Origin of the sequence: Enterococcus camelliae (assembly GCF_042685105.1) — a bacterium.
GTDB classification, from domain to species: Bacteria; Bacillota; Bacilli; order Lactobacillales; family Enterococcaceae; genus Enterococcus_G; species Enterococcus_G camelliae.
This window is the reverse complement of the sequence record NZ_JBHUMO010000023.1, coordinates 1-48,351: the sequence shown is the minus strand read 5'-3', so window position 1 is coordinate 48,351 and position 48,351 is coordinate 1. Positions and strand designations below refer to the sequence as shown.

Sequence of the window (48,351 nt, the reverse complement as noted above, 5' to 3'; positions counted from 1 at the left end):
AAATCTCCTTATTGATTGTGTTGGAACTTCAATAATACACGATTTTTCGCTATGACGTTTTTTTATTGCTTGAAAGTGGCTAAGTTCATCTTACAATGAACCAAAAAATAATCAACAAAATTTGTGCGTTCAATTGGAAATTCTGTTAATAAGTCAATCAAAAGTTCTAATGAATGGTAGTTATGTTTATTTCTTAAAGAATAGGTAAGAGACTGACCATAGGAAAAATGGGGATTTTCCAGTAAAGTTTTAATTGCTAGTTTAAAGTGAATTGGAAAGGAAAGTGGCAAAGATACCGATAGTTTGTTTCTATAAACTTCAATCAGCGTTCTTTCCAACGAAATCACAAAGTAAAAATACAGCCAGTTTGATTCACATTTCTCTTTTGTTGGTTTTGTCAATCTATTTTGATTTGTCAAGAAATCAAGAATATTGTGTCTCGCTTTTGATAAACTTGAAACGGCAAATGGATAATCAAGAGCGATAGCTACTAATTTTTCATTTTTTTGAAAAACGACTTGTTCGAGCATGATTAACTCAGGAACTTCTTCTAATACATGTTGATATAGTTGAAAAACAGGCTCGAGACTTGTGGTGTCAATTGAAATAATTCCTTCTGAAATAGTAAAGAGTGGCGTCGCAATCAATTGATTCATCATCCCGATTCTTTTTTTTAAAACGTCATAACTTAGTCCCAGGTATGTCGCAAGATGGGTTCCTTTGCAACTAGTTGGGCCAAATCGAAAGTAGTTTAGAATGGATAAGTAGTCACAAGTAGCGTTTGTGAAGATGGAAGCCAAATTCTTCATAAAAGATCTCCTATGGTTGTTATATAATAGATTATCATCTGTATTAAATACAGTTTTATAATAACTAATGTTATCATAAAAGAACAAAAATAGTAATATCTTTTTGTATTTTCTAGGTTAGAAAAAAAGAAATAAATTGATTTTTGTTCAGAAATAAGAAAGTAAAAAAAAGAAATTACTCACATAAAAATTAAAAAAACTGTTACTTATTACAAAAATCGTTGTCTTATTAAGATTTTATCAAATGTGAAAATTATCACTATTTTTACAATGGTTTAAGGAAAAAGAATTATTCTAGAATAATGAATGCGAAAACATTTTGCTTGTTTTTCTCTGCTAAAAATGATAGGTTATACCTGTGAGTCAGAAATATAGTAATACAGGATATGATTCTGTTATACACGCTGACAAAGAATCGCAAAAAAGATTTCAGAGAGGAAAGTGTGACAAGATGGCAAAGAAAAAAACAATTGACTTTGAAGCTTTGTTAAAAGATATCAATGCTGATTTTCCAACTTATCAAGCTTTGGATAAAGATGGAAATGTTGTAAATGAAGCTTTAGTACCAGATTTAAGTGATGAGGAACTCGTTGAGTTGATGACTCAAATGGTTTGGTCACGGGTACTTAATGAACGTTCAACTGCATTGAATCGTCAAGGACGTCTTGGTTTCTTCGCTCCAACTGCAGGACAAGAAGCAAGCCAATTAGCTAGTCATTTTGCGTTTGAAAAAGAAGATGTACTTTTACCAGGATATCGTGATGTACCACAATTAGTCCGTCATGGATTACCTTTAAAAGAAGCATTTTTATGGTCAAGAGGACATGTTGCAGGAAATCTTTATCCTGAAGAATTGAAAGCTCTACCACCGCAAATCATTATTGGTGCGCAATACGTTCAAGCAGCTGGTGTTGCTTTGGGCTTAAAGAAACGCAACAAGAAAAATGTTGTCTTTACTTATACAGGTGATGGTGGTTCTTCACAAGGTGATTTTTATGAAGCAATTAACTTTGCAGGTGCTTACAAAGCCAATGGCGTGTTTTATATCCAAAATAATGGTTTTGCTATTTCAACACCACGGGAAAAACAATCAGCTGCGACTACACTAGCTCAAAAAGCTGTTGCTGCCGGTATTCCAGGAATTCAAGTTGATGGGATGGATGCACTTGCGGTTTATACAGTATCAAAATTAGCACGTGATTGGTCAGTAGCTGGTAATGGACCGGTCTTAATTGAAACATTAACGTATCGTTATGGTCCACATACATTGTCTGGGGATGATCCTACTCGTTACCGTTCAAAAGAATTGGATGACGAATGGTTGCAAAAAGATCCATTAATTCGCTTCCGTAAATATTTAGAAGCAAAAGGATTATGGTCTCAAGAAAAAGAAGAACAAGTGATTGAACAAACAAAAGAAGAAATCAAAGCAGCTATTGCGGAAGCGGATAAAGTTCCAAAACAAAAAGTTTCAACTTTCTTGAAAAATATGTTTGAAGTTCAACCACAATCAATCAAAGAACAAATTGCGTTCTATGAAGCGAAGGAGTCGAAATAAAGATGGCACAAAAAACAATGATTCAAGCAATCACAGATGCCCTAGCTCTTGAGTTAGCTAACGATGAAAACGTCCTAGTTTTTGGTGAAGATGTTGGTAAAAATGGTGGGGTATTCCGTGCAACTGAAGGACTACAAGAAAAATTTGGTGAAGATCGAGTTTTTGATACACCTTTGGCAGAATCTGGTATTGCTGGTTTAGCGTTTGGTTTAGCTTTAGAAGGCTTCCGACCAGTTCCCGAACTACAATTTTTCGGATTTGTTTTTGAAGCAATGGATGAAGTTGTTGCTCAAATGGCTCGTACTCGTTACCGGATGGGTGGCACTCGTAACTTGCCAATCGTTGTTCGTTCACCATTTGGTGGTGGCGTTCATACACCGGAACTACACTCAGATAACTTAGAAGGATTAATCGCACAATCCCCTGGTATTCGGGTTGTCATCCCTTCAAATCCTTATGATGCAAAAGGGTTATTGATTTCATCTATTCGAAGCAACGATCCCGTTGTCTTCTTAGAACATATGAAATTGTATCGCTCATTCCGTGAAGAAGTTCCTGAAGAATCCTACGAAGTTCCATTGGACAAAGCAGCTGTAACACGCGAAGGAAAAGACGTGTCTATTATTACGTATGGTGCAATGGTACGTGAAGCAGTCAAAGCTGCGGATAATTTAGCAAAAGAAAATATTCAAGTGGAAATTATTGACTTGCGTACGGTAGCTCCTTTAGACATTGCAACGATTATCGCTTCTGTTGAAAAAACAGGTCGAGTTGTTGTAGTCCAAGAAGCCCAAAAACAAGCAGGTGTTAGTGCTCAAGTAGCGGCAGAAATTGCTGAACGAGCAATTCTTTCTTTAGAAGCCCCAATTGGTCGCGTAGCTGCTCCTGATACAGTCTTTCCATTTGGCCAAGCTGAAAATGTTTGGTTACCAAATGCAGCTGATATTGAAGCAAAAGTGAAAGAAATCGTAAACTTCTAACGTAGTCAGAAAGGACGAAAAAAAATGGCATTTCAATTCAAATTACCAGATATCGGAGAAGGTATCGCAGAAGGTGAAATCGTTAAGTGGTTTGTAAAACCAGGCGATACAATCAATGAAGATGATACTTTATTAGAAGTACAAAATGATAAATCAGTTGAAGAAATCCCTTCACCAGTTACTGGTACGGTAAAAAATATTATCGTACCAGAAGGAACGGTAGCCAATGTTGGCGATGTCCTAGTAGAAATCGATGCACCTGGACATGAAAATGATGCTCCGGCAAGCGCAGCTCCTGCTCAAGAACAAACACCAGCAGCACCAGCAGCGTTACCAGAAGCAGGTGCAAGCGAAGGTGTCTTCCAATTTAAATTACCAGATATCGGAGAAGGTATCGCAGAAGGTGAAATTGTGAAATGGTTTGTAAAACCAGGTGACACAATTAATGAAGATGATACTTTATTAGAAGTACAAAATGATAAATCAGTCGAAGAAATCCCTTCACCAGTTACTGGTACAGTAAAAAATATTATCGTACCAGAAGGAACGGTAGCTAACGTAGGTGATGTTTTGGTAGAAATTGATGCGCCTGGTCATAACTCAGCACCAACAACTGCTGCAACACCAGCTGCTACAACAGCATCTGCTGTAGCAACTCCTTCAGGTAGTGCGACAGTAGTTGAAGCATCAGATCTAAACAAACGTGTTTTGGCTATGCCTTCAGTACGCCAATTCGCACGTGAAAAAGATGTAGATATCACGTTAGTTCCTGCTACTGGAAAAGGTGGCCGTACAACACAAGCTGATATCGAAGCTTATCTTGCAGGTGGCACAACTGCAACTGCGTCTGTAACGAAGGCAGCTGAGGAAAAACCAGCAGCAACTACAGCAGCACCAGCCGCTGAAAAAGTAGCTCCTGCAAAACCATTCTCTTCAAATCTAGGCGAATTGGAAACACGTGAAAAAATGACGCCAACTCGTCGAGCAATTGCAAAAGCAATGGTTAATAGCAAACATACAGCTCCACATGTTACATTACATGATGAAGTTGAAGTTTCAAATCTTTGGGATCAACGTAAGAAATTTAAAGAAGTTGCTGCAGCAAATGGCACGAAATTAACATTCTTACCATATGTCGTTAAAGCATTGACTGCAACTGTGAAGAAATATCCAGTTCTGAATGCATCAATTGATGATGCAGCTCAAGAAATAGTTTACAAACATTACTATAATATTGGGATTGCAACAGATACTGATCACGGTCTATATGTGCCGAATGTAAAAGATGCTGACCGCAAAGGCTTATTCGCCATTGCTGATGAAATCAATAGCAAAGCTGCATTGGCTCATGAAGGAAAACTATCAGCTGAAGATATGAGAAATGGATCAATTACAATTAGTAATATTGGTTCAGTCGGTGGTATGTGGTTTACGCCAGTTATTAACTACCCTGAAGTGGCTATTTTAGGTGTCGGAACAATTGTGCAACAACCAATTGTGAATGCTGAAGGAGAAATTGTCGTTGGTCGCATGATGAAATTATCATTAAGCTTTGATCACCGTATTGTTGATGGAGCTACAGCGCAAAAAGCAATGAATAACATCAAGCGTCTGTTGGCGGATCCAGAATTGTTATTAATGGAAGGATGATAAACAAATGGTAGTTGGAGATTTTGCAATTGAATTAGACACAGTTGTGATTGGTGCTGGACCTGGTGGCTATGTAGCTGCCATCCGTGCCGCTCAATTAGGGCAAAAAGTAGCAATTGTTGAACGAGAATATATTGGAGGCGTTTGTTTAAACGTTGGTTGTATCCCATCGAAAGCGTTAATCTCTGCTGGACACCACTTTCAAGAATCATTGGATTCTACATTATTCGGCGTTACCGCTGAAAATGTTTCTTTGGATTTCACGAAAACCCAAGAATGGAAAGACAATGGAGTTGTTCACAAATTAACTTCAGGGATTGCTATGCTTTTGAAAAAGAATAAAGTGGAAGTACTTGATGGTGAAGCATTCTTTGTGGATGATCATACCTTAAGAGTTATGCATCCAGATTCTGCTCAAACGTATTCTTTCAATAATGCGATTATTGCCACTGGTTCTCGTCCAATCGAAATCAAAGGCTTCAAATTTGGTGGCCGTGTACTCGATTCTACTGGCGGATTGAACTTAAAAGAAGTGCCTAAGAAATTTGTCATTATTGGTGGCGGAGTAATCGGTGCTGAATTAGGTGGCGCATATGCGAACTTAGGATCAGAAGTAACTATTTTAGAAGGTTCACCACAAATTTTACCTACTTATGAAAAAGATATGGTTAAACTTGTTGAAGCTGAGTTTAAAAATAAAGGAATTACTGTCGTAACTAAAGCAATGGCGAAAGAAGCAATTGATAATGGAGACAGTGTTACTGTGAAATATGAAGTTGATGGCAAAGAACAATCTGTTACGGCTGATTATGTAATGGTAACCGTGGGTCGTCGTCCGAATACAAATGACATGGGCTTAGAGCAAGCAGGAGTTGAAATAGGTGAACGCGGCTTAATTACCGTTGATAAACAAGGTCGCACAAATGTTAAAAATATTTATGCGATTGGCGATATCGTACCTGGGGCTGCATTGGCGCATAAAGCTAGTTACGAAGCAAAAATTGCTGCTGAAGCAATTTCAGGCAAAAAAGTTGCTGTTGATTACAAAGCGATGCCTGCCGTTGCCTTTACGGATCCAGAATTAGCATCTGTTGGAATGACAATTAACGAAGCAAAAGAAGCTGGACTTGAAGCAAAAGCATTCAAATTCCCATTTGCTGGAAATGGTCGTGCTCTTTCGTTAGGAAAAACAGAAGGCTTTATTCGTTTGGTTACTACCATTGAAGATAATGTTATCATTGGGGCACAAATTGCTGGTATCGGCGCATCTGATATCGTGTCTGAATTGGCTTTAGCAATTGAATCAGGCATGAACGCTGAAGATATTGCATTGACAATTCATCCACATCCATCTTTAGGTGAAATTGTTATGGATGCATCTGAATTGGCATTAGGTTTACCAATACACGCATAATCTACTACTAAAAACACTAGTCAACTGAAAAGTTGATTAGTGTTTTTTTGCTTTTTTTTCAAAAAAAAATTATAGTTAGAGAAAAAGAAAGTCATGAGGTTAAAAATGAAACAGAATTATGAGTATCCTTTAAATTTTGAGTGGAGTAAGGAAGAAATGGTGCAAGTCATTTCCATGTGGAATGAAGTAGAAAAAGCATACGAAACTGGGGTGCAAGTATCCTCTCTCTTGGAAACGTACGATGCTTTTAAGAAAGTCGTGCCATCGATTGGGGAAGAAAAAAAATTAGGTAGACAGTTCGAAGAATGTAGCAACTACTCTTTATACAAAACAATCAAAGTAGCAAAAGAAAAACAAAAAGGATTGCTAAAAATGGGGAGTGATAACAAGTGCAAATTTTAATTGCTGAAGTGAAGTCGTGGATGTACGAGGCTGCAAAATACATCAAGGTTGCATTGGCTGATAATAATTTAGTGGTATGCACGAAGTCAGATCGTACCGATTTGGTGACAAATATTGATAAAGAGACACAGAATTTGCTCATTGAAAAAATAAAAAATTTTGATCCGACCGCCAAAGTTTTAGGGGAAGAAAATGATCAAAATCATTTAACTGATTTGACGGGAAGAGTATTTATTATTGATCCAATTGATGGCACAATGAATTTTGTTTTGGAACAGGAAAATTTTTGTATTATGATAGCGGTCTACGAAAATGGGCAACCATCATTAGGGTTTGTTTACGATGTGATGCGAGATATGTTTTTATGGGGAGGTCCTTCAGTTGGGGTATACAACAATGATTGTCGAGTGAATCCCCCTTTGAATAAGGCGGTAGAAGAAGGATTGTTAGGAGTCAATGCAGGAATGTATGGTACAAATTATGTTCATGCTAGAGAAATTGGCAATCTCGCAATGGGCGTACGGATGACTGGGTGCGCTGGCGTGGAATTAATTGCCCTAATTCTCGGTAAACGTATTGGCTATCTTTCTCATTTAGCACCTTGGGATTATGCAGCGGGTGGCGTGTTATTAGAGACACTTGGCTTAAAGATGAGCAATGTTCGAGGGGAGAAGCTTAACCTCCGTGATCGTGAATTTTTTGTTGCAGGAACACCGAAAGCCTATGATGAAATATTGGAAATGCTTCGAAAAGATTAAAAAGTAAGACAATTGAAAACTTTCTACTATGTTTCAAGTTCTTTTTCTGGTATAATAACTCGTTGAGTCAAAGCCAAAATTAAAGGAGCAATTACATTGAAGTATAGAAATGATATTCGAAATGTTGCGATTATTGCCCATGTCGACCATGGAAAAACAACTTTAGTTGATGAATTATTAAAGCAATCGCACACATTAAACGCAAGAACCCAATTACAAGAACGTGCGATGGATTCTAATGCCATTGAAAAAGAACGTGGGATTACTATTCTGGCAAAAAATACAGCTGTTGAATATAACGGAACCAAAATAAACATCTTGGATACACCTGGACACGCGGATTTTGGTGGCGAAGTTGAACGGATTATGAAAATGGTTGATGGGGTTGTCTTAGTAGTAGATGCTTACGAAGGAACAATGCCTCAAACGCGTTTTGTTTTGAAAAAAGCATTGGAACAAAACGTGACACCAATTGTTGTTGTAAATAAAATTGACAAACCATCAGCAAGACCAGAACATGTAGTTGATGAAGTTCTTGAGTTGTTCATCGAGTTAGGTGCGGATGACGATCAATTAGATTTTCCAGTTATTTATGCATCTGCTCTAAATGGAACATCTAGTCTGTCTGATAACCCAGCTGACCAAGAAAAAACAATGGCTCCAATTTTTGATACGATTATTGAGCATATACCTGCACCTGTTGATAACAGCGATGAACCTTTACAGTTTCAAGTTTCTTTACTAGATTATAATGACTATGTTGGTCGTATTGGAATTGGTCGTGTCTTTCGTGGAACCATTCGTGTTGGGGACCAAGTAGCATTAATGAAACTTGATGGTGAAGTAAAACGATTCCGCGTAACCAAGATTTTTGGTTTCTTTGGACTACAAAGAGAAGAAATTCAAGAAGCTAAAGCAGGTGATTTGATCGCTGTATCTGGGATGGAAGATATTTTTGTCGGGGAAACAGTGACACCATTTGATCACCAAGATGCTTTGCCAATCCTTCATATTGATGAACCAACCTTGCAAATGACCTTTTTAGTAAACAATTCACCATTTGCTGGTCGCGAAGGGAAATGGGTAACCGCTCGTAAAATTGAAGAACGTTTGATGGCGGAATTGCAAACAGATGTTTCGTTACGTGTAGATCCAATTGGACCAGACTCATGGATTGTTTCTGGACGTGGAGAATTGCATTTGTCCATTTTGATTGAAAATATGCGTCGTGAAGGATTCGAATTGCAAGTTTCTCGTCCTGAAGTCATTGAACGTGAAGTTGATGGTGTAAAATGTGAACCATTTGAACGCGTTCAAATTGATACTCCTGAAGAATATATGGGTTCCATTATTGAATCTTTGGGAACACGTAAAGCAGAAATGCAAGACATGATTCATACAGGCAATGGCCAAATTAGAATTATTTTCTTGGCGCCTGCAAGAGGATTAATTGGCTATACAACAGAATTCTTATCAATGACACGTGGTTATGGAATTATGCACCACACCTTTGATCAATACTTACCAATGATTGATGGCCAAATTGGTGGACGCCACCATGGTGCATTGGTTTCAATTGATACGGGGAAAGCTACAACGTATTCAATCATGAATATTGAAGAACGGGGAACAGTTTTTGTTGAACCGACAACGGAAGTTTACGAAGGCATGATTGTCGGTGAAAATTCACGTGATAATGACTTAACTGTCAATATTACGAAGGCAAAACAAATGACCAATGTACGTTCAGCAACCAAAGATCAAACAGCAGTAATCAAAAAGCCAAGAATTTTGACTCTGGAAGAATCATTAGAATTTTTAAATGATGATGAATACTGTGAGGTAACTCCAGAAAGTATTCGTTTGAGAAAACAAATTCTTAATAAAAATGAACGTGAAAAATCACAAAAGAAGAAAAAACAAGCCTAAGCCATTTGCTTGTTTTACTTAAACCTTATTTCATTGAAATAGGGTTTTTTTGCGTAAAAAAACAATGAAACATACTGGAAAGTGAAAAGACAAGTCTTTCTTTTCTAAAAAATATGCTATAATATTGAAATTAGATAGGAGGAGATTGCATGGAAACCGTAACTCCAGAAATGGCCAATTCATTATTGATGAAAGAGGCAAATCGTATTCGCTTATTGATAAAAAATCAAAAAAATAGCCAGTGTATTTCGCAGTGTAAGGCCTTTGAAGAGGTCGTAGATACACAAATGTATGGTCTGTCACGGCAAGTTGCTTTTGCGATTCAACTTGGTATTATTAGTGCTGAGATTGGGCATCAAATTTTAACTGGTTTGGAACGTGATCTGAATTATTTATATACGGAAGTTTACGAAGATCAAAAGATAAATGAGGGCAAGGAGGTTTAGGGCTTGCCGAAAAAAATTAAAAAAAGGCATTTGTTAGATTTACATATTTTTCTACCCTATGTTGCCTTGTGTATCATCGGTTTAATGATGGTTTATAGTACGACGTCATATAATTTACTGGAAGAAAATAAAAATCCCGCCAAGCAGGCAATTTTGCAATTAATTTTCTGGTTTATCAGTTTGATTTTAATGATGGTTATTTATCGAATCAAAACCAAGGTTCTAAGTAAAAAAATTTTTGGAGATATAGCTTTGGCTGTTATCACGCCGTTAGTATTGGTTGTCGTTTTTTTCTTTAAACCAGTCAATGGCTCTTATGGCTGGATTCAATTGCCCGGGATTGGTACTTTGCAACCGGCGGAATTTTTGAAGTTTATTGTAATCTGGTTCCTAGCTATTCGAATTACCAAGCGGAAAGATGCTATTTTACATTTTGAAGAGAATCCTATTCGGACCTTATTTACTATCGTAGCACCTGTTCTTGTGCAGATTTTAATTTTGGTTTTTTATCCTGACTGGGGGAATATGATTGTTTTAGGAATGGTGGTTGTCATTTTGCTGCTTTCTAGTGGAATAAACTATCTCTATTCTGTTTTTACGGGCACAGGACTTTTTATATTAGCTTGGCTTGCAATCAAACTTGTTCCAACGCTGGGGGGGACTATATTACCAGCTCACGTAGTTTCACGTTTTAAAATTTTTCAAAATCCTTTTTTGGATGAATACGGAGCTGGTCATCAGGCTATTCACGGCTACTATGCTATGTTTAATGGTGGATTATTTGGCAGAGGATTAGGCAATAGTATTCAAAAGAAAGGGTTTCTAAGTGAAGCTCAAACCGACTATGCTTTTGCCATTGTTGTTGAGGAATTAGGAATGATCATGGCTCTTGTCATTTTGGGTTTATTATTATATATGGTAGCGAGGATTATTTTAATCGGAATACGATCAACAGATACGTTTAATTCATTGATGTGCATTGGAATTGGGGCTCTTTTTCTCATTTCAATTTTTGTCAATTTAGGAGGTATTACCGGAATTATTCCTTTGACTGGGATTACCTTTCCATTTATCAGTCAAGGTGGTTCAAGTTTGTTAATGTTTTCTATAGCGGTCGCATTTGCATTAAATATCAGTGCAGATGAAAAAAAGAAAAAGCTTCAACTATAAAAAGTGAATTGGTTATTCAAAAAGGAGAGGTTTTCATGAAAAAGGTTCTTGTGGCAAATCGGGGAGAAATTGCTGTACGTGTATTTCGAGCGTGCTCAGAATTAGGAATTAAAACGGTGGGTATTTATGCTACTGAAGATGAATTTTCAATGCACCGTTTTAAAGCGGATGAAGCATATGTTGTCGGTGTGGGCAAAAAACCAATCGATGCTTATTTAGATATCGAAGGGATTATTCAAATCGCAAAAAATTCTGGCGCAGAGGCAATTCATCCTGGCTATGGTTTTCTATCAGAAAATCTAACTTTTGCCAAACGGTGTGAAGAAGAAGGGATTATTTTCATTGGGCCCTCTGTCCACCATTTAGATATTTTCGGAGATAAAATCAAAGCCAAAGAAGCAGCGATTGACGCAGGCATCCAATCTATTCCAGGTACGGACGGTCCAGTCGAAACGGTTGAAGAAGTACAGGCTTTTGGCGCACAGTATGGCTATCCAATTATGATCAAGGCTGCGTTAGGTGGTGGTGGTCGAGGTATGCGCGTTGCCCACAATGATAAGGAAGCAGCAGAAGGCTACCAACGAGCAAAGAGTGAAGCAAAAGCCGCTTTTGGAAATGATGAAATCTATGTTGAAAAATATATCCAGGATCCTAAACACATTGAGGTTCAAATTTTAGGGGATGTAAATGGAAATGTGATTCATTTATTTGAGCGTGATTGCTCTGTTCAACGACGTCATCAAAAGGTTGTAGAGGTTGCACCATGTGTTTCAATGAGTCCACAACAAAGAGAAAAAATCTGTGCTGCCGCTGTCCAACTAATGAAACATATTGGCTACATCAATGCAGGCACAGTCGAATTTTTAGTCGAGGGGGACGACTTTTACTTTATTGAAGTGAACCCACGTGTTCAAGTAGAACATACAATTACGGAATTAATTACCGATGTTGATATTGTTGCAACTCAGATTCTAATTGCTCAGGGAAAAGATTTACATAAAGAAATTGGTATCCCTCATCAAGCAGGCATTACTTATCGAGGAGCAGCTATTCAATGCCGTATCACAACGGAAGACCCATTGCATGACTTTTTACCTGATACAGGCAAAATTGATACGTATCGCTCACCAGGTGGTTCAGGCGTTCGTTTAGATACAGGAAATGCATATGCTGGAGCAATAGTGACACCCTATTTTGACTCGTTATTGGTTAAAGTATGTACCCATGCACTTACCTTTGATGCTGCTATTCAAAAAATGGAACGTTGCTTACGTGAATTTCGAATTCGTGGTGTGAAAACCAACATTCCATTTATGATAAATGTTGTTAAGCATCCTGCATTTCGATCAGGAGAACTAAAAACAACGTTTATTGATACAACACCTGAGCTATTTTTGTTTTCTCGAGTACGTGACCGTGGCAATAAAACTATGAAGTATATTGGTGAAATTACCATTAATGGGTATCCGGGGATTGAAAGACAAGAAAAACGGTATTATCCAAATCCAAGACAACCTCAGAAAATTTTGACTACGTTGCCGGGTATTTCGCCAAAACATCTGCTGGATCAAGAAGGTGCAGACGCAGTTAGTCGATGGGTAACAGAACAAAAGTCTGTTTTGTTGACAGATACTACATTCCGAGATGCTCACCAAAGTCTTCTTGCAACAAGAGTACGAACAAGAGATATTGTGAGCATAGCAAAACAAACAGAAGAGGCAATTCCTCAATTGTTTTCTAGTGAAATGTGGGGCGGAGCAACCTTTGATGTTGCGTATCGCTTCTTAAATGAAGATCCTTGGGAAAGACTTCGTTTGATACGAAAAGCGATGCCTAATACACTATTACAAATGCTATTCCGAGGCTCAAATGCGGTGGGTTATAGTAATTATCCTGATAATGTGATTCGTGAATTTATTAAAGAATCTGCCAATCAGGGGATTGATATTTTTAGAATTTTTGACAGTCTAAATTGGGTACCACAAATGGAGCAAAGTATTTTAGCCGTCAGAGATGCTGGTAAAATTGCTGAAGCTACTATTTGTTATACGGGTGATATTAATGATCCTAAGCGGGCGAAATATAGTGTGGCTTATTATAAAGAGTTGGCGAAAGAGCTTGAAAAATTGGGCGCTCATATCATTGCAATTAAAGATATGGCTGGCTTATTAAAACCAAAAGCAGCATACCGTCTGATAAGTGAATTAAAAGAAGCTGTGTCTATTCCAATTCATTTACACACGCATGATACAAGCGGAAATGGCATTATGACCTATTCAGAAGCAGTGAATGCAGGTGTCGACATTGTTGATGTTGCAATGAGTGCGATGAGCAGCAGCACCAGTCAGCCAAGTATGAGTAGTCTTTATTATGCGTTGGTGGATGATCAACGGGTTCCTGAATTGACCATTGAAAATGTTCAGCAAGTGAATCATTATTGGGAAGATGTTCGTACCTATTACCATGCGTTTGAAAATGGGGTTAGTGCACCACAAACTGAAGTTTATATGCACGAAATGCCAGGAGGACAATATTCAAACCTACAGCAACAAGCAAAAGCTGTTGGACTAGGCGATAAATGGGATGAAATCAAAGAAGTTTATCACCATGTAAACCTCATGTTTGGTGATATTGTAAAAGTTACGCCTTCTTCAAAAGTTGTCGGGGATATGGCCCTTTTCATGGTTCAAAATAATTTAACAGAAGAAGATATTTATGAAAAAGGCGAAGAGTTGAGCTTCCCTGAATCAGTCATTCAATTTTTCCAAGGTGAATTGGGTCAACCAGTTGGTGGATTCCCAAGAAGATTGCAAAAAATTATTTTAAAAAATCGTCAACCGCTAACAGAACGTCCAGGTTTAATAGCGAAATCGGTTGATTTTGAAGAAATTAAAGCTGATTTAGCTGAAAAAATTGGCTATGAACCAGCAAATGAGGAAGTCCTAAGTTACATTATGTATCCGCAGGTATTTTTAGATTACCGTAAAGCATATGAACAATTTGCGGATATCAAAGTGTTGGATACCCCAACTTTCTTTGAAGGCATGCGACTAGGCGAGCGCATAAATGTTCAAATTGAAAAAGGAAAAGTTCTTATTATTCGGTTGGATGAGATAGGCGAACCTGATATTGAAGGCAATCGAACGCTCTTCTTTAATCTAAATGGTCAGCGTCGAGAAGTTGAAGTGCACGATGCATCAATTTTAAGTACTGCGAAGAAACGTCGAAAAGTCGAGCCAACAAATAAAGAGCAAATTGGAGCAACTATGTCCGGATCAGTTTTACAAGTTCTTGTAAAAAAAGGTGATCGAGTGAAAAAAGGTGACAGTTTAATTGTGACTGAAGCCATGAAGATGGAAACTTCGATTGAGGCTCGTTTTGATGGAACGGTGGAACATATTTACGTTGATGCAGGTGATGCCATTACTTCTGGTGACTTATTGATTGAAGTCTCAGAAAAATAACATTGGAGGAGAAGGGATGAAATATCGTAAACTAGTATTTATCGGGATGCTAATCTTGGCCTTTGTCTTTGTATATGGTCAACCAATTGTATACCCATTGTATTCATCCCAGTTCGTCTCTCCTGCTATACAGCCACAAACCAATACACAACAACATCTCAAGTCAACAAACCTTACCTATGAGACCATCCCATCCTCAGGGTTTGCGAATTATATTGGGAAAAATTTTGACACATTGCAGGCAAATTATGGTGAGCCAGTAGAGACAATTTCTACTGGCTACTCGTATGATATTCATCTATACAATGTGACAAAAGAAAGTGGCTATATGGAAGTTAGTACAATTGATCAAAAAATTGTGGGAATCAAATTAATTGAGCCCAAGGAAAAAGAGATTGAACCTTTCAAAAATGGCATGACCATGAATCAATTGACAAAAGTAACAATGATTTATCCCAATTTTACAATGAAATATGAAAATCAATTGGTGAATATTGAACTTTCTGAAGAAGACATGAATTATCGCCCATTAATTGGTTTTGATAATGGTTCATTCGTTATCTTATTTTTTGATCAAAATACGAGCAAATTATACAGTATGATGTATTTATCAGAGGAGTTACTTTTAAGGTTACTTCCATATGCAACCTCTGGGGAAGTTCTCCCTAATTTTGTGGAAGAAAAAGAAGCAGACTGGCAAGATTTGAACACAAAAAAAGCCCAATTTGCACGTAACTCACTGACGATACTTAGAAAACGGGAACAACTGCATTCGTATATGGCTAATTCAGAATTGCAAGCAACTACAAATAACATGTTAGCAGATTTTTTGGCACATCCAGAAGATAGCTTAACTACTCAGCGTGTCCAATTGTTGCAACGTATTCGGACGGGACAGACGAAAGATCACTTTATTCTGAATGATGAAGAGATGGGGGCGCTGATGCAAAAGTATTCCTTATCACAAACCCAAGGATATTTGGAATTACCTGTTTACGATCCGACATTTACCCTTCTTTCATGGTATAGTAACTCGTTTTTACATCAAAAATACATGCAAGAAAAAGATGAATCGTTGGGCATTGCATTTTCAAAAGAAAATATGTTAGTCTTATTGAAAGAAAAACAAAATACAAGTAAGGAAAGTAATGAGCCATGATTTATAACCAACAGTTTTATCAAATTGAAACCCAAATGGAGCAGCTAACCACTACTCTCATAAACAGTTCGTTCTTTCAAGAGTATCTTTCTTCAAAAAGAAAGCTAACGCAATCAGATGAGGTACGCCAGTTACAAGCATCCTTTTTAGAGTCGAAGCGCTCTTTTGAAGAAATTGAGCAATATGGTAATTATGCGCCTGATTTTAAACAAAAAAGAAGAGAACTTCGACAAGCAAAGAGGGCACTCGATTTACACGATGAGGTGAGTGAGTTTCGTTTTCAAGAAACACAGCTTCAAACCATTTTGGATGAAATCTGTGTATCATTAGCTGAAACGATATCAAGTGATATTAAGGTTGATGCTGGTAGTCCATTTTTTACTGGCCATTCTGGATGTGGAGGTAGTTGTCATGCAAGTTAATAACAATCAAGATTTGTTGTCAGTCGTACCAAGAAGAGGATTAGTTGTTTGGATGTATTCTTTGCGCCAAGTGCGTAATTTACGTAGATATGGAACAGTCTTATACATTTCAAAACGAATGAAGTATGCACTTGTTTATCTTAATGAGGCCGACTTTGACCAAAATAGTGAAAAAATTGAACGGCTACACTTTGTTCGTAAAATCGAAAAGTCGTATCGCCCGGATATTGAAATGAATTTTGCTGAAAAGATTGGTACAAAGCGAGCATTTCAGCCAAATGATGATGGATTTGAAGTAGAAGAAAAGAATACTCGGATTCGCTTAGCTGAAAATGTTTAAAAAAGCGCGGATGTTCATAGGTTATCAGTTTAAACTAGCAGACAAATTTTTGGAAGGATGCGTTCTTGCTGAAAACACTGCTTTTTTTAGCTGATAGCTTTTTTTGTAAAAAAATAAAGGGGGATTTCGGAGTGCGCGTTATCTCAGGAACATATGGTGGAAGAAAATTAAAGAGTCTTCCAGGAACAAATACAAGACCGACAACGGATAAAGTGAAGGGAGCCATCTATAATATGATTGGACCCTATTTTGATGGTGGGAATGTTCTTGACTTATTCGCTGGAAGTGGTGGTCTGGCCATAGAGGCTGTTTCACGAGGCATGAATCGAGCAGTTTGTGTGGATAGAAACTATCAAGCAATGACTGTAATTAAACAAAATATAGAAATGACAAAAGAACCAGAAAAATTTGTTTTATTAAAAATGGACGCCAACGCGGCGCTAAAAAAACTGGCTACAGAAGAGGAAGTCTTTGATTTAATTTTGCTTGATCCACCCTATGCCAAGCAAGCCATTGTTGAAGAAATTGAACGAATGGACCAATTAGGATTGGCTAATTCAGCAGCAACCATTGTCTGTGAAACAGATAAATCAATTGAGTTACCTCAAAGAATTGCCCAATTTGAAATGAAAAAGCAACAAGTTTATGGTACAAGTAAGATAACCATTTATCGAAGGGGAGAATAAAGACAATGTCTGAAAAAATCGCACTTTTTCCTGGAAGTTTTGATCCAATTACACTTGGCCATGTTGATTTAATCGAACGAGCTGCCCACTTGTTTGACAAAGTTTACGTTGGCGTTTTCCCGAATACATCAAAGCAGTCCTTTTTCTCTATGGAGGAAAAAATGACGCTTGTTCAACAGACCCTACAAGCCTACCAAAATGTGATTGTGGTCTCTCAAGAAAAAGACCTAACAGTAACGTATGCAAAAAAAATTGGAGCGAATTATCTTATTCGGGGAATTCGCAATAGCAAAGATTTTGAATATGAAAAAGACATTTATGTGTTGAATCAACATTTAGATCGTTCAATTGAGACAGTATACTTTCTGGCTAATCCCAAATATGAACACATTAGTTCAAGTATGTTAAAAGAGATTTTGACATTTGGTGGAGATATCTCAAGTTTTTTACCAACTGTTGTGAATCAATATATTGAAAAGAAGTGAATCAATTTGAAAAAGAAAACTTGGTTAAAATTTAGTCTGTTCTTTGTGACTCTTTTGGTTGTATTAGGAATTGTTGTTGTACCAATCCCTTATTATATTGAACAGCCAGGTGCAACGATTAATTTAAAGGATTTAATCACTGTGAATCAAAAAAAAGATGAGCAACCCGGCTCTTTCTCTTTGACATCTGTGGGCATTCGGCAAGCAACAGTTGCTTCGGCACTAGCATCAAAATTTTCTGACTTTGATGAATTGGTTTCAGAGAAGGATTTAATGGGCTCAGCATCTAGTGAAGAATACAATCAAATTCAACAGTATTATATGCAATCTGCCCAAAATAATGCTGCGGAGCAAGCCCTAAAATTGGCAGGTATGGACTATTCGATGAAGTACAAAGGTGTCTATGTTATGTCGGTTGAAAAAAATTCGAGTTTCTACGGAGTCATTCAAATCGGCGACACCGTTACAGGAGTTGACGGCAAGACTTTTGAGAATAGTCAAGCATTCATGAAGTATGTTCAATCACAGAAGGTTGGTCAGACAATGGTCGTTACCTATACGCATGAAAATGAATCGAAGACGGCTTCTGGCAAATTGATTCAGTTGCCGACAACCAAAAAAGCAGGCATAGGCATCTCTTTAGTTGACCACACGGAAATCGAAACGAGTCAAGCAATTGAATTTCATGTAGAAAATATTGGGGGCCCATCGGCTGGATTAATGTTTACCTTAGAGATTTATCAACAATTAACTGGCAAAGATTTACGTCATGGCAAAATAATTGCTGGTACGGGTACAATTGACGAGACTGGAACAATTGGCAGAATCGGTGGAATAGATAAAAAAGTTGCCAGTGCAAGTAATGAAGGTGTCGAAATTTTCTTTGCTCCAGATGATGACATTACAGCAGCTGAAAAAAAAGTGGATCCAACGATTCAATCAAACTATCAGGAAGACAAAGCAGCAGCTAAGAAATTAGATACAAAAATGAAAATTGTACCTGTAAAAACACTAAAAGATGCCGTTGATTATCTAAATGACTTGCAAGATTGACAAATTTTGCATTTTTTTTACAATTCATATGCTAAAATATAGAGACAGAGGAGCTGAAAAATTTGGATATACGTAGACAAAAACCAATAGTTGAAAGTTATCATTATGATATGAAAAAACCTGAAGAAGAAGTTGAAACCAAGCTAAATGTGGGGTTTATGCCACTCACCCCTCCAGATGCTGAGTATCCAAAAGAAAATAGTATTATTGGTGCACGTTTGGAATTTACTATCGCTTTTCCTGAGTTCGTTTTAACTGGAGCGGTTGGTCAAATCAACCACATTGTGAATCAAACCATTTTAAAGGCTGAAGATATTTCAAGAGAAGAAGCGGATTTACTTGTAGCACCGTTATTCGATATTGTAAAACGACTCACTTATGAAGTAACCGAAATTATTACGGATGAACCAGGGATAGACTTGAATTTCAATTCGCAAGATACAGAGTAAGGAGTAAAAAAATGATTTCAAATGATATGGAAATTATGTTGTATGTCGATAATGTCACCACGTCAAAAATGTTTTGGGAAGCATTGGGTTTTGTGACGATTGACGTTCAGGAGTTAGACGGAACAATGGTGGTTGAAATTGCACCTAGTCAAGATGCCGAAGTTCATTTTGTTTTATATGAACGTTCTTTTATTGAAACGTATTCTCCCGAAGTTGCGACAAATTCACCATCAGTCATGTTTCAAACGAAAAATATTGAAGCATTTTATCGAAAACTTTTGACATTGGATGTTGAAGTGGGGGAATTGATTCAATTAGATGATAGCAAATTACTTAATTTTGCTGATCCCGATGGCAACTATTATGCAATAAAAAGTCACAACTAGAAGAGGTGAGCGATGAATCAGCTTTGATTTATGGCTCACTTTCTTTTGAAAATGAAATGAATTAGTTTTTAAAAAAACTAATTAAACAAACGTTACTCCCAACACAATAGCAAGTATGTAGGGGAACTTAATGAATCACTTGTTGAAAATAGGATGAGTTATACACCGAAAACGACTTTTCGCAGTTTTCGTTTTTTAAAAAACCTTTAGTTGTTTTTTTAAAAAACGAGAACTTGTGTGTTACCGATATATCTTGTTTAAGAAAGGAAATGAATACAGTCAATGACCATAGCCCATGAAGAAGCAATTATAAAAAATTTAAGTCAGTTTCAGCCTAAACAGGTGCGGACTGTTTTAAATCTTTTGGCAGAAGGCAATACGGTTCCTTTTATTGCCCGGTATCGAAAAGAAATGACAGGTTCCTTGGATGAAATTCAGATTAAAGAAATCGAGGACCGCGCGCGAGCCATTGAGAATTTAGAGAAAAGAAGACAGGAAGTTCTCCTAAAAATTGAAACCTTAAATCAACTGACACCTGAATTACAAAAAGCCATTGAACAAGCGGAAACCTTGCAATTACTGGAAGATTATTATCGTCCTTTTAAACAAAAAAGAAGGACAAAAGCGACCATCGCAAAAGAAAATGGATTAGAACCTCTTGCTAACTGGGTAAAGACCTTTCCGTTAAATCAGTCACTTGAGGAGAAAGCAGCAGAATTTTTGAATGAAAAGGTACCAACCGTTGAAGAAGCCATAAATGGTGTTCATGAACTATTGGCGGAGGAAATAGGGGACCATGCGGAATTTCGAAAATGGATTCGTTCTTATACTATGAAGAATGGTCTTTTTGTTAGTCGGGTAAAAGATGAATCTGCTGATGAGAAAAAAACCTATGAGATGTATTATGATTTTTCTGAACCCTTTCGCAAAATGGTCTCACATCGAGTGTTGGCAACAAACCGCGGTGAAAAAGAAGGAATTTTACGAATCACTATTGCCGTAGATGAAAACTCAATTTTCTCATACTTAGAAAAGCAAGTAGTAGTAAATAGTCGCTCTTCAGTCGGAAAGTATGTTCAAGAGGCCTATCGAGACGCATACAAACGTTTTATTCAACCTGCGATTGAACGAGATTTACGTAATGAACTGACGATGAAAGCGGATGAACAAGCCATTCATGTCTTTGGTGAGAACCTAAGAAATCTATTGCTTCAGGCTCCATTAAAAGGAAAAGTTGTAATGGGATTTGATCCAGCTTATCGCACGGGGTGTAAATTAGCGATTATAGATCCAACGGGAGCAGTATTGGCAATTGATGTCATCTATCCCCATGCTCCAGCCTCTCTAACGAAAAGAAAAGAAAGTGAGCATCAATTTCGGGATTTAATTCAGCAATATGGTGTTGAAATGGTTGCAATCGGGAATGGGACTGCAAGTAGGGAATCGGAGCAATTTGTTTCAGATCAATTAAAACTTTTGGATAGAGAAGTCTATTATGTCATTGTGAGTGAGGCTGGTGCATCCGTTTATTCTGCAAGTCCCGTTGCCCGAGCGGAATTTCCAGATTTGCAAGTGGAACAAAGAAGTGCAGTTAGTATCGGACGCAGATTGCAAGATCCATTAGCAGAGCTTGTTAAAATTGAGCCAAAAGCAGTTGGTGTAGGTCAATATCAACATGATGTTTCACAAAAAAAGTTGGCTGATGAGCTGTCTTTCGTGGTTGAAACTGCAGTCAATCAAGTGGGCGTTGACTTGAATACCGCAAGCGTAGAACTTCTAGGCTATGTAGCTGGCTTAAATAAAACCACCGCGCAAAATATTGTTATCCTTCGGCAACAAACGGGTGAATTTACGGAACGGAAAGAATTAAAACAGGTCCCACGCTTGGGCCCAAAAGCCTATGAACAAGCTGTTGGTTTTTTGCGTATTCCCCAAGGAAAAAATATTTTGGATTCGACAGGGATTCACCCAGAAAGTTACGATTTAGCAAAGAAGATTCTAGCTACTGTTCATCTGACTGAAGCTTCAGTTGGGACAAAAGAAGCGGCCAATCTTTTGAAGCAAATCGATCAAAAAGCATTGGCGAATGAATGGGAAATTGCACTTGTGACCATTCAAGATATCATTCATGGTTTGTTGCAACCTGGCAGAGATATGCGTGATGAAATGCCAGCGCCGCTCTTGCGTAAAGACGTGTTGACAATTAACGATTTAACTGAGGGAATGGAATTGAAAGGAACCGTTAGAAATGTTGTCGATTTTGGTGCTTTTGTTGATATTGGCGTCAAACATGATGGACTGGTTCATCTATCAAAACTTAGTCAAAAATTTGTTAAAAAAGCCAGCGAAATCGTTGCAGTTGGGGATATTGTGACAGTTTGGATAGAGCAAGTGGATGTTTCGCGTGAAAGAGTTAGCCTTACAATGATTCAACCAGTAAAGGGTGAAGCAAGTCGGCATGACTAATGAAGAGTTGCAAGTTTTGGTTGAAAAGCTATCAATTGATTGGTTTCATAGAGAATTCCAGCACCTTGCCATATTTAATGCTCGATTACAGACGACAGGCGGGCGCTACCATCTAAATGATCATCACATTGACATTAACCCAAAATTGCTTGACTTTGATGATCAGCTGAACCTGATTGGTGTGATTAAACACGAATTGTGTCATTATCATTTGCATTTAGCAAACGAAGGTTATCGGCATCGTGATGCAGCATTTAAGCATTTGCTAACAGCAGTTGGTGGATTGAGATATGCCCCCAAGTTTCCAAATGAGTCACCTGAATATTCCTATGAATGTTTGCATTGTCATCAATTGTATATTCGAAGACGCAAAATTGATACGAAACGTTTCCGTTGTGGAAAATGTCGAGGCGAATTAATCAAAAAAAGATAAAACATATAAGTTGTTGTTTTATGGTTCTTAAGGGAAACCCGTTGCTATTTTTTTTAAACTGTAAGATAATAAGCAACGGTTATACAATGCTCATCGCATGTTACCCAAGAGGCAAGTGAAGCGATGGAATGGATTTTTTTACAGAGAGGATATTTATCATGAAAGATCAAGAAACGTTGTATCATTTTGTTGGCATTAAAGGTTCAGGAATGAGTTCATTGGCGCTCGTTCTGCACGAAAAAGGTTACCGTGTTCAAGGATCAGATGTTCCAACTTATTTCTTTACACAAAGAGACTTAGAAAAGGCAGGAATTCCGATTTTTGATTTTAATGCAGATACAATCAAAAAAGGGATGACGGTGATTGCAGGGAATGCCTTTCCAGATAGCCACGAAGAAATCGTCCGCGCCAAAGAGCTTGGATTAGAAGTGATTCGCTATCACGATTTTCTAGGACAGTTCATTCAAAATTATACAAGTATTGCTGTGACTGGTTCTCATGGAAAAACGAGTACGACGGGCATGTTAGCGCACGTCTTATGCGGCATTCGACCAACCAGTTATTTAATTGGAGATGGGACTGGACATGGTGATCCAAATGCGGAATTTTTTGCTTTTGAAGCCTGCGAATACCGACGTCATTTTCTAGCTTACTCTCCTGATTATGCGATTATGACCAATATCGACTTTGATCATCCAGATTACTATAAGAGCATAGAAGACGTTTTCGATGCGTTTCAAACGATGGCTCATCAAGTGAAAAAGGCAATCTTTGCCTTTGGGGATGATGTTTATTTACGTAAATTAAAAGCAGATGTTCCTATTTATTATTATGGTATCAATGAGAATGACGATGTTCAAGCACGCAATATTCAACGTACAACAGAAGGGTCATCGTTTGATGTGTACTTCCATGATACGTTTGTTGGTCATTTTGTGTTACCAGCATTTGGTCAACACAATATCAATAACGCTTTAGGGGTTATCGCAACAGCGTATTTAGAAGAGTTTGATATGGCAGAGGTTGCAAGAGAAATGCAAACTTTTGGGGGAGTCAAACGGCGGTTTACTGAAAAAAAAGTAGCCGATATGATTATCGTAGATGATTATGCGCATCATCCTGCTGAAATCCGAGCAACGATTGATGGGGCGCGTCAAAAATATCCAGATAAACAAATTATTGCCGTCTTTCAACCTCATACATTTACAAGAACAATTGCATTATTGGATGATTTTGCACAAGCACTCGACTTGGCAGATGAAGTTTACTTATGTGATATATTTGGATCTGCACGTGAAACAAAAGGAAACATAAAAATTGAAGATTTGGGCGCAAAAATTCATAAGGGCGGAAAAGTCTTGTCCGAAGAAAACATGTCACCATTACTGGATTATAAAGATGCCGTCGTTATCTTCATGGGGGCGGGCGATGTTCAAAAATTTGAACGCGCATATGAAGAATTATTGAGCAAAACAACCAAAAGTGCTCGTTAGTTAAGATAGCAACGTTTCACTGCCTTTCCTCTTTTCGGTTTTTTAAGAGGAAGGACAGTGTTTTTTTCATTCTCGAGGAGTCGAACTTGCACTTTTTTCGCCTTTTGATAGAATATAGAAAATGAGTATTTGGAGGAAGAACATTTTGAATATTGGTAAACCGAGAAAGCTTGGAAAAACGATTGATCAGATTGAGGAAGGTGACTCGCTTTCTTTAACAGAGTCGATAGAGGATAATCAGCTTTTACTATATCTGGGCTTAACAAATGATGCAAATCCACTCTACATTCAACATGATTATGCTCAAACAACAAGCTATGAACGTCCGATAGTGCCTTCGATTATGTTAATGGGGATCGTGACAAGTGCTATTTCAAAGCATTTACCTGGTCCTGGATCTCACGTCGTGAATTTTTCGGTTAATTTTATTGCACCAGTTTTTCATTATGAAACACTAACATTTGATTTTGAAGTGATTAAGGTGGACAACCGAAAAGATGTTGTAACTATTTCAGTTGAAGCCGTAAATAGTGAGAAACAGCGAGTGTTAGATGCCGTTGTCATGGTTCAACCACCAGTAACAACAGATTTGGAAAGTGAGGAATCAATCCATGAATAATACGTACACTGAAACAACGAGTTTAAATCGATTTTATGGGAAAGTATATGGTTTCTTTTCTATGGGGTTAGCGATAAGTGCGTTAGCCGCTTATTTATCTATTAATATGTTTCGCGAACAAGTTTTTTCCTTTTTAAAAAATTTTCCACTTGGAATAACAGGAATTTGGTTAGTTGAATTTGCACTAGTGATTGTTGTTAGTGCCAAAGCACAGAAAAATCCTTCATTAACCATTGCCGGATTTATCGTCTATGCCTTGCTCAACGGCTTTACGTTGTCGGTTACGCTTATGCTGTATTCGCAAGCAAGCATTGCGTTGGCGTTCGCAACAGCGACACTGACATTTGTCGGTATGTCACTGTACGGGATGTTTACCAAACGCGACTTGAGTAGAGTTGGACAATTGGCAATTGGGTTACTTTGGGGTGTGATTATTGCAACTTTGCTGAATTTCTTTTTAGCAAGCTCTGCTGTCAATTACTTTCTTTCTTATATCACTGTATTAATATTCATTGGGTTGACCGCGTATGATAATCAACAAATACGCAAATTGTATGCCGCTTCCCAAGGTCAAGATCAAACGGGGTTAGCTGCATTTATGGCCCTACAATTGTATCTTGATTTTATTAATCTTTTCCTATCATTGTTACGAATTTTTTCTAGAGATTAAAAAAGAGCATTCGCTCTTTTTTTTTTACAAACAAAACAATTCTTCCAAATCAATCGCTTTACGGAACTATCTTTGTTAAAATGAGGAGAATAGGAATGGTTGGAGGAATGAGAACATGCCTAAAAAGAAATTATTATTAATCGATGGAAATAGCGTTGCATTTCGCGCTTTTTTTGCGTTACACCAGTCGTTGGATCGGTTCAAAAATGCAAATGGCTTACATACAAATGCGCTCTATGCATTTCATACCATGTTTACAAAAGTTATGGAAAAAGAACAACCAACGCATGTACTAGTTGCGTTTGATGCAGGAAAGACAACTTTCCGTACAGAAATGTACGCGGATTATAAAGGTGGTCGAGCAAAGACTCCGAGTGAATTTAAGGAACAATTGCCTTATTTACGAGAATTATTGGATGCATTTGGTGTCACCCATTATGAACTTCCCAATTACGAAGCAGATGACATTATTGGCACTCTGGCTCACCGTGTGGACAAGTCCTTATTCGATGTTGTTATTTTAACTGGGGATCGTGATTTAACCCAACTAGCGGAAGAACAAGTTACAGTTGATATAACAGTGAAGGGTGTTAGTGAGATTGAACCGTACACGCCTGCATCCATCGCTGAAAAATATCAAGGATTGAAACCTAAGCAGATTATTGATATGAAAGGGTTAGCAGGTGATGCATCAGACAACATTCCTGGAGTCACGAAAATTGGTGAGAAAACAGCAATTAAATTACTTAATCAATTTGGAAGTGTTGAAGGCATTTACGAACATCTTGATGAATTAAAGCCAAGTAAGATGAAAGAAAATTTAATTCATGACAAAGAACAAGCGCTATTATCGAAAACTTTAGCAACCATTAATATCGATGCACCTGTAACGATTACGATTGATCAATTGGCATACAAAGGAAAAAATACAGATCAGTTGGTGGCTTTTTATCAAGAAATGAATTTTCAATCCTTTTTATCCAAACTAACGCTAACGGATACAGAAAAAAACTTAACGGACATTTCCTACGATTATGTAACAGAGCTAAAGCCTGAAATGTTTGGTGATATGGGTGAACTGTATGTTGAAATGCTTGAAGAAAATTATCATTTAAGTGATATTGTTGGTTTTGCCTGGTCAAATGGAAAGCGAATCTATGTAACAGACGATCTTTCCCTTTTGGAAAATGAAGTGTTTCAAGATTGGCTTTTCAATAAGGAAAAAAAGAAAACCGTTTTTGATGCCAAACGCACAACGGTTGCACTACATCGCTATATCGGCAATCCAAAGGGTATTCAATTTGATATTTTATTAGCCGCCTATTTACTTGATACCAATGATTCCTCAAATGACATTGCGCTTGTTGCGCGTCAATACGGTTTGTCGGACATTGAGACAGATGAAGCAGTTTATGGAAAAGGGGTTAAAAAAGGGCTACCTGATGACAATGAACGCTTTTATAATCATCTGGCTCGAAAAATATATACCTTGCACCAACTTGAATCCAAATTAACGGATGAATTGGTGGAAAAAGGGCAGTGGACATTATTTAAAGAGATGGAATTGCCTTTGTCGTTTATTCTTGCTGAAATGGAAATGACGGGCATTCATGTTGATGCACAGCGGTTGATTGCAATGAAAGGAGAACTAGCTTCCAAATTGCACGCCATCGAGGAAAAAATTTACGCAGAGGCCGGTGAACAGTTTAATCTCAACTCACCGAAACAACTAGGGGTCATTTTATTTGAAAAGATGGGCTTGCCTGTAATCAAGAAAACGAAAACAGGCTACTCAACTGCAGTGGATGTTTTGGAACAATTGAAGGAACAAGCACCAATTGTGGAAGATATCTTGACTTATCGGCAGATTGCCAAAATTCAATCGACGTATGTTGAAGGATTGTTACGTATGATCCAATCTGATGGAAAAGTCCATACGCGTTACGTGCAAACACTCACTCAAACAGGTCGTTTGAGTTCCGTAGATCCTAATTTACAGAACATCCCTATTCGACTTGAAGAAGGACGAAAGATTCGTCAGGCATTTGTTCCTAGAGCAAATGATTGGGTTATTTATTCTTCAGATTATTCGCAGATTGAACTGCGCGTTTTGGCACATATTTCTGGTGATGAACATCTGCAAGAAGCGTTTCGCGAAGGACAAGATATTCATACAAGTACAGCTATGCGGGTTTTCGGCATCCAACATGCAGATGAAGTAACACCAAATATGCGACGTCAAGCAAAAGCCGTTAACTTTGGAATTGTCTACGGTATTTCTGATTATGGTTTGTCACAAAATTTAGGTATTACCAGAAAACAAGCACAACAGTATATTGATACCTATTTTGATCGGTATCCAGGTGTGAAGGCTTATATGAAAAATGTGGTGGAGCAAGCCAAGAAAGATGGGTATGTTGAAACGTTGTATCATCGTAGAAGATACTTGCCTGATCTCTATGCTAAAAATTTCAATATTCGCTCCTTTGCTGAAAGAACAGCGATTAATTCGCCTATTCAAGGCAGTGCTGCAGATATTTTAAAAATCGCGATGATTGAAATGGACAAACAATTGAAGGAAAATCATTTCGCAGCAACCATGCTCTTACAGGTTCATGATGAACTTGTTTTTGAAGTTCCAGAAAAAGAGCTGAAACAATTAGATCAATTAGTCAAAGAGGTAATGGAGCATGCTGTAACATTGGCCATTCCACTTGTGACGGATAGTAACTGGGGAAAAACATGGTATGATGCAAAATAGTAGGGAAGTGATGAGATGCCGGAATTACCAGAAGTTGAGACCGTTCGAAAGGGATTATCGCAACTGGTTATAGGAAAAGAAATTCAAACTGTCCACGTACTCTGGGAGCGGATGATTGCCAATGAGAAGAAGGAATGCTTTGAACAACAATTATCAGGTCAATCAATTGAAACCATTCAGAGACGGGGAAAATTTTTAATTTTTTTCCTCACTTCCAATGAACTAATTTCTCATTTACGAATGGAAGGAAAATATGAATATTTTCCTAAAGAAACTGCACCAACAAAGCACACACATGTCATTTTTCAGTTTACAGATGGCTCGGAATTGCATTATCAAGATGTACGAAAATTTGGCAGATTTGCATTAGTGGAAAAGGGAACATGGTCTTCTTATCCAGGAATTGCCAAACTCGGACCGGAACCAACGGCTAGTCAATTTTCGCTAGATTCATTTCAGCAAAAACTAGCTAAATCAACAAAAGCTATTAAACCTTTATTGTTAGAACAAAAGCTCGTAACTGGGCTTGGAAATATTTATGCTGATGAAGTTCTTTGGCAAGCAAAGATTCATCCTGAGACGGGTGCAAACACATTAACAGAGAAAGAAATAAAGTTACTTCACCAAGCCATTATCCGTGTGCTTCAAGAAGCAGTTGAGGCAGGTGGAACAACGATTCGAACCTATCACAATGCTTTAGGTGAAGCTGGAACATTCCAAATTTCGCTCCACGCTTATGGACAACAAGGAAAACCGTGTATGCGATGTGGAACACCTATTAAAAAAATAAAAGTTGCTCAAAGAGGAACGCATTTTTGTCCAAATTGTCAAAAAAAGAAGGAATAGACATGACGTATGTATTGGGGATTACAGGTGGGATTGCTTCTGGTAAATCAACGGTGATTCACTACTTAGAATCCTTTCACATTCCAATTGTTGATGGCGATGTCATCGCTAGGAAGATTGTTGAGAAGGGACAGCCCGCATTAGAAGAAATTAAGACGGTGTTTGGGGCTGACATAGTCGATAAGGCAGGCAATCTACGAAGAAAAGAATTAGCAGCCATTATTTTTGGTGATAAATCAAAACGCAAAGAATTAGATGAACTTCTGGAACCTTTTTTACGCCAAGCAATTGTTACTGAACTAATGAATCATAAGCAACAAGCTGTCCCTTTAGTTGTTGTCGATTTGCCTTTATTATTCGAAGCCAAGTATGAACACTTAATGGACGGAGTGGCTGTTGTTTTTGTCAATCAACAACAACAACGGGAACGTTTAATGAAACGCGATCAATTATCTTTTGAAGCAGCCAGTCAGCGAATCAATAGTCAAATGCCCTTAGAAGAAAAATGCTTGTTGGCTGATTTTATTTTTGACAATAGTCACAGTCAATATGAAACCGAACAGCAAGTGGCACAATGGTTGGAAGAACATCATTTTAAAAAAAAATCACATGGGTAAGTTGTTATTTTTTGAACTCTTCGATTGCAAAATGAAGCTAGACAACTAGAAAAGTCATTTGTGCTACACTCAAAATAGTTCCGATAAAAGAGGGATAAAGAGTGAGTGCAAATGACCGCTACTCATCTTACTGATAATGGTCTTTAGCTGAATAGAAATAAATCGTTGCATTTTTTTGAATAAATTAAGCGGTGTTCCTCTGCAATTCTTCTCGATCATTGACCTGAAAAGTTAGGTTTTAATGGTTCAGGTTTTCCTATTCCTAAAAAGAGAGTATGATTGATATCTTTACTTAATTTGTTCCTCTTCTTGATATTGCTTTTATCTCCTTGTTCCTATCATACATATAGTCATTCCATGTATCGTCTGACCAAACTTTACTCATCTGATGCTACCTCAAATAATTCGTGTGTAAGAAACTTTCCCACTTTAAATTGTCTACGAGTTTTATCCATCAAATAATTATTAGACAAAATTCGTAATGTTTCCTGCATAGAAACATAATCTCTTTTTGACAGCACAACGACAGTATCTTCGATATTTTTTGTTGTAACAATCAATATATCCGTATCTCCATCCACTTGTTTCATATAGCTTCGCAAATTTTGTCTAAAATTAGAATAAGTAATTGCTTCCATTTTTAAACTCTCCAATTATTCTCATAAATATATTGTTTAATAAACAGTACAATTTTTAAAGGTGTTTGTTCCCTTCACATAAATGGCATTAAATCAAGCCAATTTTCCCCATTTTGAGTAATAACGCCCACTATTATAGAAACCAACTTTTTAGCTTAAAATTTGAATGCCAGACTCTTTTTTCTTGCGTTTAGTGAACGAAGCTGTAGGAGCTAACTAACCAGTTTCGTTCTTTATGCACTGATTGGTCGCTTTACCGAGTAATTCGCTTTTGTAGTATTAGTAATAAGAATTTTCGTGTTATAATAAATGAAATAAAGTTTATTTTTCATGAAAAATAAACTTGTCAATATATTGGAAAGAGGTGAGTGTTGTGCATTGTCCAAAATGCCACTATAATAGTTCGCGTGTTATTGATAGTCGTCAAGCTGATGATGGACGTGCCATCCGTCGTCGTCGTGAATGTGAAAACTGCGGCTATCGGTTTACTACTTTTGAACGGATTGAAGAAACACCGCTACTTGTTGTGAAAAAAAATGGCGATCGTGAAGAATTTAGTCGCGAAAAAATTTTACGCGGTTTGATTCGTTCTGCAGAAAAACGACCGGTTGCTATGGAACAGATGGAAGCAGTTGTTGACCACGTTGAAACGCGTGTTCGTGAAATGGGAGATAAAGAAGTCTCGACGAATCAAATTGGCGAATTTGTTATGGAAGAATTGGTGAAACTTGATGAGATCGCTTATATTCGGTTTGCAAGTGTTTATCGACAGTTTAAAGATATGTCTGTCTTTTTAAAAGAACTCCAGGACATCGTTGATAAAGCAAATAAAAAGTAAAGAATTAGAAATGAAGGTGACAATAGTATGCAATCCGATATTCAACCCAATAGTTTGTACCAGGCATTTAAAGCAAGTCGTTTATCTGATGATGGGACGGACGCATTGACGATACTTTATCAGCCAATTATTGGTGCTGATGCAGTTGCCTTATATTTTTCTTTGACAAATGATGCGATAAAAGGTTCCTCTGATGAATTCACCCATTTAGATTTGCTTAATCAGTTAAATTTTGGAATGAATCGATTCCTAGAAGCAAGGTACCATTTGGAAGGAATGGGGCTACTTAGCACCTACAGAAATGAAACGTTGGAGTTTGGTCATGTATATGGGTATGAATTAATTGAACCTCTCTCACCAAACCGTTTTTTTGCAGATTCAACTTACACCTTTTTGTTGAAAAGCATGGTTGGTGAACGGCGGTTTCAAGTACTAGCCAAACGATATACCGCGCCTCAGTTTAACTGGTCATCATATACAGAAATATCAAAGCGTTTTTCTGAAGTGTATGCATTCCAACCATTGGATTATCAAAGAAATCAAGTAGAGTTGGAGCAGCTTGCCCATCAGTTTGCGACCAATGAACCACAAAGTCAGTTACAAATTGAAGGAACCTTGGATTGGTCATTTTTAGTGTTTCATGCCCAAAAAAAGCAAATTGCAGCCGCAAACTTCACAGCTGAATTTTCCAAAAAAATAGAATTGTATCATGAATTTTATGGGCTGGATGAAATGGAATTGGTTCAGCTCATGGCAGATATTGTCGATATCTCGACGGGGATGGTCGAAATAAATGAATTAGAGAAACACATCGTGACCAAATATCGAAGAATGCATGAAAAAGAGCAATCAAGCACTCAAAGGACAAATGATGACGAGCAAATGCGCCGCTTTCATACGTTGAAACAAAACGGATTTTCCGATATTGATCTTCAAATTATCAAAGAAAGTGAACAAACAGCTCCTGCCAATTATTTAGCAGCAATCAAACACGAAAAAAATAGCTATGCATCAAAATTGGAAGAATGGATTGTTAAGGATTTAGTTGAGCGAAGTCCGTTACCAACTAGTGTGATTAATGTATTGTTGCATTATGTCCTAGTTGTTCAAAATAATAGTGTTTTGCCTCAAAAATTAGTAGACAAAATTGCTGCTGATTGGTCTGAAAAAAAAGTAGCTACGCCAGAAGAAGCAATTCAGTTTGTACGAACATTGGCGAAAGAGGCGAAGGAAACCAAACAAAAACGCGCAATGCAATATCAAAATCGTTCTAGCAATAAGCAAGTGACGAGAGAAGAACAATTGCCAAAATGGCTAATTGAACAGGAAAAAAATAAATTGAAAGTCAATCAAACGGATGAAAAAGAAGTGGCTTTGACGGATGAAATGAATCAACGATTTCAGGCATATTTAAAGCGAAAAGAAGGTGAAAAATAATGGAAGATGTAGGAAAAAACCTCAAACAGCTAATGAATAAAAAAAATTACCGTTTGCGTTATGAAGAAATGATGAACGACGTACTTCAAAATGAAGAAGTAAAGTTATTCTTGGCAGAGCATCAGACGCAATTAAGCGAGCAAGATATTGAAAAAAGTTTTGCAAAACTATATGAATTTGTACAAGAAAAAAAGAAATTTCTGGTAAATGATCCTTCAATGATTGCACCGGGCTATGAACCAAAATTGACGTTAAATTTTCATTTTATTGATGTGACCTATGTCCCCACAAAAGCTTTGTTAGAAAAGGAACATCAACTGGAAATTGCAAATCGCATTCAAACAATCAGTATGCCCAAAGATATCCAAAAAGCATCATTGAAGGAATACGAGCGAACTCCAGGTAGAGGAGAAGCTTGGATTTCTGCCTTCGAATTTGTCGAGGCCTATACAAGCGCTCCTAAGGAATTCCATAAAGGATTGTATTTAGTTGGCAGCTTTGGCGTGGGGAAAACTTATCTACTGGGGGCAATCGCACGGGATTTGGCTGAGGCGGGTTATTTGACTACGCTTTTACATTTTCCAACCTTCGCAGTAGAAATGAAACAAGCTATCGGAAAAGATGCGGTCGGTTCAAATTTGACGAAGGTCAAACAAGCCCCTTTGTTAATGATTGATGACATTGGAGCCGATGCGATGAGTAGCTGGATTCGAGATGATGTTTTTGGAGTGATATTGCAATATCGAATGCAAGAGAATTTACCAACCTTCTTTTCTTCCAATTTTTCAATGGACGAATTAGAGAAGCATTTATCTGTCACTCAAAGAGGCGAAATAGAGCCCTTAAAAGCAAAACGTATTATGGAAAGAATTCGTTATTTATCGCAAGAAATTAGTTTATCAGGAAGGAATCGACGGGAGCGTCCATAGAGGTGTGAAAGTGACTATTTACGGATTTGTTGAAACCATCACACAAGCTATCTCTGGTGAATCCATTTTGGAATTATCGCAAGTCTCATTTTTAAATGAGTTGTATGAAACCGTCTATTTGCCTGATAGACTGCTTGTTCAGTGTAGAAAGTCACAATTGGCAAAGCATGTTTCGTTTTACCAGTCCCAATTCATTTGTGTAACAACTTGGACGGAACCTAATCGAGAGGAACTGCTTGGCAAACATCAACTGACTGCAAATTACATTGAAACCATCGAATTAGATGTTCAAAATGAAGAAAGAAGAAGAAGGGATTGAGCGCGATTGAATGAGCACTTCCTTTCAAAACGATTGGAATGCGTCGGTAGTTATGTACCAAACCAAGCTCGCTTAGCGGATATTGGTTCAGATCATGCCTATTTACCGGTTCATTTAATGTTAAATAAAACGATAAGTTATGCAGTTGCTGGAGAAGTAGTCGATGGACCCTATCAATCTGCCAAGAAACAAGTTGAACGGTTGGGGTTAGCGGATTGGATAAAGGTCCGTTTGGCTAATGGTTTAGCAGCTGTTCTACCAGAAGATGCTATTCAAGTTGTCACCATTGCTGGAATGGGAGGGGCATTGATTGCCTCTATATTAGAGAATGGTCGTTTACAAGGACAGTTACAAGGTGTTCAACGTCTTATTCTGCAACCTAATGTCGGTGAACAGGGTCTTCGCATATGGTTGATGCAACACGGCTATCGAATTGTCGCAGAGGATATTTTAGAAGAGCAGAGAAAAATTTATGAAATTATTGTGGCGGAGCCAACGTTAGAGCCCGTGAATTACTCTGAAAAAGAGCGATTGTTTGGGCCGCTGTTGTTGCAACAAAAATCGCCGGTCTTTTTAAAAAAATGGCAGCACGAAAAAAAACAAAAAGAAACAGTCAAGGCAAATTTACTGCAAGCCCAAACTATTCCACAAGAGAAATTAGCTCAAATTGATAGAGAGCTTTCATTGATAAAGGAGTTGTTCGCATGAGTATAGATGGTCAACTATTTATTCGTCATTTCGAAGATTATTGTCCACTCTGGTTAGCTGAAGAAGGTGATCCAGTCGGGTTACATATTGGGACTTTAGACAAACCACTTCAGCGAATTATGATGACCTTAGATGTCCGCCCCGAAGTTGTAACCGAAGCGATTGAAAAAGGGGTAGATTTAATTATTGCAAAGCATCCACCGATTTTTCGACCGATTCAACGGCTAGTTCCAACTGATTTACAAACGAAAATGTATATGGATCTGGTAAAACATGATATCGCCGTTTATGCAGCCCATACGAATATGGATATCATTTGGGATGGCTTGAATGATTGGTTCTGTGAGGAATTGGGCGTAGAGGTGCAAGATTTTTTAAAGGAAACACACCAAGTGCGATGGAAAAAGTTGGCTGTTTCTGTTCCAGAAGAAGATGCAGGGAAGTTAAGAGCTGCATTGGCCGAAGCAGGTGCAGGGGAACAGGGCAATTACCGTGCAACGAGTTTTTCTTCAAATGGAATTGGTCGTTTTACACCTGTTAATGGAGCAAAACCAGCGATTGGTTCACTGAATCATCCAGAGGAAGTCCACGAAGAGAAGGTTGAGGTACTCTTTGCAGAAACCATCGAAAATGACGTGTTGACCGCGATGAAAAAGGTGCATCCGTATGAAGAAATTGCCTATGATGTGTTCTCCCTAGATAATGCACCACAAACATTTGGCATCGGGCGTATCGGGCAACTTTCAAAGCCAATGGAAACAGAACAATTCGTTCAAAAAGTGAAAGAGGTTTTTAAACTAGACGGATTGCGAATTGTCCAACCTCATCCAGCGAAGAAATGGATTCAAACCGTAGCTATTTGTGGTGGAACGGGAGGAAATCTCTATACCGAAGCTCTGCGGAAAAAGGCAGATGTCTATATTACGGGTGATGTTTATTATCATACTGCCCACGACATGCAAACCAATGGCTTAACAGTGATTGATCCTGGGCATCATATTGAAGTTCTTTGTATATCAAAATTTGTCGAAAAAATGTTAAAATGGAAAGAAGAATTGGACTGGCAAGTCGATATCATCCCATCAGAAGTAAATACCAATCCATTTGAATTTAGATAGGAGTTTTTATAAATGTCAAAATACGAAAATTTAGTTCCTCGTTTTCTTCGTTATGTGAAAACCGAAACACGCTCAAATCCAGAAAGTGATACAACACCTTCAACAGAATCACAAATTCATTTTGCGCATGAACTTGAAAAAGAATTGCTGGGTATCGGAATGTCTGACGTCCAATATTATCCCGAAAATGGGTTTGTTCTTGCAACATTACCAGCAAATACTTCAAAAAAAGTTCGTTCCATTGGGTTTATCTCCCATATGGATACAGCTGATTTTTCGGCTACCAATGTTCAACCTAAAATGGTAGAAAACTATGATGGTGAATCCGTGATTTCTCTTGATGCAGAAGGGAAATACACGTTAAATCCAACCGATTTTCCATTTTTAAAAAACTACAAAGGACAAACGTTAATTACAACTGACGGGTCTACGTTGTTAGGATCGGATGATAAGTGAGGAATTGCCGAAATTATGAGTGCCATGGAGTATCTATTAGCACACCCCGAAATTGAACACGGAGAAGTGAAGGTTGCCTTTGGTCCAGATGAAGAAATCGGTGTCGGTGCAGATAAATTTGACGTAGAAGAATTCGCTGTTGATTTTGCTTACACAATGGATGGTGGTCCAGTCGGTGAGCTACAATTTGAAACATTTAATGCCGCTCAGGCAACGATTCAAATATTAGGGAAAAATGTTCATCCCGGAACAGCAAAAAATACGATGATTAATGCGTTGCAACTAGCAATCGATTTTCATAATCAACTCCCTAGTGAAGAGGTGCCTGAAAAAACAGATGGTGTGGAAGGGTTCTATCACTTGATGGCGTTAAATGGAACACCGGAAGAAGCAACACTCAGCTATATTATTCGCGACCATGATCGGGAAACGTTTGAAAAACGGAAACAAACGCTTTTGACTATTCAAAAAAACATGAATGCATTGTATGATCAAGACCGAGTAATTATGGACATGTACGATCAATACTACAATATGAAGGAAATTATTGAGAAGGATATGTCGATCATTGAATTGGCCAAAAACGCAATGGAGTCATTGGCGATTGAGCCAATCATTGAACCAGTGCGTGGTGGAACGGATGGCTCAAAAATTTCATTTATGGGCATTCCAACACCTAATATTTTTGCTGGTGGAGAGAACATGCATGGTCGATATGAGTTCGTTGCCGTTGAAAGCATGGAAAAAGCAACAGATGTGATTATTAAAATTATCGAACTTAACGCAAACTAACAGAATAAATAAGAAAGGATAGGTAAGTAACGAGAATACTTGGCTGTCCTTTCTTTCATAGGAAGGAGAAGTGAAGATGGAGCGCGTCCTAATTTTATACAATGACTCTTCTGGCAAAAACGAAGGCGAAGGGATGGCCTTGCGCCTCAAGGAATTCATTGTAACTCGCCAAAGAGAATGGGTTGTGGCATGCCAACCATCGAATGCAACTAGTTCTCCTGAACATCTTCGGAAGAAAGCAGAACAGTTTCAAGCAAGCCGTCTAGTATTTATTGGCGGTGATGGAACCATTCACCATTTAATCAAAACATTTAGAAATCAATTGGAAAAGTATGTAATCGGAATTATTCCCGGTGGCACAGTGAATAATTTTGCACGTTCACTTGAAATTCCATTAACAGAAGAAGAAGCTTTCGCAGTAATTACCACAGGTCAAAAAAAAGCAGTCGATTACGCCTTAATTAATCAAGAAGATGTCATCATTTCCACTTTGACCATCGGCATTCTTGCGGATACTGCCGCACGTGTCAGTCAAAAAGAAAAGCAAACATTTGGCCCTTTCGCTTTTATGAAACGATTTTTAAAATTATGGATAAAAAAGAAACGATACCATCTAACCATTCAATCAGATAATCAAGTTTGGCAAGGAAAGGTTGCCTTGTTGACAATAACAATGACTAATTCTGCTGGGGGCTATGTGCATTTTGACGAAAGTGCCTCACCTGATGATGGCCAAATGCATGTAACGATTCTTGAAAAACTATCGATTTGGCAGACCTTCCGTTTATTGCCTTTTATCGTTCTTGGCGATTTAGATAAGATTCGGGATATTATTTATTTTTCAAGTAATAAGTTAACCATTTCAGCGACTGAACGACACGTTCAAACCCGTACAGATGGCGACCCAACTGCCTATCTACCGGTCAATTTAGAAGTTGTATCGAAAGGATTGACAGTATTAATTCCTGCGAAAGAAGAGGAGGATCATGAGAAGTGAAGTTTATTTGGGATGAATTCGTCCGAAATCCAATTTGGTTTTATTTGTTACTTGTCAATCTTTATACCTTTGGATTGATGGGATATGATAAAAGACAAGCCATTCACCATAAATGGCGAGTGCCAGAAGCGAATCTTTTATTTATTAGTAGCATTGGCGGTGGAGCGGGAGGCCTACTAGCTAGCCGCTTGTTTCATCATAAAACCCAAAAAAAGAAATTCTTTGTTTCCTTTATGATTGGTATCATTCTTGGTTGCTTACTTATTCTTTTTTATCATTGAAAGGAGGGACCCATGAATCGAAAAGCTATCTATCGTGTGATTGGCAATACCCTTTTTTTAGCAGCTATCATTGGCGTCGCCTACTATTTATTAAACAATTCTCTAAAAGATATCGTCCAACAAATCGTTCATACTCGTCCACTTTTATTGGTGCTTGTCATAGCGCTGGGTCTAGGATACCAACTTATTGAAGGAAAACTAACTCAGATGATTGTCAGAACAACAAAGGATTCATTCTCTTTTTGGGATGGATTTTGGGTCAGTAATTACGCTGCTTTTTTTCGGCTAATTACGTTTGGTACCGGCACTCTTTTATCGGAGTTGGCTTTTTATCATCGAAGAGCCATTCATTATTCTGAAAGTATCGGTATTTCAAGTTTACGTATCACGATTTACAAATTGACAGCATTTTTTTATGCCTTTAGTTGTTTATTGGTTCAAGCACCCACCTTGCTCTCACAACAAAAGACCCTTTTTTGGCTAATCTTAATAGGGTGCGCAGTTACGCTGTTACTCGCCGGATCGTTATTTTTTTTAGCGCTAAATGTACGCTTTCAAACATGGCTAATGAAAATTACGTCAAACCATGTTCATCAAGAAAAATGGCAGAATCGATTGAAGGCACTAAACTCAAATATTGATGCGTTACGGTCAACCATGCAGGCAACACTCGCCAATCATTCAAGATGTACGCAATTATTTTTCATTAGTCTGTTAAAATTTTTATTTTGGTATTCAATTCCCTTTTTTATTTTTCATGATATGGGCAAAGATATTTCTTGGTTAACGGCCTTTTCATTGATTAGTTTTGCAACTGTTCTCGCCGGAATTTTGCCATCACCAGGAGGGATTGGTTCCTTTGATTTTGTTTTTTCCTTTCTTTTTCAACCTTTAGTGGGGACTGTTGCAGCCATTTCGGCATTGCTACTGTACCGACTTGCTACGTATTTGCTGCCCTTTTCATTGGGATTTGTCTATGTCTTACTGGAAAAAAGGCAACAAATTCGTCAGGAAATAAAAGAAGTAAAATTAACCAAAGAGGAATGAAAAATGAGTTGCTATTTTTTGACCTTTACTGACCAATTTGGTATAATAGGTTTTGTAAGAAATCACTCTTACCTGATGGGAGGAATAGACGATGGAAATGGAAAAAATGACAACCACGATGCAAAGCTCCCTCGCGGAAGCGCAACAAGTGGCAATAAACCGTCACCATCAAGAAATTGATATTGCACATTTATGGAAAATTTTTATGCAACCGAATCATTTTGCACGCAATCTTTATAAAGATGCGGGAATTGATGTTGATGAATTTGAACGAGAAGTAGACCGCCTTCTAGATGAATTACCCGTTGTTGAAGGCAATCAAGTAAATTATGGTCAGACGATGAGTCAAAACCTTTTCCGACTGTTGACGGAAGCAGATCAAATCAGGGACTCATTTCAAGATGATTATTTGTCAACAGAAATTGTTTTGTTGGCTTTAATGAAATTGAAACATTATCCTTTAACGGAATATTTAAACAAACAACAGGTAACAGAAAAACAACTGAGAACAGCGATTGAAGAAATGCGAGGTGGGGATCGAGTGACTTCACAAAATCAAGAAGAAACCTATAAAGCACTTGAAAAATATGGTGTTGATTTAATACAACAAGTAAAAAATGGCAAAATGGATCCAATTATTGGTCGTGACGAAGAAATTCGTGACGTTATCCGCATTTTGTCTCGAAAGACGAAAAATAACCCTGTACTAATTGGGGAACCTGGTGTTGGGAAAACAGCGATTGTTGAAGGTTTAGCACAACGAATCGTTCGAAAAGATGTCCCAGAAAATTTGAAGGATAAGACGATTTTTTCATTAGATATGGGGGCATTAATTGCTGGAGCAAAATTTCGAGGCGAATTTGAAGAGCGTCTAAAAGCTGTGCTCCAAGAAGTGAAAAAATCAGACGGTCATATCATTTTGTTTATTGACGAAATTCATAATATTGTTGGTGCAGGCAAAACAGAAGGCAGCATGGATGCAGGTAATTTGTTAAAACCAATGTTGGCACGAGGCGAATTACATACTATTGGTGCGACAACGTTAGATGAATACCGACAATATATGGAAAAAGATAAAGCACTAGAACGTCGTTTCCAAAAAGTGTTGGTAAAAGAACCGACCGTTGAAGATACGATTTCGATTTTGAGAGGATTGAAAGAACGATTTGAAATTCATCATGGTGTCAATATTCATGATAACGCATTAGTCGCAGCTGCAACGCTATCTGATCGTTATATTACCGATCGTTTTTTACCAGACAAAGCAATTGATTTAGTTGATGAAGCCTGTGCAACGATACGGGTAGAAATGAATTCAATGCCTACTGAGTTGGATCAAGTGACAAGACGTTTAATGCAATTAGAAATCGAAGAAGCCGCTTTGAAAAAAGAAAGTGACGATGCATCGAAGAAGCGCTTGGCAAGCTTACAAGAAGAATTAGCGGATTTACGAGAAGAAGCGAATTCAATGAAGATGCAGTGGGAAACAGAAAAAGAAGAAGTAAATGCCGTTTCTAGCAAACGGGCTGAAATTGATCAAGCCAAACATGAATTGGAAGATGCCGAAAATAATTACGATTTGGAACGAGCAGCTGTCTTACGTCATGGTACAATTCCTCAATTGACTAAAGAATTAAACGAACTAGAAGAAAAAAACAAAAATGATTTTGGTCGGATGGTTCAAGAATCTGTGACTGAAAATGAAATTGCGACAGTGGTTGGCCGACTGACGGGTATCCCAGTTACGAGATTGGTCGAAGGCGAACGAGAAAAATTAATGAAGTTAAACGAAACACTTCATGAACGGGTCATCGGACAAGATGAGGCAGTTGATGCCGTTAGTGATGCTGTCCTTCGTTCAAGAGCTGGGTTGCAAGATCCACATCGACCATTGGGTTCATTTTTATTCTTAGGACCAACAGGTGTTGGGAAGACAGAACTAGCAAAAGCGCTAGCTGAAAATTTATTCGACTCAGAAGATCATATGGTCCGTATCGATATGAGTGAATATATGGAAAAACATTCTGTCTCACGTTTGGTTGGTGCACCTCCTGGCTATGTTGGTTATGAAGAAGGAGGACAACTGACAGAGGCTGTTCGTAGAAATCCGTATACCATTGTCTTACTCGATGAAATTGAAAAAGCACATCCAGATGTTTTTAATATTTTGTTGCAAGTTTTAGATGATGGACGTTTGACGGATTCTAAAGGCCGCGTAGTTGATTTCAAAAATACCGTCATGATTATGACGAGTAATATTGGTTCCCAACTTTTGCTTGAGGGTGTCACCCAAGAAGGAACCATTCCCGAAAAGGTGAAAGAACAAGTGTTAACGATGTTACGCGGAAGTTTTAAACCGGAATTTCTAAATCGAATTGATGACACAATTTTATTCACACCGTTAAGCTTAGAAAATGTGAAAGACATTGTTGACAAAATTATTTCCCAAGTGGCACAACGTTTGGAAGCACAAGATATCTACCTTGAATTGTCCAACGAGGCGAAAAATTGGATTGCTGAAAATGCCTATGAACCAGCTTATGGTGCACGGCCATTAAAACGTTTCATTACTCGTGAAGTAGAAACTCCTTTAGCAAAAGAGATCATTTCTGGTCGAATCTTGCCTAAGACGCGTGTAGTGATAACGTTGTTAGATCATCATTTGGTTTTCCAAAATGAACCAGTAGTGGAAGAAGAATAAAAAACAAAAAGAACGTCTGAGTCGAAGTAGTTCTCGATTCAGACGTTCTTTTTGATTTTTTGCTAAGCGCGATAATCTTCATCTTTTGGTGTTACGTTTTTACTTTTCACAATGCGATAAATTAAAAAGTATTCACCAGAACCACGTGATTGAATATAAGAATAAATAGCGATAATGCTTGCACCCACGGTATTCACTGCTAAATCACCCATTGTATCCATCAGTGCTGCCCGACCAACATAAGGAACTCCAGCGAGTGTTTGGTACCGTTGCAAATTCAAATTGGCAATAGTATCCCAAGTAAATTCCCAAAATTCCCAAAAAACACCACAAATTCCTGCGAAGCCAAAACCAAATAGCAGAAATACCCATACAGGAACTTTTTTTGTTGACACATTTTGCAAACCGTTGGTAATGATGCCATAACCAATCATAGAAAGTAACATAGGGCTTGTGCCATGTAGAATTTTATCCCAGAAAGGTACGATATCCATCATGTGTAAACAACTACCTAAAAAAACAGAAATAGCTAGGAAAAACCAATAAAAATAGATGGTTGCTTTCGGAAAATAAAAATGACTTATTTTTCGAATGGCATCTGGAGCAAAAATCAAGGCAATTCCTGCCAGACACTCAATCACAACGATCTTACCTGAAGCTGGTGTTGTGAGCCATTCATGAATGGTAAAAAAGAGCGTAATGATTGCAAAGCCTAATAAAGTTCGTCTTATTTTTTGATAAGTTGACAAGCTAATGGTCACGCTCCTCTAAATAATTTTTCAGACCAACAAGTAATTCTGTGGTTGAATGAAAAATTTCCCCATTTAACTTAATTAAACCAATCGTGTAGAGATTGACGTAATGAAATTGATTTTCCCCAATTGTTTTTAGCGCGTTTATTTTTTTGGTATTGGTTGCACCTTGTTGACGGCTATCTGTGTACAGTCCAATGATTGGAATGTTGGAAGCATAAGCAATTCCAATCTCAGAAGCGACACCAGGGTCAATCGTCAAACCATCCAAAAGGGCAATCATTAACTGACTTTTTTTCACTTCCTCCGTATCTGCTAATGCAATCATTTTGCTATCGGCGTACGCTTGTTTGTCATTGATGTCTCCATTTTCTTGAGGTAAGTAAATAGTATGCTGAGGATAGCGTTCGCGAATGGTTTGCGCGAGATGAGCATTAAACAAAGACTCACTTTCTGAAAACAAAGGTGCAGCAAAATAAAGATGCATCTGAACTCCTCCTATTTAGAAATAATCACTGAAATATGCTTCCATATCTGGAATAATTCGTTCCAAGGTACGCAAAGTTTCTTTATCTGTATGCAATCGTTCAATTCGTGAAAGGTAAGAAGCACGGCGATAATTCATTAACAAACAAGTGAGTGTCTGAATATCGATGGCGACCGCTTTACCAATGGGCTCTCTTGTGATACATGTTTGTTGAGTTGCTTCATCAAAAGTTAAGCTAAAAACGCCGTTATTCCATTCTGCAATGGGATCTTGAACCTGAAAATGAAACGGGCGGCTAAAAGATTTAAAAGGGAAGGCCTTTAAAAATTCTTCAACGTCTACAATTCGAGCCATGTAATAAGGTTCAATTTCTTCTTTAATCTGACTATCTTCCAATAAAAACGCAAGCGGTTCATTCTTATAAATGTCACCTTTGACCCAGTAAACCATTGAAAAGTGAGCAGAAACAAAATTCCACAAGCCATTTCGTGCTTCTTGATTTAAATAAAACATCTCTTTGATATGAAAAACTTCTTCAGCTACCCAATAGAACATTACTCCGGTTGGTTGACCTTCACGATTGTAGTAAATAGCAGCCGTGCGTTGATCTTCATTTTCATAACGCCAATATTCCTCCCAGTGGAAAGCGGAGCGTTGCAATGCGCCATGATTCTCTTTTGCAAATTGGTTGTAGACTTTGTAGACATCTTCATGGTCGACATCTTGTCGTTCAACCATTCCTGGAACCGCTACTGATTTTGGTAACTGTGTATCACGAATTTTAAACGAGATTTTATCTGACATAATCTCCCAACCTTTGCGCCGGTAATAAGGGATATTATAAGGATAAAGATAAGAAATCCATTGGTGATCCGCACGCATATTTTCCATAGCCAAACGAATCAAGCCTTGCATCAATCCATGGCCTGCATATTCGGGATAGGTACCAACACCTGTCACTCCACCCATTTCATAAATCGTTCCATGAATATTTACTTTGCACGGATAGATTGCAATCTGCGAAACTAGCTGATCTTTATTAAACCAACCAAACACTTTTGATAATTCTAAAATTGGTTTTTTTGATTTAATCATCTCACGTTTGTTTTCAAATCCGCTTTCTTCAATGTCTGCTTCGGTAATTTGGAAAACGTAACTTAATAATTCATTGAATTGATCAACATCTTTCTCTTCTACTGGTCGAATTTCTAGTTGATGACTTGAATCAAATTCCATTCTTTCAACTCCAATACTTCATTTTATAGACAAAGTATAACAGACATCTTAGCGATTGTTTAGTTCGTTGAATAGAAAAGCCTTTAATTCTGTTGCATGCGTTGGTATAATAAGAAAAGCTGATTAAAAGAAATGAAGGAGTACCTATGCATACAGTTGAAGAAATGAAGAAGCGTCAAAAAATGATTCGAAATTTTTCGATTATTGCTCATATTGATCATGGAAAATCAACATTAGCTGACCGAATTCTCGAACAAACCAATACCGTTTCATCTCGTGAAATGCAAGCCCAGTTGCTTGACTCGATGGATTTGGAACGTGAACGTGGCATTACCATTAAATTAAATGCAGTCGAATTAAACTATACAGCGCAAGATGGCAATACCTACATTTTTCATTTAATTGACACTCCGGGACATGTCGATTTTACGTATGAAGTTTCCCGCAGTTTGGCGGCCTGTGAAGGTGCAATCTTAGTAGTTGATGCAGCGCAAGGAATTGAGGCCCAAACTTTAGCTAATGTGTATTTGGCATTGGACAATGATTTGGAAATCTTGCCAGTAATTAACAAAATTGATTTGCCTGCTGCTGATCCAGAACGCGTACGCAAGGAAATTGAGGACGTCATTGGTATTGATGCCAGTGAAGCCGTTCTAGCTAGTGCTAAAGCAGGTATCGGCATCGAAGAAATTTTAGAGCAAATTGTCACTTATGTTCCTGAACCAACAGGTGACATTGAAGCCCCTCTAAAAGCATTGATTTTTGATTCGATTTATGATGCGTACAGGGGAGTTGTTTTGAATGTGCGTATTATGGATGGTGTCGTAAAACCCGGCGATCGTATTCAATTAATGAGCAATGGAAAAACATTTGAAGTGACTGAGGTAGGGGTCTTTTCCCCGAAAAGTATTAAACGAGACTATTTAATGGTTGGGGATGTAGGTTACATTACTGCTGCTATTAAAACTGTCCAAGACACACGAGTAGGTGATACGATTACCTTAGCCGATAACCCTGCAACTGAGGCACTTGAAGGCTATCGCCACATGAATCCGATGGTGTATTGTGGCCTGTATCCAATCGATACGTCTCGTTACAATGATTTACGGGAAGCACTTGAAAAATTACAACTGAATGATGCTGCCTTGCAATTTGAACCAGAGACATCGCAAGCATTGGGATTTGGCTTTCGTTGTGGGTTCCTAGGATTGCTCCATATGGATGTAGTGCAAGAACGCTTAGAAAGAGAGTTCAATCTTGAATTAATTACAACAGCACCTTCTGTTATTTATCACGTAAATAAGACCGACGGAACCCAAGTAATGGTTGATAACCCAGCTGATTTTCCAGAGCCTGTATCCATCCAAAGTGTAGAAGAACCTTATGTAAAAGCCACTATTATGGTACCAAACGAGTACGTGGGTGCTGTTATGGAGCTATCTCAACGCAAGCGTGGGGATTTTGTCACAATGGACTATCTTGATGATTATCGAGTCAATGTCGTTTATGAAATTCCATTGTCTGAAATTGTGTTTGATTTCTTTGATAAACTAAAATCAAGTACAAAAGGGTATGCTTCACTGGATTATGAAATGTCTGGTTATCGTGCAAGCCAGCTTGTAAAAATGGACATTCTATTGAATACTGAGAAAGTGGATGCATTAAGTTTCATTGTCCATAAAGAATTTTCATTTGAGCGTGGCAAAGCCATCGTTGAAAAATTAAAGAAACTGATCCCGCGCCAACAATTTGAGGTACCAATCCAAGCAGCAATCGGACAAAAAATTGTGGCTCGTTCTGACATTAAAGCTTTACGGAAAAATGTATTAGCAAAATGTTATGGTGGCGATGTTTCTCGGAAACGAAAACTATTAGAGAAACAAAAAGAAGGAAAAAAACGAATGAAACAAATTGGTTCCGTAGAAGTTCCACAAGAAGCCTTCATGGCTGTTCTGAAAATGGATGAAGACGAACCAAAGAAATAGCACGCTTTAAATTGAAAAGTTTATTAAATCAATCTTTTTGTGTGGCGGAAAAATTGTGATTTACCTGTTTAAAAAAATTTAAACTGTGAAGGTTTTTAACCGTCATTATATGATGAAAGCATCTCATGAGGAGGTGCTTTTTCATGCCTGAAAATATAAGTGGTGACTTACTTAAAATTTTAAGGAAAGAACGCAAGCTATCTCAAAAGAAGGTGGCTGATTTAGCAGGTGTATCACAAAGTTCTTTAGTAAAGTACGAAAAGGGAATAAGAAAAATCTCGAAGAATATTGACACTGTTTTAAGTGAGATTTTCAATGTAGATACACTTTTGGGTAATCAAACTGACTTAGTAACATCTACAGTAAATCAATTGTTGTCTTTCAAAGAAAAGAACAATTTAACAAGTAAGCAGTTAGCACAAAAGATTGGAATTGATGCACCTTTGATGAGTCGTATATTGAGCGGTAGTCGAAAGCCATCAAAGGATGTTCAGCAAAAAATTGCTGTGTTTCTCTCTAACTATGGTAAAGAAATTTTGATGGATATAAAGCAAGACGAAGATTCGTTTAAATTACCTATCGTCGATAAAATAGCGATGGGAAAGCGAATCCAAGAAATTCGAAAAATTCGAGGTGAGACACTGGAAAAATTTGGTAAGAATTTTACTCGACCAGCAGGTAAGAATGTTGTGAATAGATGGGAAAAGGGTACGAGCATTCCTGATATTGAAAGATTGATAAATGTAGCATACTTGGGTAAAGTGACTGTCCCTTATATTTTATATGGAGATACTTTTAGTAAGATGTTGAAAAGTGGATATAAGATTAACCAATTTGAAAAATTGGATTCGTTTCGAATGGGACTAAGACTCAGGAAAATTCGAAGGGATTATCGTATAGAAAGAGAAGACTTTGGAAAGTTTTTTTCACCTCCTATTACAAAATGGTCGATGGACAGATACGAGAATGGAAAAGATATTCCGAATACCAATCGCATCATTCAGTATGCCTATATAGGGAAAGTGTCTTTGGAGTTTTTGATATATGGTATATGATGTGCATTGAAAAAGAATAGTTTTAAACATTTGAGGCATTCATAAATGGATGTCTCTTTTTTTATATCCAATTTTGAAAGGAGAATTATTTTATGAAAAAGCCGAGATTTAAAAATTTACGATTGTTCGCGGCTTTAGCTTTGTTAGGTCAAACAGTTAGTGGATTAATAGGACCTTCGACCGTTCTTGCTGATGAGATTATTCATCCTCAAGAGGTAACAATTCATTATGACGTAAGTAAACTTTATGAAGTTGATGGAACCTTTAATGATGGTAGAACACTCTCAGAACGTACTACGTCATTATATGCAGAATATAATGGTTCAAAACAAACAGTATTTTGTATTGAACCAGGTATTAGTATTCCAACAGAAGTTACTCCAGGTTATGAAAAAAATCCATTACCTTCAATGTCTGAGAAAGCTAAGCTAGTTTCCATTCTTTGGAAAAAGGCAGGAACAGATATGGACACCAATATGGTGGCACAAAAAATGATTTGGGAGGAAGTGAACGGTTATACTCTTCATTCTATAAAACGGTTAGGTGGTGCATCAGTTGTTACTTTGATCTTTGCGACAGCTGGCTATTATTTCTGGAATCGTCGGAACTAAGGTGATGAGATGAAACAAGTAAATAGTAGAAAACAATACGCGCGGCCGCCTCCTAAAAAAGTGGTCGCGCTATTTTTGTACCCAAAACTAACAATGAAAAGAGGAAAAAAATATGGAATTGAAATTTGTTGTGCCAGATATGATCGAAACCTTTGGAAAGATAAGTTATGCCGGCGAAGGTGAAATTTTAACAGAAGGATATGGGCGGAATACAACGGTGATTGGTCGTAGTTATCATTTGTATTCCAGTAAACAACGAGCCGATGATATTGAAGTGGTGGTATCTGCGGAAGCCGGCGAAAAGGATTTTGACCAAGATCAACCACTAAAAGCTGTAAATCCCCACTTGGTTGCCAAAGGCTATGAGATCGAGAATCATGGGTTTACCGACTACGTTGTATTTTGCAAGGCTTTTATACATAAAATTGCAGAGAAAAACTACACAGCGCTGCATCCTGAAATGATTCTTTGATTAGTTTGATTTTGATAGAGCATTTTT

44 protein-coding genes and 3 pseudogenes are annotated in these 48,351 nt (G+C 37.7%); 41 read left to right on the top strand and 6 right to left on the bottom strand.

Features of this window, described 5'->3' with window-relative positions:
• Positions 1–62: 62 nt before the first annotated feature.
• Complete coding sequence (locus ACFSR0_RS03685) at positions 63–809, bottom strand: hypothetical protein (protein WP_379980023.1); 747 nt, start codon at positions 807–809, stop codon at positions 63–65.
• A 451-nt stretch (positions 810–1,260) separates the two neighbouring features.
• Between ACFSR0_RS03685 and pdhA the strand changes: the two genes are divergently transcribed.
• From pdhA to coaE, 26 genes are all read left to right on the top strand, one after another.
• Positions 1,261–2,367: a pyruvate dehydrogenase (acetyl-transferring) E1 component subunit alpha gene (gene pdhA / locus ACFSR0_RS03680; RefSeq protein WP_379980021.1), complete on the top strand. Its 1,107-nt coding sequence runs from the start codon at positions 1,261–1,263 to the stop codon at positions 2,365–2,367.
• A gap of 2 nt (positions 2,368–2,369) precedes the next feature.
• Positions 2,370–3,347 carry an alpha-ketoacid dehydrogenase subunit beta gene (locus tag ACFSR0_RS03675; RefSeq protein ID WP_379980019.1) on the top strand — a complete coding sequence of 326 codons (978 nt, stop codon included), beginning with the start codon at positions 2,370–2,372 and terminating at the stop codon, positions 3,345–3,347.
• 24 nt (positions 3,348–3,371) lie between these two features.
• The gene (locus ACFSR0_RS03670) at positions 3,372–4,997 is read left to right on the top strand and encodes a dihydrolipoyllysine-residue acetyltransferase (protein WP_379980017.1); all 1,626 of its coding nucleotides are present in this window, start codon (positions 3,372–3,374) and stop codon (positions 4,995–4,997) included.
• 7 nt (positions 4,998–5,004) lie between these two features.
• Entirely contained in the window at positions 5,005–6,411 is a 1,407-nt protein-coding gene (gene lpdA / locus ACFSR0_RS03665; protein WP_379980016.1) for a dihydrolipoyl dehydrogenase, read from the top strand.
• A gap of 105 nt (positions 6,412–6,516) precedes the next feature.
• The gene (locus tag ACFSR0_RS03660) at positions 6,517–6,813 is read left to right on the top strand and encodes a UPF0223 family protein (RefSeq protein WP_379980014.1); all 297 of its coding nucleotides are present in this window, start codon (positions 6,517–6,519) and stop codon (positions 6,811–6,813) included.
• Positions 6,801–7,571, top strand: coding sequence for an inositol monophosphatase family protein (locus ACFSR0_RS03655; RefSeq protein ID WP_379980012.1), 771 nt, complete (start codon positions 6,801–6,803; stop codon positions 7,569–7,571). The genes ACFSR0_RS03660 and ACFSR0_RS03655 overlap by 13 nt, the downstream gene beginning before the upstream one ends.
• A gap of 96 nt (positions 7,572–7,667) precedes the next feature.
• Positions 7,668–9,500 (top strand): translational GTPase TypA, encoded by a 1,833-nt coding sequence (gene typA / locus ACFSR0_RS03650; protein WP_379980010.1) that lies wholly within the window; start codon positions 7,668–7,670, stop codon positions 9,498–9,500.
• A gap of 149 nt (positions 9,501–9,649) precedes the next feature.
• Positions 9,650–9,946 (top strand): DUF1507 family protein, encoded by a 297-nt coding sequence (locus tag ACFSR0_RS03645; RefSeq protein WP_379980008.1) that lies wholly within the window; start codon positions 9,650–9,652, stop codon positions 9,944–9,946.
• Positions 9,947–9,949: 3 nt separating this feature from the next.
• On the top strand, positions 9,950–11,116 hold the full coding sequence (locus ACFSR0_RS03640; RefSeq protein WP_379980006.1) for an FtsW/RodA/SpoVE family cell cycle protein: 1,167 nt from the start codon (positions 9,950–9,952) through the stop codon (positions 11,114–11,116).
• Between the two features lie 35 nt (positions 11,117–11,151).
• The gene (locus ACFSR0_RS03635; protein WP_379980004.1) at positions 11,152–14,580 is read left to right on the top strand and encodes a pyruvate carboxylase; all 3,429 of its coding nucleotides are present in this window, start codon (positions 11,152–11,154) and stop codon (positions 14,578–14,580) included.
• A 16-nt stretch (positions 14,581–14,596) separates the two neighbouring features.
• A complete protein-coding gene (locus ACFSR0_RS03630) occupies positions 14,597–15,739 on the top strand; it encodes a CAP-associated domain-containing protein (RefSeq protein ID WP_379980002.1) in 1,143 nt (380 codons plus the stop codon).
• Positions 15,736–16,161: a YlbF family regulator gene (locus ACFSR0_RS03625; RefSeq protein WP_379980000.1), complete on the top strand. Its 426-nt coding sequence runs from the start codon at positions 15,736–15,738 to the stop codon at positions 16,159–16,161. The genes ACFSR0_RS03630 and ACFSR0_RS03625 overlap by 4 nt, the downstream gene beginning before the upstream one ends.
• Complete coding sequence (locus ACFSR0_RS03620) at positions 16,151–16,501, top strand: YlbG family protein (RefSeq protein WP_379979998.1); 351 nt, start codon at positions 16,151–16,153, stop codon at positions 16,499–16,501. The genes ACFSR0_RS03625 and ACFSR0_RS03620 overlap by 11 nt, the downstream gene beginning before the upstream one ends.
• A gap of 131 nt (positions 16,502–16,632) precedes the next feature.
• Complete coding sequence (gene rsmD / locus ACFSR0_RS03615) at positions 16,633–17,187, top strand: 16S rRNA (guanine(966)-N(2))-methyltransferase RsmD (protein ID WP_379979996.1); 555 nt, start codon at positions 16,633–16,635, stop codon at positions 17,185–17,187.
• Between the two features lie 5 nt (positions 17,188–17,192).
• Positions 17,193–17,672 (top strand): pantetheine-phosphate adenylyltransferase, encoded by a 480-nt coding sequence (gene coaD / locus ACFSR0_RS03610; RefSeq protein WP_379979994.1) that lies wholly within the window; start codon positions 17,193–17,195, stop codon positions 17,670–17,672.
• A gap of 6 nt (positions 17,673–17,678) precedes the next feature.
• Complete coding sequence (locus tag ACFSR0_RS03605; RefSeq protein WP_379979992.1) at positions 17,679–18,725, top strand: SepM family pheromone-processing serine protease; 1,047 nt, start codon at positions 17,679–17,681, stop codon at positions 18,723–18,725.
• 62 nt (positions 18,726–18,787) lie between these two features.
• Positions 18,788–19,174 (top strand): DUF1149 family protein, encoded by a 387-nt coding sequence (locus tag ACFSR0_RS03600; protein WP_379979990.1) that lies wholly within the window; start codon positions 18,788–18,790, stop codon positions 19,172–19,174.
• An 11-nt stretch (positions 19,175–19,185) separates the two neighbouring features.
• Positions 19,186–19,560 (top strand): VOC family protein, encoded by a 375-nt coding sequence (locus tag ACFSR0_RS03595; RefSeq protein ID WP_379979988.1) that lies wholly within the window; start codon positions 19,186–19,188, stop codon positions 19,558–19,560.
• A gap of 282 nt (positions 19,561–19,842) precedes the next feature.
• The gene (locus tag ACFSR0_RS03590) at positions 19,843–22,026 is read left to right on the top strand and encodes a Tex family protein (RefSeq protein ID WP_379979986.1); all 2,184 of its coding nucleotides are present in this window, start codon (positions 19,843–19,845) and stop codon (positions 22,024–22,026) included.
• Positions 22,019–22,459, top strand: a complete 441-nt coding sequence (locus tag ACFSR0_RS03585; RefSeq protein ID WP_379979984.1) for a SprT family protein — start codon at positions 22,019–22,021, stop codon at positions 22,457–22,459. Before ACFSR0_RS03590 ends, ACFSR0_RS03585 begins: the two co-directional genes overlap by 8 nt.
• Before the next feature lie 158 nt (positions 22,460–22,617).
• Positions 22,618–23,952, top strand: coding sequence for a UDP-N-acetylmuramate--L-alanine ligase (gene murC, locus ACFSR0_RS03580; protein WP_379979982.1), 1,335 nt, complete (start codon positions 22,618–22,620; stop codon positions 23,950–23,952).
• A 145-nt stretch (positions 23,953–24,097) separates the two neighbouring features.
• The gene (locus ACFSR0_RS03575; protein WP_379979980.1) at positions 24,098–24,571 is read left to right on the top strand and encodes a MaoC family dehydratase; all 474 of its coding nucleotides are present in this window, start codon (positions 24,098–24,100) and stop codon (positions 24,569–24,571) included.
• On the top strand, positions 24,564–25,241 hold the full coding sequence (locus ACFSR0_RS03570) for a Bax inhibitor-1/YccA family protein (RefSeq protein ID WP_379979978.1): 678 nt from the start codon (positions 24,564–24,566) through the stop codon (positions 25,239–25,241). Before ACFSR0_RS03575 ends, ACFSR0_RS03570 begins: the two co-directional genes overlap by 8 nt.
• Positions 25,242–25,356: 115 nt before the next feature.
• A complete protein-coding gene (polA, locus tag ACFSR0_RS03565) occupies positions 25,357–28,002 on the top strand; it encodes a DNA polymerase I (RefSeq protein ID WP_379979976.1) in 2,646 nt (881 codons plus the stop codon).
• A gap of 15 nt (positions 28,003–28,017) precedes the next feature.
• A complete protein-coding gene (gene mutM / locus ACFSR0_RS03560) occupies positions 28,018–28,848 on the top strand; it encodes a DNA-formamidopyrimidine glycosylase (protein WP_379979974.1) in 831 nt (276 codons plus the stop codon).
• Between the two features lie 2 nt (positions 28,849–28,850).
• A complete protein-coding gene (gene coaE, locus ACFSR0_RS03555) occupies positions 28,851–29,465 on the top strand; it encodes a dephospho-CoA kinase (RefSeq protein ID WP_379979972.1) in 615 nt (204 codons plus the stop codon).
• A gap of 127 nt (positions 29,466–29,592) precedes the next feature.
• Here the strand turns inward: coaE and ACFSR0_RS03550 are convergent.
• Positions 29,593–29,850 (bottom strand): annotated as a pseudogene (locus ACFSR0_RS03550) (Txe/YoeB family addiction module toxin).
• A complete protein-coding gene (locus ACFSR0_RS03545; protein ID WP_379979970.1) occupies positions 29,843–30,103 on the bottom strand; it encodes a type II toxin-antitoxin system Phd/YefM family antitoxin in 261 nt (86 codons plus the stop codon). Before ACFSR0_RS03545 ends, ACFSR0_RS03550 begins: the two are co-directional and overlap by 8 nt.
• Before the next feature lie 373 nt (positions 30,104–30,476).
• Between ACFSR0_RS03545 and nrdR the strand changes: the two genes are divergently transcribed.
• From nrdR to clpB, 11 genes and pseudogenes are all read left to right on the top strand, one after another.
• Positions 30,477–30,941, top strand: a complete 465-nt coding sequence (nrdR, locus tag ACFSR0_RS03540) for a transcriptional regulator NrdR (protein WP_379979968.1) — start codon at positions 30,477–30,479, stop codon at positions 30,939–30,941.
• 27 nt (positions 30,942–30,968) lie between these two features.
• Positions 30,969–32,378: a replication initiation and membrane attachment family protein gene (locus ACFSR0_RS03535; RefSeq protein ID WP_379979966.1), complete on the top strand. Its 1,410-nt coding sequence runs from the start codon at positions 30,969–30,971 to the stop codon at positions 32,376–32,378.
• Positions 32,378–33,307 (top strand): primosomal protein DnaI, encoded by a 930-nt coding sequence (dnaI, locus tag ACFSR0_RS03530; protein WP_379979964.1) that lies wholly within the window; start codon positions 32,378–32,380, stop codon positions 33,305–33,307. The genes ACFSR0_RS03535 and dnaI overlap by 1 nt, the downstream gene beginning before the upstream one ends.
• A 10-nt stretch (positions 33,308–33,317) precedes the next feature.
• Positions 33,318–33,626, top strand: a complete 309-nt coding sequence (locus ACFSR0_RS03525; RefSeq protein ID WP_379979962.1) for a hypothetical protein — start codon at positions 33,318–33,320, stop codon at positions 33,624–33,626.
• Between the two features lie 6 nt (positions 33,627–33,632).
• Positions 33,633–34,334 carry a tRNA (adenine(22)-N(1))-methyltransferase gene (locus ACFSR0_RS03520; RefSeq protein WP_379979960.1) on the top strand — a complete coding sequence of 234 codons (702 nt, stop codon included), beginning with the start codon at positions 33,633–33,635 and terminating at the stop codon, positions 34,332–34,334.
• A complete protein-coding gene (locus ACFSR0_RS03515) occupies positions 34,331–35,452 on the top strand; it encodes a Nif3-like dinuclear metal center hexameric protein (protein ID WP_379979957.1) in 1,122 nt (373 codons plus the stop codon). The genes ACFSR0_RS03520 and ACFSR0_RS03515 overlap by 4 nt, the downstream gene beginning before the upstream one ends.
• Before the next feature lie 12 nt (positions 35,453–35,464).
• Positions 35,465–36,700 (top strand): annotated as a pseudogene (pepT, locus tag ACFSR0_RS03510) (peptidase T).
• A gap of 76 nt (positions 36,701–36,776) precedes the next feature.
• On the top strand, positions 36,777–37,697 hold the full coding sequence (locus ACFSR0_RS03505) for a diacylglycerol/lipid kinase family protein (RefSeq protein WP_379979955.1): 921 nt from the start codon (positions 36,777–36,779) through the stop codon (positions 37,695–37,697).
• Positions 37,694–37,978: a DUF1294 domain-containing protein gene (locus ACFSR0_RS03500; protein WP_379979953.1), complete on the top strand. Its 285-nt coding sequence runs from the start codon at positions 37,694–37,696 to the stop codon at positions 37,976–37,978. The genes ACFSR0_RS03505 and ACFSR0_RS03500 overlap by 4 nt, the downstream gene beginning before the upstream one ends.
• A gap of 12 nt (positions 37,979–37,990) precedes the next feature.
• Positions 37,991–39,025, top strand: coding sequence for a lysylphosphatidylglycerol synthase transmembrane domain-containing protein (locus tag ACFSR0_RS03495; RefSeq protein WP_379979951.1), 1,035 nt, complete (start codon positions 37,991–37,993; stop codon positions 39,023–39,025).
• Positions 39,026–39,116: 91 nt separating this feature from the next.
• Positions 39,117–41,726 carry an ATP-dependent chaperone ClpB gene (gene clpB, locus ACFSR0_RS03490; protein WP_379979949.1) on the top strand — a complete coding sequence of 870 codons (2,610 nt, stop codon included), beginning with the start codon at positions 39,117–39,119 and terminating at the stop codon, positions 41,724–41,726.
• Between the two features lie 62 nt (positions 41,727–41,788).
• Here clpB and ACFSR0_RS03485 read toward each other — a convergent pair whose 3' ends face one another.
• From ACFSR0_RS03485 to ACFSR0_RS03475, 3 genes are read right to left on the bottom strand one after another with little or no spacing between them, the layout of a single operon-like run.
• Complete coding sequence (locus ACFSR0_RS03485; protein ID WP_379979947.1) at positions 41,789–42,475, bottom strand: hypothetical protein; 687 nt, start codon at positions 42,473–42,475, stop codon at positions 41,789–41,791.
• A 1-nt stretch (position 42,476) separates the two neighbouring features.
• A complete protein-coding gene (locus ACFSR0_RS03480) occupies positions 42,477–42,965 on the bottom strand; it encodes a nucleoside 2-deoxyribosyltransferase (RefSeq protein WP_379979945.1) in 489 nt (162 codons plus the stop codon).
• A 15-nt stretch (positions 42,966–42,980) separates the two neighbouring features.
• Positions 42,981–44,201: a GNAT family N-acetyltransferase gene (locus ACFSR0_RS03475; RefSeq protein WP_379979943.1), complete on the bottom strand. Its 1,221-nt coding sequence runs from the start codon at positions 44,199–44,201 to the stop codon at positions 42,981–42,983.
• A 146-nt stretch (positions 44,202–44,347) separates the two neighbouring features.
• Between ACFSR0_RS03475 and lepA the strand changes: the two genes are divergently transcribed.
• The 4 genes and pseudogenes from lepA (at position 44,348) to ACFSR0_RS03455 (ending at position 48,324) form a co-directional block, all read left to right on the top strand.
• Positions 44,348–46,186, top strand: coding sequence for a translation elongation factor 4 (gene lepA / locus ACFSR0_RS03470; RefSeq protein WP_379979941.1), 1,839 nt, complete (start codon positions 44,348–44,350; stop codon positions 46,184–46,186).
• A gap of 143 nt (positions 46,187–46,329) precedes the next feature.
• Positions 46,330–47,241: a helix-turn-helix domain-containing protein gene (locus ACFSR0_RS03465; RefSeq protein ID WP_379979939.1), complete on the top strand. Its 912-nt coding sequence runs from the start codon at positions 46,330–46,332 to the stop codon at positions 47,239–47,241.
• Positions 47,242–47,333: 92 nt separating this feature from the next.
• Positions 47,334–47,798, top strand: a pseudogene (locus ACFSR0_RS03460) (thioester domain-containing protein); the annotation flags it as partial.
• A 166-nt stretch (positions 47,799–47,964) separates the two neighbouring features.
• Positions 47,965–48,324, top strand: coding sequence for a YdcP family protein (locus ACFSR0_RS03455; protein WP_379979937.1), 360 nt, complete (start codon positions 47,965–47,967; stop codon positions 48,322–48,324).
• The last annotated feature ends 27 nt before the right edge of the window (positions 48,325–48,351 follow it).

Coding starts and splice junctions, on each gene's coding strand:
- ACFSR0_RS03685 (WP_379980023.1), bottom strand. CDS start 809: ATGAAGAATTTGGCTTCCATCTTCACAAACGCTACTTGTGACTACTTA.
- pdhA (WP_379980021.1), top strand. CDS start 1,261: ATGGCAAAGAAAAAAACAATTGACTTTGAAGCTTTGTTAAAAGATATC.
- ACFSR0_RS03675 (WP_379980019.1), top strand. CDS start 2,370: ATGGCACAAAAAACAATGATTCAAGCAATCACAGATGCCCTAGCTCTT.
- ACFSR0_RS03670 (WP_379980017.1), top strand. CDS start 3,372: ATGGCATTTCAATTCAAATTACCAGATATCGGAGAAGGTATCGCAGAA.
- lpdA (WP_379980016.1), top strand. CDS start 5,005: ATGGTAGTTGGAGATTTTGCAATTGAATTAGACACAGTTGTGATTGGT.
- ACFSR0_RS03660 (WP_379980014.1), top strand. CDS start 6,517: ATGAAACAGAATTATGAGTATCCTTTAAATTTTGAGTGGAGTAAGGAA.
- ACFSR0_RS03645 (WP_379980008.1), top strand. CDS start 9,650: ATGGAAACCGTAACTCCAGAAATGGCCAATTCATTATTGATGAAAGAG.
- ACFSR0_RS03635 (WP_379980004.1), top strand. CDS start 11,152: ATGAAAAAGGTTCTTGTGGCAAATCGGGGAGAAATTGCTGTACGTGTA.
- ACFSR0_RS03630 (WP_379980002.1), top strand. CDS start 14,597: ATGAAATATCGTAAACTAGTATTTATCGGGATGCTAATCTTGGCCTTT.
- ACFSR0_RS03625 (WP_379980000.1), top strand. CDS start 15,736: ATGATTTATAACCAACAGTTTTATCAAATTGAAACCCAAATGGAGCAG.
- ACFSR0_RS03620 (WP_379979998.1), top strand. CDS start 16,151: ATGCAAGTTAATAACAATCAAGATTTGTTGTCAGTCGTACCAAGAAGA.
- coaD (WP_379979994.1), top strand. CDS start 17,193: ATGTCTGAAAAAATCGCACTTTTTCCTGGAAGTTTTGATCCAATTACA.
- ACFSR0_RS03595 (WP_379979988.1), top strand. CDS start 19,186: ATGATTTCAAATGATATGGAAATTATGTTGTATGTCGATAATGTCACC.
- ACFSR0_RS03590 (WP_379979986.1), top strand. CDS start 19,843: ATGACCATAGCCCATGAAGAAGCAATTATAAAAAATTTAAGTCAGTTT.
- ACFSR0_RS03585 (WP_379979984.1), top strand. CDS start 22,019: ATGACTAATGAAGAGTTGCAAGTTTTGGTTGAAAAGCTATCAATTGAT.
- murC (WP_379979982.1), top strand. CDS start 22,618: ATGAAAGATCAAGAAACGTTGTATCATTTTGTTGGCATTAAAGGTTCA.
- ACFSR0_RS03570 (WP_379979978.1), top strand. CDS start 24,564: ATGAATAATACGTACACTGAAACAACGAGTTTAAATCGATTTTATGGG.
- polA (WP_379979976.1), top strand. CDS start 25,357: ATGCCTAAAAAGAAATTATTATTAATCGATGGAAATAGCGTTGCATTT.
- mutM (WP_379979974.1), top strand. CDS start 28,018: ATGCCGGAATTACCAGAAGTTGAGACCGTTCGAAAGGGATTATCGCAA.
- coaE (WP_379979972.1), top strand. CDS start 28,851: ATGACGTATGTATTGGGGATTACAGGTGGGATTGCTTCTGGTAAATCA.
- ACFSR0_RS03545 (WP_379979970.1), bottom strand. CDS start 30,103: ATGGAAGCAATTACTTATTCTAATTTTAGACAAAATTTGCGAAGCTAT.
- ACFSR0_RS03535 (WP_379979966.1), top strand. CDS start 30,969: ATGCAATCCGATATTCAACCCAATAGTTTGTACCAGGCATTTAAAGCA.
- dnaI (WP_379979964.1), top strand. CDS start 32,378: ATGGAAGATGTAGGAAAAAACCTCAAACAGCTAATGAATAAAAAAAAT.
- ACFSR0_RS03515 (WP_379979957.1), top strand. CDS start 34,331: ATGAGTATAGATGGTCAACTATTTATTCGTCATTTCGAAGATTATTGT.
- ACFSR0_RS03505 (WP_379979955.1), top strand. CDS start 36,777: ATGGAGCGCGTCCTAATTTTATACAATGACTCTTCTGGCAAAAACGAA.
- ACFSR0_RS03495 (WP_379979951.1), top strand. CDS start 37,991: ATGAATCGAAAAGCTATCTATCGTGTGATTGGCAATACCCTTTTTTTA.
- clpB (WP_379979949.1), top strand. CDS start 39,117: ATGGAAATGGAAAAAATGACAACCACGATGCAAAGCTCCCTCGCGGAA.
- ACFSR0_RS03480 (WP_379979945.1), bottom strand. CDS start 42,965: ATGCATCTTTATTTTGCTGCACCTTTGTTTTCAGAAAGTGAGTCTTTG.
- ACFSR0_RS03475 (WP_379979943.1), bottom strand. CDS start 44,201: ATGGAATTTGATTCAAGTCATCAACTAGAAATTCGACCAGTAGAAGAG.
- lepA (WP_379979941.1), top strand. CDS start 44,348: ATGCATACAGTTGAAGAAATGAAGAAGCGTCAAAAAATGATTCGAAAT.
- ACFSR0_RS03465 (WP_379979939.1), top strand. CDS start 46,330: ATGCCTGAAAATATAAGTGGTGACTTACTTAAAATTTTAAGGAAAGAA.
- ACFSR0_RS03455 (WP_379979937.1), top strand. CDS start 47,965: ATGGAATTGAAATTTGTTGTGCCAGATATGATCGAAACCTTTGGAAAG.